The 57,671-nt window shown below is 42.9% G+C and carries 41 protein-coding genes, 5 pseudogenes and 1 riboswitch (1 of these 47 running past the window's edge); of the genes and pseudogenes, 12 read left to right on the top strand and 34 right to left on the bottom strand.

Features of this window, described 5'->3' with window-relative positions; all coding sequences use genetic code 11:
• Positions 1-58 precede the first annotated feature (58 nt).
• Positions 59-1,339, top strand: coding sequence for a C10 family peptidase (locus DWZ47_RS21790; protein ID WP_005681485.1), 1,281 nt, complete (start codon positions 59-61; stop codon positions 1,337-1,339).
• Between the two features lie 5 nt (positions 1,340-1,344).
• Entirely contained in the window at positions 1,345-1,740 is a 396-nt protein-coding gene (locus tag DWZ47_RS21795; RefSeq protein WP_007748783.1) for a hypothetical protein, read from the top strand.
• Between the two features lie 533 nt (positions 1,741-2,273).
• Here DWZ47_RS21795 and DWZ47_RS21810 read toward each other — a convergent pair.
• From DWZ47_RS21810 to DWZ47_RS21850, 8 genes and pseudogenes are all read right to left on the bottom strand, one after another.
• Positions 2,274-3,628: pseudogene (locus DWZ47_RS21810) on the bottom strand (reverse transcriptase domain-containing protein).
• Positions 3,629-4,512: 884 nt separating this feature from the next.
• Positions 4,513-5,682 carry a metallophosphoesterase gene (locus DWZ47_RS21820; RefSeq protein WP_005681491.1) on the bottom strand — a complete coding sequence of 390 codons (1,170 nt, stop codon included), beginning with the start codon at positions 5,680-5,682 and terminating at the stop codon, positions 4,513-4,515.
• Positions 5,683-5,773: 91 nt separating this feature from the next.
• Positions 5,774-7,642, bottom strand: coding sequence for an FAD-dependent oxidoreductase (locus DWZ47_RS21825; RefSeq protein ID WP_182281648.1), 1,869 nt, complete (start codon positions 7,640-7,642; stop codon positions 5,774-5,776).
• 27 nt (positions 7,643-7,669) lie between these two features.
• A complete protein-coding gene (locus DWZ47_RS21830) occupies positions 7,670-9,637 on the bottom strand; it encodes a beta-N-acetylhexosaminidase (protein ID WP_117514685.1) in 1,968 nt (655 codons plus the stop codon).
• Positions 9,638-9,709: 72 nt separating this feature from the next.
• Positions 9,710-11,428 (bottom strand): RagB/SusD family nutrient uptake outer membrane protein, encoded by a 1,719-nt coding sequence (locus DWZ47_RS21835; protein ID WP_005681494.1) that lies wholly within the window; start codon positions 11,426-11,428, stop codon positions 9,710-9,712.
• 11 nt (positions 11,429-11,439) lie between these two features.
• Positions 11,440-14,844, bottom strand: coding sequence for a TonB-dependent receptor (locus DWZ47_RS21840; RefSeq protein WP_008765142.1), 3,405 nt, complete (start codon positions 14,842-14,844; stop codon positions 11,440-11,442).
• Between the two features lie 160 nt (positions 14,845-15,004).
• Positions 15,005-15,973, bottom strand: a complete 969-nt coding sequence (locus DWZ47_RS21845; RefSeq protein ID WP_005681496.1) for a FecR family protein — start codon at positions 15,971-15,973, stop codon at positions 15,005-15,007.
• A gap of 69 nt (positions 15,974-16,042) precedes the next feature.
• Positions 16,043-16,612 (bottom strand): RNA polymerase sigma-70 factor, encoded by a 570-nt coding sequence (locus tag DWZ47_RS21850; RefSeq protein WP_005681497.1) that lies wholly within the window; start codon positions 16,610-16,612, stop codon positions 16,043-16,045.
• A 1,352-nt stretch (positions 16,613-17,964) separates the two neighbouring features.
• Between DWZ47_RS21850 and DWZ47_RS21865 the strand changes: the two are divergent.
• Positions 17,965-18,895: pseudogene (locus tag DWZ47_RS21865) on the top strand (amidoligase family protein).
• A 6-nt stretch (positions 18,896-18,901) separates the two neighbouring features.
• Positions 18,902-19,123, top strand: coding sequence for a hypothetical protein (locus DWZ47_RS31080; protein ID WP_080714608.1), 222 nt, complete (start codon positions 18,902-18,904; stop codon positions 19,121-19,123).
• 38 nt (positions 19,124-19,161) lie between these two features.
• Here the strand turns inward: DWZ47_RS31080 and DWZ47_RS30710 are convergent, their stop codons facing one another.
• On the bottom strand, positions 19,162-19,425 hold the full coding sequence (locus DWZ47_RS30710) for a hypothetical protein (protein WP_005681500.1): 264 nt from the start codon (positions 19,423-19,425) through the stop codon (positions 19,162-19,164).
• A 179-nt stretch (positions 19,426-19,604) separates the two neighbouring features.
• Here DWZ47_RS30710 and DWZ47_RS21875 point away from each other — a divergent pair, with 179 nt between their 5' ends.
• From DWZ47_RS21875 to DWZ47_RS21885, 3 genes are all read left to right on the top strand, one after another.
• Positions 19,605-20,015 carry a DUF3408 domain-containing protein gene (locus DWZ47_RS21875; RefSeq protein ID WP_005681501.1) on the top strand — a complete coding sequence of 137 codons (411 nt, stop codon included), beginning with the start codon at positions 19,605-19,607 and terminating at the stop codon, positions 20,013-20,015.
• A gap of 268 nt (positions 20,016-20,283) precedes the next feature.
• A complete protein-coding gene (locus DWZ47_RS21880) occupies positions 20,284-20,481 on the top strand; it encodes a helix-turn-helix domain-containing protein (protein ID WP_005681504.1) in 198 nt (65 codons plus the stop codon).
• Between the two features lie 15 nt (positions 20,482-20,496).
• Entirely contained in the window at positions 20,497-20,790 is a 294-nt protein-coding gene (locus DWZ47_RS21885) for a helix-turn-helix domain-containing protein (RefSeq protein ID WP_005681506.1), read from the top strand.
• A 65-nt stretch (positions 20,791-20,855) separates the two neighbouring features.
• On the opposite strand, the pseudogene DWZ47_RS31410 reads toward DWZ47_RS21885, so the two are convergent.
• The 16 genes and pseudogenes from DWZ47_RS31410 to DWZ47_RS21980 all read right to left on the bottom strand — a co-directional run.
• Positions 20,856-21,149 (bottom strand): annotated as a pseudogene (locus DWZ47_RS31410) (tyrosine-type recombinase/integrase); the annotation flags it as partial.
• 483 nt (positions 21,150-21,632) lie between these two features.
• Positions 21,633-22,199 carry a DUF2284 domain-containing protein gene (locus tag DWZ47_RS21900; protein ID WP_004289236.1) on the bottom strand — a complete coding sequence of 189 codons (567 nt, stop codon included), beginning with the start codon at positions 22,197-22,199 and terminating at the stop codon, positions 21,633-21,635.
• Positions 22,196-22,954: an ABC transporter ATP-binding protein gene (locus DWZ47_RS21905; RefSeq protein ID WP_004289235.1), complete on the bottom strand. Its 759-nt coding sequence runs from the start codon at positions 22,952-22,954 to the stop codon at positions 22,196-22,198. Before DWZ47_RS21905 ends, DWZ47_RS21900 begins: the two co-directional genes overlap by 4 nt.
• Positions 22,951-23,931: a FecCD family ABC transporter permease gene (locus DWZ47_RS21910; RefSeq protein ID WP_004311292.1), complete on the bottom strand. Its 981-nt coding sequence runs from the start codon at positions 23,929-23,931 to the stop codon at positions 22,951-22,953. Before DWZ47_RS21910 ends, DWZ47_RS21905 begins: the two co-directional genes overlap by 4 nt.
• Positions 23,932-25,071 carry an ABC transporter substrate-binding protein gene (locus DWZ47_RS21915; protein ID WP_004289233.1) on the bottom strand — a complete coding sequence of 380 codons (1,140 nt, stop codon included), beginning with the start codon at positions 25,069-25,071 and terminating at the stop codon, positions 23,932-23,934.
• An 11-nt stretch (positions 25,072-25,082) separates the two neighbouring features.
• Complete coding sequence (locus DWZ47_RS21920; RefSeq protein WP_117514687.1) at positions 25,083-27,161, bottom strand: TonB-dependent receptor plug domain-containing protein; 2,079 nt, start codon at positions 27,159-27,161, stop codon at positions 25,083-25,085.
• 18 nt (positions 27,162-27,179) lie between these two features.
• Positions 27,180-28,280 (bottom strand): YncE family protein, encoded by a 1,101-nt coding sequence (locus DWZ47_RS21925; RefSeq protein ID WP_004293828.1) that lies wholly within the window; start codon positions 28,278-28,280, stop codon positions 27,180-27,182.
• 28 nt (positions 28,281-28,308) lie between these two features.
• Entirely contained in the window at positions 28,309-30,399 is a 2,091-nt protein-coding gene (locus DWZ47_RS21930) for an epidermal growth-factor receptor (EGFR) L domain protein (protein WP_117514689.1), read from the bottom strand.
• A 14-nt stretch (positions 30,400-30,413) separates the two neighbouring features.
• Positions 30,414-32,195 carry a PKD-like domain-containing protein gene (locus tag DWZ47_RS21935; RefSeq protein ID WP_004293827.1) on the bottom strand — a complete coding sequence of 594 codons (1,782 nt, stop codon included), beginning with the start codon at positions 32,193-32,195 and terminating at the stop codon, positions 30,414-30,416.
• Positions 32,196-32,259: 64 nt separating this feature from the next.
• The gene (locus tag DWZ47_RS21940) at positions 32,260-33,177 is read right to left on the bottom strand and encodes a DUF4465 domain-containing protein (protein WP_007567599.1); all 918 of its coding nucleotides are present in this window, start codon (positions 33,175-33,177) and stop codon (positions 32,260-32,262) included.
• 154 nt (positions 33,178-33,331) lie between these two features.
• A riboswitch (cobalamin riboswitch) is annotated at positions 33,332-33,524 on the bottom strand.
• A 599-nt stretch (positions 33,525-34,123) separates the two neighbouring features.
• Positions 34,124-35,180, bottom strand: a pseudogene (locus tag DWZ47_RS21950) (tyrosine-type recombinase/integrase); the annotation flags it as partial.
• Positions 35,181-35,627: 447 nt separating this feature from the next.
• Positions 35,628-36,383: pseudogene (locus DWZ47_RS21960) on the bottom strand (tyrosine-type recombinase/integrase); the annotation flags it as partial.
• A gap of 379 nt (positions 36,384-36,762) precedes the next feature.
• Positions 36,763-39,399 (bottom strand): hypothetical protein, encoded by a 2,637-nt coding sequence (locus DWZ47_RS21965; protein ID WP_117514691.1) that lies wholly within the window; start codon positions 39,397-39,399, stop codon positions 36,763-36,765.
• Between the two features lie 374 nt (positions 39,400-39,773).
• The gene (locus DWZ47_RS21970) at positions 39,774-40,712 is read right to left on the bottom strand and encodes a tyrosine-type recombinase/integrase (RefSeq protein ID WP_004307167.1); all 939 of its coding nucleotides are present in this window, start codon (positions 40,710-40,712) and stop codon (positions 39,774-39,776) included.
• A 190-nt stretch (positions 40,713-40,902) separates the two neighbouring features.
• Positions 40,903-42,540 (bottom strand): chaperonin GroEL, encoded by a 1,638-nt coding sequence (groL, locus tag DWZ47_RS21975; RefSeq protein WP_004301061.1) that lies wholly within the window; start codon positions 42,538-42,540, stop codon positions 40,903-40,905.
• 43 nt (positions 42,541-42,583) lie between these two features.
• Positions 42,584-42,856 (bottom strand): co-chaperone GroES, encoded by a 273-nt coding sequence (locus tag DWZ47_RS21980; RefSeq protein WP_004301062.1) that lies wholly within the window; start codon positions 42,854-42,856, stop codon positions 42,584-42,586.
• Between the two features lie 244 nt (positions 42,857-43,100).
• On the opposite strand from DWZ47_RS21980, the gene DWZ47_RS21985 reads away from it, so the two are divergent.
• Positions 43,101-44,147, top strand: a complete 1,047-nt coding sequence (locus tag DWZ47_RS21985; protein ID WP_004307170.1) for a L,D-transpeptidase — start codon at positions 43,101-43,103, stop codon at positions 44,145-44,147.
• A 388-nt stretch (positions 44,148-44,535) separates the two neighbouring features.
• On the opposite strand, the gene DWZ47_RS21990 is transcribed toward DWZ47_RS21985, so the two are convergent.
• The 3 genes from DWZ47_RS21990 to DWZ47_RS30715 all read right to left on the bottom strand — a co-directional run bounded on the left by DWZ47_RS21990 (position 44,536) and on the right by DWZ47_RS30715 (position 46,114).
• On the bottom strand, positions 44,536-45,264 hold the full coding sequence (locus DWZ47_RS21990; RefSeq protein WP_008999730.1) for a DUF5039 family protein: 729 nt from the start codon (positions 45,262-45,264) through the stop codon (positions 44,536-44,538).
• 59 nt (positions 45,265-45,323) lie between these two features.
• Positions 45,324-45,872, bottom strand: coding sequence for an NUDIX hydrolase (locus DWZ47_RS21995; RefSeq protein WP_117514693.1), 549 nt, complete (start codon positions 45,870-45,872; stop codon positions 45,324-45,326).
• Positions 45,873-45,940: 68 nt separating this feature from the next.
• Positions 45,941-46,114, bottom strand: a complete 174-nt coding sequence (locus DWZ47_RS30715) for a hypothetical protein (protein ID WP_004301069.1) — start codon at positions 46,112-46,114, stop codon at positions 45,941-45,943.
• Positions 46,115-46,259: 145 nt separating this feature from the next.
• On the opposite strand from DWZ47_RS30715, the gene DWZ47_RS22000 reads away from it, so the two are divergent.
• The 4 genes from DWZ47_RS22000 to hydF all read left to right on the top strand — a co-directional run bounded on the left by DWZ47_RS22000 (position 46,260) and on the right by hydF (position 51,447).
• Positions 46,260-47,729 (top strand): 4Fe-4S dicluster domain-containing protein, encoded by a 1,470-nt coding sequence (locus tag DWZ47_RS22000; protein WP_117514695.1) that lies wholly within the window; start codon positions 46,260-46,262, stop codon positions 47,727-47,729.
• Entirely contained in the window at positions 47,710-48,762 is a 1,053-nt protein-coding gene (hydE, locus tag DWZ47_RS22005) for a [FeFe] hydrogenase H-cluster radical SAM maturase HydE (protein ID WP_004321650.1), read from the top strand. Before DWZ47_RS22000 ends, hydE begins: the two co-directional genes overlap by 20 nt.
• A complete protein-coding gene (hydG, locus tag DWZ47_RS22010) occupies positions 48,759-50,180 on the top strand; it encodes a [FeFe] hydrogenase H-cluster radical SAM maturase HydG (protein WP_165860900.1) in 1,422 nt (473 codons plus the stop codon). The genes hydE and hydG overlap by 4 nt, the downstream gene beginning before the upstream one ends.
• A 76-nt stretch (positions 50,181-50,256) precedes the next feature.
• A complete protein-coding gene (hydF, locus tag DWZ47_RS22015) occupies positions 50,257-51,447 on the top strand; it encodes a [FeFe] hydrogenase H-cluster maturation GTPase HydF (protein WP_117514697.1) in 1,191 nt (396 codons plus the stop codon).
• A gap of 123 nt (positions 51,448-51,570) precedes the next feature.
• Here hydF and hisS read toward each other — a convergent pair whose 3' ends face one another.
• The 6 genes from hisS to DWZ47_RS22045 all read right to left on the bottom strand — a co-directional run.
• A complete protein-coding gene (gene hisS / locus DWZ47_RS22020) occupies positions 51,571-52,935 on the bottom strand; it encodes a histidine--tRNA ligase (protein ID WP_117514699.1) in 1,365 nt (454 codons plus the stop codon).
• 240 nt (positions 52,936-53,175) lie between these two features.
• A complete protein-coding gene (locus DWZ47_RS22025) occupies positions 53,176-53,856 on the bottom strand; it encodes a zinc metallopeptidase (RefSeq protein ID WP_004301089.1) in 681 nt (226 codons plus the stop codon).
• Between the two features lie 120 nt (positions 53,857-53,976).
• Positions 53,977-55,275 carry an alpha-L-fucosidase gene (locus DWZ47_RS22030; RefSeq protein ID WP_004301091.1) on the bottom strand — a complete coding sequence of 433 codons (1,299 nt, stop codon included), beginning with the start codon at positions 55,273-55,275 and terminating at the stop codon, positions 53,977-53,979.
• A gap of 109 nt (positions 55,276-55,384) precedes the next feature.
• Complete coding sequence (locus DWZ47_RS22035) at positions 55,385-56,656, bottom strand: adenylosuccinate synthase (protein WP_117514701.1); 1,272 nt, start codon at positions 56,654-56,656, stop codon at positions 55,385-55,387.
• Positions 56,653-57,141: a Fur family transcriptional regulator gene (locus DWZ47_RS22040; protein ID WP_004327109.1), complete on the bottom strand. Its 489-nt coding sequence runs from the start codon at positions 57,139-57,141 to the stop codon at positions 56,653-56,655. The genes DWZ47_RS22035 and DWZ47_RS22040 overlap by 4 nt, the downstream gene beginning before the upstream one ends.
• A gap of 82 nt (positions 57,142-57,223) precedes the next feature.
• Positions 57,224-57,671, bottom strand: partial view of a DNA alkylation repair protein gene (locus DWZ47_RS22045; RefSeq protein WP_117514703.1) — the 3' portion only. 215 nt of this gene lie beyond the right edge of the window; 448 of the gene's 663 nt are visible here — the last part of the coding sequence; its start codon lies off the right edge, out of view — the gene reads right to left on this strand; its stop codon occupies positions 57,224-57,226.

Below are 57,671 nucleotides of genomic sequence, written 5' to 3' on the forward strand. Positions count from 1 at the left end.
ATAAACATGGCACTTTTGACTTTTAACGTATTCAGTATTAACCTTAATTATATAAATTATGAAACAACATGCACATTTATTGATTTTGACAATTATGTTTTTAACTTCATGTTCCGATGACACAGAAGTAATGAAACAAGAATCTTCGCCACCATCTTTAACAGAAAAAGCCCCGACTTATCGTACTAAAGAGAATGCTATTATTGAAGTGGAACTTTTTATTAAAAATAATAGAAACAATACACGAAATAGCTCTTTTCTTAATTATTCAATAAACAATGAAATCTATTTCTATAGAGATACAATTACTAATCAGACATATCCCTCATTTTATATAGCCAATGCAGAGGGTGGCAATGGCTATGCAATAGTATCGGCCAACCTATATACAACTCCTATTATTGCTTATTCAGAGTCTGGCAATCTTTCTTTAAGTGACACGCTTCAATATCAGGAATTATCTTTCTTTTTTGATTTAGTTCAAAATTACATTTCTAATAATAAAAAGTATGAGATAGAGTTCAAAGAAGAAAATGATGACGATAACTCTTTAGACACATCTCAAACAAGGGGTAGAAGACGTCCTATTTATATAAAGAAACCTGGAGAATGGGAAGAAACGGAAAGAGTACAACCTTTGATTTCTGTTAAATGGGGACAAAGGAGTCCATATAACAATGCGGCACCTCTTATAGAAGGACAAAGAGCCCTCACAGGCTGTGTAGCTACTGCAATAGCTCAAGTAATGGCATATCATGAAAAACCTTCAGGGTATAATGGGGTGTCATATAATTGGTCTGAAATGAAACAATTCCCCACCACTCCAGCAGTTGCCCATTTATTCCGCTCTATAGGTGATTTGGTTAAAATGGATTGGGGAACAGATACAAGCGGAGCTAAAAGAAAAAATATACCACAATGCTTCGAGAAAATGGGATATAGGAAACCCAATAATCCTCAAATTTATAGTCAATGGGATGTTATAACATCTATTAAAGCTAAATGTCCGGTTATAATATGTGGCAATTCGGTAAGAAAGAAAATACTGGGTATTAAATATTACCAAAATGGTCATGCTTGGGTTTCTGATGGTTATTTTCATAGAGAGAGAAATGTTGATGTCTATAGAAAAGGAAGCGATAAAGTTCATCATTCGTATACGGAGAAAGAAGATTACCTGCATCTAAACTGGGGCTGGAATGGTAATAGTAATGGTTATTATTTGGCGGGTATTTTTAATGGAGGTGAAGGACCTACTTTTCCTTCTACTAGAGCAGCCGGCAAGGGTAATTATCCATATAATGTAGAAATAATTCCATATATTAACATAATAAAATAAGAAATATGAGACAAACTTATTATTTTCTGTCTTTCGTGTTACTTTTATTTGTATTCATTTCATGTAGCGATGACGTCGTTGGCAAGGGAACAGATACGATAGGACTAGAGACTAAAGAGGTATTTTTTAAATCCAGTAAAGATTCTATAGAGTTACGAACCAGGAAAGGTGACGACTGGTGGCTGACTGAAATCTCTACTAAAGACACGATATATAGAACACACTCCCTTAATGTTCAAGTAATAGAAGGTGGTGGACTTTATGTGGAGAAAACAGGTCGCAAATCAATCTTTATCAGGATTGATTCAAATTTAACAGGCTTGGAAAGGAGATTTACAACAGTTATACAAGCAGGGAATTACTATAATACAATTACTATAATACAAAAGGCCAAAGAATAAATAAAAAGGTGGAGACTGCTATTCTCCGCCTTTTTGTTTACTTACTTTTTAGTTCTAGAACTAAGTTTTATATTTCAAGTGATACTATAAAGAATCAACCTCCATTAAAATCAGCTATTGATTTTATAAATGGATTACGGGATCTTCCAATGAAACGTATAGTGGCTGACGAAGGTATCCTTGCTGGAAAATTAATAATAAATTGGACGGTATGATTATAAAAAAATAAGTTTCTATGTTTAAAATCTGAAGTGACGGATAACAGTAGATAGCACTAAAAAAGCTATACCATTTTAGTAAACTTCATATTATATTGAAGTCATAACTCATTAACTAAAACGATATAGCTTATGAGACGTGTACAAAGTAACACATTAGATGTAGGAATTGATGTCCACTTAAAGAATTGGTCGACAGCAATCTTATCAAAGCATTCAGTACTGAGGAGATTCCTGCAAGTTGATTGCGAGGGACCTACCCTCATCTCCTACATAGTTGCGAAGCATTTAGCACATGCTTCTCGTGGCACAATCTCACCCTACCGTACAAGCGGTTCCGCATACGGCGGTTTCGCAATCTATATGTATTTGCTTATAAAGATGAGATAACATTGGATACCCCGCTTTCCGAAGAGCCTCGTCCTCAATAGCATTCTGAAGAAAGGCACGCGTACAACGCCAATACCCTTTCCGAGTATTTGCCCACTCCCAAGCCTTACCTTTCGGTATTCCACATTTCTGCAAATTTGAAAAGCGAGTCTTCACTCTCTTCCAACATTTCCATATACACATACGCAAGTGTCTGCGATACCATTGGTCTAATGGAATCAGCAGACTCCTCATGTCTGCATATTTGAAATACCCTATCCAACCTCTAAAGGTTTGCCAGAGTATCTCTTTACGTTGGGCATAACCCATGCTGTTACTACGTCTGGTAAGAGATTTAACCTTACGTTTGAATTTCTCTTTTGTTGTCTTGTGAACATACAGCCTGCATTTGCCTTTCGTGAAATAGAAGGAAAAGTCCGTTATGCTTGAGCATACGCGTTCGGCGGACCTCTTACTTTTGCACAGTATCATGCTATCATCTGCATAGCGTACAAAGCAGTGTCCACGTCTCTCCAATTCCTTGTCTAGTTCGTTCAGCAGGATATTGCTGAGCAAGGGGCTCAAAGGGGCGCCTTGTGGTGTACCCTCTATACTTGGTTCATAATGCTTACCTATCATTACTCCGCTTGTAAGATACTTGTGTATAAGAGAAATGACACGCCCGTCATTTATTGTCCTTGACAGTATTCTCAGTAAGAAACTATGGTTTACCGTATCAAAGAATCTAACAAGGTCTATGCCTACAGCATATTTGTAGCCTTCGCTTGTATAACAGCACACTTGGAGCAATGCTACATGCGCACTACGTCGGGGCGAAACCCAAAACTGCTTGGGCTGAACTGGCGTTCGTAGATAGGCGATAGCACTTGGACGATGGCTTGTTGTATCAAGCGGTCAACAACGGTTGGGATGCCTATAAGCCGTTTCTTCCCGTTATCCTTGGCTATATCTACCCTACGCACTGAATTCGGTTTGTACCTTCCAATGCGTATCGACTCGATAAGTTCTGATTTGTGTTCATGAAGATAGGGAAGCAGTTGCTTAAAATCCATTCTATCAACACCTCCAACCCCTTTGTTTCGTACCACTTGTAGATAGGCACGATTGAGATTGTCGGGAGAAAGAATTTGACTCATTAAGTCATCTTTATTTGGTTGCACTGCTATCAAACTGCCGTCTTTCATGTCCATATAGGTCTGCACTCCCTCATAGCTTTCGGATTCCATCCTATTCTTTTGAGGGTAGCCAAGTGTACTTTCTATGACTCTTATTTTATGCATTCTTTCCTATTTAGAGTTAGTTACGTGTTTATAGCTATTGCGATTCAGCCCTTCCTTAAAAAGAACTTAAGTACTATGGCTTCTGCTGACTTCTCACAATAAGCTTTACTCCGTGTTTGGCAATCTAAACACATGCTCCACACGTCCGTGAGACCTCCCCGATTAAGAATATAATCTTTCACACTTATACCTGCTTGATTTACACCGAGTGTTCCATATAGCTATAGGGCTTTATCTTGTTTGGCAGACTTACCCACACTCATATGCCTTAGTATCAAGTTTCTGTACGTCAGGTCAGTGCTTTGCCTAAGACTTCCTTTAGATGCCGAATCACTACGGACACCATTGCCGTCGGCTGTACGCTTGCCGATATAAGGCTGCGATGGGGACTTACACCCATTAGATTATGCCCATGTCGGGCAAACTCCAAAAGGCAACTAACTCGCAATGAATTAGTTGCCTTAAATTTTCCTATTTTAGGAATATCCCTAGCTAATGGTACATCGGGCAAACATTCTCGATATTTCCACACCATAAAAACGAGCAAAGACTTGATACGGTTCTTGGTATGTATGCTGTCTTTTGCAATCAGGTTTCTTAGTCTTATAAAGAGCGTATTTTTGTGGTTTCCTCCCCAGAATATAATTCCTTTTCAAATGAACCGAAAGGTAACTCGTGGGCCAATTTGCTACAATTCACAGCATTGGTCTTGCGTAACTTCTCCTTGCTCATGGTAGGCACATCGACTGGATTACCCCGTAAATGTTGGTTATTCCTAAATTCATCAGCCTCTCATACATGCAGAATCTGCAGAAACCAGCTTCATTGATTAAGAAGTAATTGTCACCCGAATAATTACTTGCCAAGTACTAATGCAAAGCTTTTTATTTTTTTATGATAAATTCATCCAGCATTTTTCCGTCTCGATCCATTACCTCTATCTTCATCTGTGTGGTCGTGGCATAAATACGTAGCAAAGATGTATTGGAATTAACTACTACGGGGAAAGACGTTTTGTCAGTGGCATCATGACGCACAAAACGATGTAAGTGTCCACAAAGCATTAAATCCGGATAAGCCTGGCGTAATAAAGGCATAAACTTCTGCTCTACTTCTACATTTCCATGCCAATCCTCATCGGGACCAGCTTCAGTAACTGCGGGAGGAATGTGAGCTACAATTATTTTAAAAGGCGCTTCTTTATATTCGGTACTTTCCAAAATACTGGCCAACCATTCGGACTGTTCGGTACGGTAGAGGTCATATTGGGTAATACCGGCATATTCAATATCAGAATCAGGCTTATCTTCTCCCGTATCCAGAACAATACAATAGACAGGACCTTGTCGAAAGGCATAATAAAGATGTTCCTGACAGGGAGAAAAATAACGTTGGATTTCGGTTGCAAATACTCCCCGTGTTTCGTGGTTGCCACGGGCGTAGTACATCGGGATCTCAGAAGCGAAAAGTCGTACAGCCGTATCCATAAACCCCTTGAAAAGCTGATCTTCACTATTTATGAAAGAGAGCATATCACCATTAAAAAGAACAAAGTCGGTTTGCGTAAGGTTACAACGGGACATTAAGTCCTCCAGCAGTTTGTTGTCCCCATGTATATCGTTGACCATTACAAAAGAGGTGGCAGGCGCTTGCGGATTGCAGGTATGAAAAGTAAGCGGTTTACGATAATAGACATCAGTGGAAGCATAACTTCCATAAATGATTTTATACCCAGTATGTTTCAACACTTCCTGAGCAAAAACACGGTAACGATATTGTTTTCCCGGTGTCAGTCCCTTGACTTTAACGGCATGGATGGTTGATGTATTCTTGATGCCATTAGACGTGTCAAAATAACGCGGATGCTCTTTGGCGTAAAAACTGCCGTTGCCATCTGAGGCCAGTTCCACCCATCCTATAGAGGGCTTATCCGTTATCCATACAATGGTAGCTTCGTTAGATCCCACGTTTTGCAAGTAAGGTCCATGAGTTATTGTTATTTTGGAAATTTCATCTTGCGAATACAGGAATGTAGCTATTCCCAATAATAACATTTCTAAGAATATGATTTTTCTTATCATAATGCCTAATCTAATAAATTGTTAAACTTTCGTATGTGGAAATCTGGCAGACAGAGATGTATCCTTACTTTACCTTCGGTATCTGGTTTAGCCTGCCTCCTTCATTATATCGTTGATTATTCGGTAATCCCTTTTTATTCACTCCCTTTTGCATGAGTGATTTTAATTCCTCCAAATAATAATGGTATATGTCACGGGGAGTGGCTTGATATTTTTTGCATAGTGAGGCTGCCATGCCTACAACTTCCCCCATCATACCTGTAGTGCGCATAACTCGTACGGTTCCCAAGGCAACATGTGTGACACTGATATTGCGTCCTGCCATGAACAGATTGTCTATATTACGGGAATAAAGACATCGGTAGGGAACAGGATAGGGATAAATTACTACATGGTCTGTCGTCGCTTTGAATTCCCGTCCCGGGAAATACCGGGTATTCTCGGGGTCGGGCCGATGCAGATCAATACTCCAGGTAGTAGTGAAAGATGCGTCCTCATGGGCTACGTGCTTTGTTAAATCATCCTCTTTCAGTACATAGTCGCCCAATAGCCTCCGGGATTCCCGCTTTCCGGCAATGTAGGCTACCCATTCCAATGAACGTTTTTTATAATATTTTCTTCGTTCCGATTGATTTTTCAAGTAGCTCCAATTAGAATATATAACTAACATTCCATAGTCACGTATTTGTTCAGAATCATTAATCTGATTTTTATTCATTCCGGTTTCCCAAGTCCATTCACCATAAGTGACAGGTTCACAGGTCTCCTCATTGAATTCGATGCCGTACCGGAATTCCGGAAAATAGGATGTTTTTGTGTCTTCCACAGAATACCATTGAACAGAAGTGCCCATTACTAAGCTATCAGCTATTTCGGGAGCTATAGTCTCACCGTATTCAGAACGGCTTTCACGGCCCATACGATAGTCTGCCCCGGCCAGATAACCGATAGTGCCATCACCAGTACAGTCAGCAAATAAACGACCATAAAATTCGATTTCTTCACCGGATTCAATATGACAAGCGGTTATCGAGATGATCCGGTCCTCTTCCTTCTTCACCGAAAATGCCCGATAATTAAGAAACAGGGAAACATTAGTTTCAGCTTGCAGCCATTCCATTTTTTTATGATCTTCATAATTGCCTGCCGGTTGTGCATTACCCTCCTTGACGGGACCGAACTCTTTTTGCAGCCCCCCCAGTTCAGGATATTTTCCGATCTCGATAGCTCCTCCCAAATGAACACGAATCTCGGAACTATTGTTTCCACCGACTACAGGGCGATCATTGATAAGTGCGACTTTACAGCCCAGGCGGGCGGCAGATACTGCTGTACTCATACCTGCAATACCTGCACCTATAACTACTAAATCATATGATTCTGTTTTTTGGGGGGCTAATAATCCAAGTTTAGCACGACGAAAGTTATTTAAAGCCGCCATATCCGATGGCGGAATATCATCTTTCCGTGTCGTAAAATAAATAGCATCACACCGCCCGTCAAAACCTTTCAAGTCATGCAAAACAATGTGAATATTCTTTTCTGTTGCCTGATATTGCCCGGCATACTGCCATATCCACTGATTGCCTATAATACCCAACCGGTAAGAGATTTTCTTTCCGTTTACTGACAAACCGAACAATCCGGGCCCTTCACCCTCCTGCCATGGAGACGTCCAGTTGTAGGTGCGTACAAAAATATAATATGTGCCATTTTCTGGAAGTTGTACATTGGTACTCGCATTTTCAACAGGACTACCTAGACCGTGTGCCAGTAAATAAGGTGATCCCATCAAGTCCATAAATTGTTGGTCCACTACCCAGCCTCCTTTTTCCGTGAAACTTTCTGCTTCTACCAATAAACTGGCAGCATGAAGACTCGCTCCGTGAAATACCATCCAGATGAGAGAAATATATATAATTTTTTTTATCATAACAATTTTCATTATTCTTATACTTGTTTATTCATAGTAGCGAAGGATAATCTCCTTGATAGTCAGCCGGGCCATCAGTGGAGTTGTCAATTCCATTTTGAGGGCTTTAATCATGGCTAGTGTACTGAAAGATGCTGACAATTCTCCATTTTTGTTATCTGCAGCTACTTTCTTAAATATTGTACCGTCCTCGCTGACAGATAATTGTACATGTTCCGGATGTTCCTTTGAAACATCAAACACAATTCTGATTTCCTGTACTGCTTGTCTTTTTTCCAAAGTAAGAGTAAAATAATCTCCTTTTTTTAAGGAATAGGGGGTTGCAAAGAAAGTCTGTATATCACCGTCAAACGCATATTCAGGCATATAATACTTGATTCCCTTCATATTGGTATCGATACGGGCAGGACATACAAGACGGGGCCTTTGTTCGCTTTGCGGAACAAAACCTGTGTTATCCCAATCCTCGTCTTTGAAGTAACAGATATTCAGTTTTTCCATAATAGCACCGAACTTGCTGATACGTTGTCGGAACCCTTCCCATTCTTTCTTTTCTTTCGTGTTCCAGAGGGTTTCGGCCAAGGCACAAGTTCTGGGATATAACATCCTTTCCACCTCATCCGAGGTTGTAATGAATTCAGTCCACAAATTAGCCTGTCCTCCCTTGACGAGATGTGCTTGAGTATTCGTACATTCTTTGCCAACTGGTTCCCATTCATACAATCTGCGTGTGGAATTCCGTGAATACCCGAAATCAAAGTAACAGGGATCCTTAGGAGACATAATGACTGACAACCCTCTTTTCAAAGCTTTCTGTTGCTGTTCTCTTCCATCACGTTGCCAGATCATGATCACGTCACTGATGTCAGCGGCATTACGGTCATTTATTTCATCCCAACCTATCATCCTTTTTCCCTTGGAACGTACAATTTCACTAACTCGTTTCGTAAAATAGTCCTGTAACTCGTGCCATGAAGTCATATTCTCTTGTTTGTAAATCTTTTGGCATTTCGGACATTGTTCCCATAGATGTGTCGACACTTCATCTCCTCCCAGATGTATGAATGATGAAGGGAAGAGATCAGTGAGTTCTGCTACCAGTTTTTCCACAAACCTATAGGTTTCAGGATTTCCTATACACAGCATATTCTCATCTGCTCTCTTCCGTTTTTGTCCGTCCAGTTCCTCTGGATAGGCTTCAAATTTTCCGCCTTTACATGACAGTTGGGGAAGGGCTGCAAGCAAGGCCAGACAGTGTCCCGGAAGGTCAATCTCCGGAATGATCTCTATGCCGTACATGGCGGCATAGTTGATCAATTCCTGCAACTCGCTTTTACGATAATAATGTCCCGATAGATCCTCGAATGTCCGGTAGTACGTACCTTTGAACGCTAAATCCGGATATTGGTCCAGATACAGACGCCAGCCTTGATTGTCTGTCAAGTGCAGATGTAAAGTGTTAAGTTTAAAAAAGGCCAATTGTTTGGTATACTTTTTAAGTTGTTCGATAGTCCAGAAATGGCGGCTACAATCTATCATGACTCCCCTGTAACTAAAACGGGGTTTGTCGTGGATTATGAGCCGGGGTAACTCTTTTCCCTTACTTCCCAGAATCAATTGTAAAAGAGTGGAAAAAGCATGAATCATACCTGTCTGGTCACCTGCTTCTATGATGATCCCCTGCTTTGTAATTTCCAGCATGTACATTTCCGGCTCCTGCATTTTCACCTTTTTTACATGAATGGAAGGATTTGAGGCATTCACCATGACAGACAAATTTGCCAGTTCTTTCAGATCGCTGACAAGGAGGTTTCCTGTATTTTTCCATTCGTCCGGGAAATGGATGCTTTCCAGACGTTCGATGGATAGCGTACCTTTTTTCCGGACCATGCTTTCAACTTGCGGGATCAGACAAATATTATCTTGAGAATAAATACTGTCTGGTAATATGAGAAGAAATAGAAAAAGGTGAAAAATATAGCTCTTTCCAATCATAAAGTTAGAAAAATAAAAGGGTGAATAATTAAGGAGTTACCTTTTCCCGGACTATCAACAACTTTCCTGCATTTAATAGCCGGGATTTTGTTTTAAGTTCTCGTTGATCTGAAGTTCCGTAGTAGGGATAGGCCACAAATATTGGCGATCGTTCCAACTACGTACAGCAAGTGCCTGACATTTACCCGCTTCTTCCAATTTGGAGAAATCTGCACAACCATCCTCGTCCATTTCCGGTGTGAAAGCCCAAAACCAATCTCCCTGACTGGTTACCCGTTCGATACATAGTGAGGCCGGATAAAGGATACCATATGTCTTGCGATTCATAACCTTTTCGGCCAGTTTCCAACGGATGATATCCGTATATCGCATGTGTTCCTTTGCCATTTCCATACGACGTTCTACACGTAGCTGGTGGCGAAGTGTGGACTGGTCGTTAGAAGTGAAAGCCGGATAACTTGCCTTATCGGACTTGTCCACACCATAAGCACGCGCCCGAACCTCATTCAGTGCATCCAATACGGAGTTATCTATCTCATTTAATTCGATTTTCGCCTCGGCATATGTCAACAATATTTCGGCATAACGACAATAGATAATATCCTGGTCTACCTTGAAACCATTCTGAAGCCATGTTTCGTCTATCCCTTTTTTCCACACCAGACCATCGAAAGAAGCATATTGGGCATTGGCACGTGTATCATAATTTGTCACGATTTCACCCGTATTATAGTTCATACACGTCAGTGCCTCCGGGTGTGGGTTGTATTCATAACCGAGGTGGTTGGAACCAAATGGTACAATGGTTTCTGCTAAACGTGGGTCACGATTTGCAAATGGTTCATGCGGATCGAAGAGTGGTGATTCGTTAATAAGCAGACCGTCGGTACAGGTGAATGCAGCTAGTAACTCCCATGACGGACAGGTCTGCGTCCATCCTCCTACGTTACGGGGTAGATCATTGTATACCTGGTTAACTCCTCCGTTTCCTGTTCCCAGATAAATGTCATATGTAGCATCACGTGGAATTTTGAAAATAAATTCATTCGAGTTTTTTGTAGTAGACAAAAAAAGATTGCCAAAATCGGGATGCAATTCATAAATATTCAAGTCCATAACCGCCTTGGCTGCATCGGCCGCTGTTTCCCAATCTTCCATAATCAAGGCAACCCGGGCTTTTAGTGCCAGTGCAGCACCTTGGGTGGCTCGCTGTTGGTCAGTATAGGAAGTTGGAAGCACACTAATTGCATCATCAAAATCTTTATAGATTTGTGCCAATACGATGGATTTATCCGTACGTCCCATTGTCAACCCTTCTTCTGTACTTACATCGGTTAATACCAATGGTAAGTCACCGAACTTTACAATCAGTTTGGCATAAGCGGCAGCTCTATGGAATTTGGCTTCGGCAATCAGGCGGTTAATAGTAGTGGCAGATGCGCCATTTTCGATAGCACGATGCGATTTCTCAATAACTGCATTGGCACGTGAAATAGCTTTGTACTGATTGCCCCATAAACTGGTAACCCAAGCATTTTGTCCATTTAGAGTTCCGTCATCAAAAGAGGTCAGGAGATCGCGTGAAGTATAGTCGTCCGACCAGTCGGTCTGTTGTTGTCCGTCTTCCGGCCAGAAGTCATATCGATATAACTCATCAACGGCCATCTGCACTTCAGTTTCCGTGGAATACCAGTTTTCAGTAGAACCGCTTGACAATGGATTTAAATTGAGATCATGGCAGGCAGAGAGTAAGAGTATTCCTGCCCCGATATATAAGAGTAACTTTTTCATGTTTTTTATGGCTAGAAATTAATAGAAACACCAAATATTAGAGAGGTGGTAATAGGATACCCTTCTGTACTTACTTCCGGATCCCATCCTTTGGGGGCATTACTGATGGTAAACAGGTCACTTCCGCTTACATAAAGACGGACTGTATTCATACACGCCTTCGTAGTCCATGCTTTGGGGAGCGTATAACCGACAGAGAGATTTTTTAAACGAATGTACCGACCGTTGTAAAGCCAATAATCAGACATACAGAAATTAGCATCCCGATTGGTGCGAGTCAGGCGCGGATATTTGGCTGTCGCATTCTGCTCATCCGTATTTTTCGGACTCCAATAATTGCCGTCAAGAATAGTAGGGAAATTGAGCCAGTTGTCTCGAAGCCCTTCAATCATTGCAGCACTGATTTGAGATTTCTGACTTCCAACACCTTGTAGTGTCAATCCAAAGTCCCAGCCTTTATAGGCAGCATTGAAAGTGAGTCCAAACATATAGTGAGGCAGGGAACCGCCCAAAAGTACACGGTCATACTCAGGTGAGATAACTCCGTCGGGGACACCGTCCGGTCCGGAAATATCCTTGTACTTAATATCACCCACTTTGACGCTGTTGTTCAGTTTGGGCGACTTGTCCACGTCTTCCTGAGTCAGGAACAAGCCATCGCTTACGTAACCATACCATTCGTTATATTCACTTCCTTCCATTTTTACCTGATTGCCTAGGAACTGTGTACCATTCAGGTTTCCCATTTTGGAGGTAAAATCTGACAGATTAGCGGAAATGGAGTAAGTGAAATCACCGACTTTGTCCCTCCAGCCAACTTCAATATCATAGCCGGTAGTGTGCATGTTTCCGGCATTGACTTCCGGGTTGTCGTAGCCGATGAAGTGTGGAATTTCCAGTGCCAGCAACATGTCCTTCGTATTTTTTCTATAATAGTCAGCGGAGAAGTGCAGACGGTTATCCAGAAAATTAGCATCTAAACCGATATCCCAGCTTTCTGTTGTTTCCCATGAAATATCTCGTACGGCATACTTCTGCTGTGCGGCCGTAGTCACGGAAGAAACAATCCCCTGTGAATTCTGAAATAGTGCAGTGCTGTAATCAATTGCAGCCTGGTAAGGGTAATAATTATAAATAAAGTTACCGTCATCGTCATAAGCCCCGATACGTTCGTTTCCCAGTTTTCCCCAAGAGCCTCTCAATTTCAGGTAAGAAAACCAATCCATATTTATATTCTTGAAAAACTTCTCTTCAGAAATTACCCAACCAAGTGACACGGAAGGAAAATTGGCCCAACGACAATTGGATGCAAAACGTGAAGAACCATCCCGGCGGAGATTTGCTTGGATAAGATAGCGGTCTGCATAGCTATAGGTCATGCGTCCGAATAATGAGCGGTAAGCATATTCTTCCGCATTGCCACCATTATCCCGATAATCCTCCGAACCGAGGTCCAGGTAAGGATAGCTTGTCAACTGGTACTGGTCTCTGGATGCATCCAGGTTTTCCCAGAAAGCATAATAATCCTCGTAACCGATCATGACAGAGAAATCATGGCGCCCCAGTGTCTTGGCATAGTTGGCAAAGAACTGTGTTGTTATATCATGGCTGTCATTACGATTTTCCGTCAAATTGGTAGTGCGATAACCTCCCATGTAACCAACAGTGGTATTCGGATCTTCTGAACGGGTGTATGGAATCTGTTTGACAAAAGTTTTCTTCTTTACATTATTGAAATTGGGCGCCACGGCTGCTGATATTTTCAGCCCATTGACAGGAGTTATGTCAATACCGAGTTTACCGCCAATATTGGTTCCCCAGTTGGTAAAAGTGCCGCCATCTGTAATTTTGGCCAGCATATTTTCTCCATCTTTCACATCACCCCATAAGCCATTGGTCCATGTAGCAGCATAAATTGGCGGAATGTTTCGTCCACCTGCCCCCATGGGGTTGGAATTAGGCGAGAGAGCTTTAGAACGGGAAAAGTTCAAATCCAGATTTGCGGAAATATATTTATTTATATTGAAATCATTATTCACGCGTACCATAAAACGGTCATATTCCTTGTTTACATAGAGGCCGTCCGTTTTGTCATAGCGGAAAGAGGCTTTTGTACGAATAATCTTACCCCCACCAACAATGCTTAGAGTATGTGTCTGCCGGGGTGCGGAGCTTTTCAACAGAATATCTCCCCAATCCGTCATAGGATATTTGTCCGGATTAGTCGCATTATTTATGCTCCAGTTGGTAATTTCATCTTCCGTATATGTTTGGTACCATCCACCGTCTGGATTATCGTTATAGCGTGTTTCATTTACCATTTCCATGTAACGCTGGGCTCCTACATAGGTCGGCAACTTAGTCGGTATTTCCCACCCGTACTCAAAGTTGTAACTCAAAGCCACATCACCGCTCTTGGCACGTTTGGTCGTGATGACAATTACACCGGCTGCGGCACGTGAACCGTAGATCGAAGCCGAAGCAGCATCCTTCAATACGGACATACTTTCTACGTCTTCAGGATTTACGGAGTTGATATCACCCGGAATTCCGTCAATAATCACCAACGGACTGGAATCACCAATAGTTGTTACACCACGTATCTGGATAGAAGCACTACTACCGGGAGCTCCATTGTCACGACTGACCATTACTCCGGAAAGCGCGCCTTGCAAAGCTGTGGAAAGTTGGGTGGTACGACGGGCAGCAAGTTCGTCTCCTTTAACAGCTGTTACCGAACCGGTGAGATCTTTCTTCTTCATCGTACCATACCCCACTACGACTACCTCATCCAATTGCGCATTGTCTTCCTGTAGAATAATGTTAATATTCCTCTGCTCGCCGATATTGACAGTCTGCGTTTGGTAGCCAATATAGGTTATTTGCAATGTAGAATTGGCAGAGGCACTGATACTGAAACGTCCGTTCATATCCGTAATTGTGCCTGCCGATTTTCCTACGACTTGAATATTTGCTCCGATAATAGGCTCACCATTTTCATCTTTTACTATCCCCGTAACTAAAAAATCTTTTTGCTGCGCACCCTTTTCCTTATCCGTAGAGTTAATGAGCATGATGTTTTTACCTTCTATAGCATGGCGAATGCCTGTATCCTTGAATATATCATTCAAAACTTCATTAACGGCTTTATCTTTCGCATTCACTTTGACATTACGTTTGATATTGATATCTTTTACGTTGAATACAAACAGATAGTCCGTTTGTTTCTCTATTTCATTAATCACTTGTCCGATTGTTATATGGTTGGAAACAATCGTAACATGAGCTGTCTGCGCATAGCTTCCTATAGCTAGAAGATTTCCTACACATAAGAAACAGACGTAAACAATAATTTTCATAATACGGAATAACTGTTTATTTTCTATAAATAATTCCTGGTATAGAGAATTTTTCATATTTTCGCAACATATTAGTTTATTAGGTTTAACTTGATCTAGAACTATTTTGTCAGTTGGTATAAACTGATGGAAAATGTGGGATGGTGTTGCAGCACTGTCCCCTTTTCTTTTTTAAATGTTTCTTTATTGTTTCATAGGCATTAGAAATATTAAAAAGTTAATTAATGGTTATCGTATTGCTCTCGTTATCTTTAATATAGGTAAATTTATTATTGAGGGCAAGCACACGTATTACATGTTCAATCCCATCATGGGTCCGGAATTTTCCGGTATAGTGCGCATCAAGAATCTGTTGATTGTTAATGACAAAATTCACATCATAATAGAGTTTTAATTTCTCCATTATATCGCGTAGGGAGATATCGTTGAAACAAATAAGCCCTTCTTTCCAACGAAAATAGTCTGTTGTATGTATCTTTTCTTTAGTAAGTTGGTTTTTACTTAGTCTGGCCATGTCACCTGGTTTCAGTTTCATGAGAGATACTTCACTTTTCTTTTGCAGAATTTCTACAGCACCTTCCAATAAGGCTGTTTCCCATATACTATCTTTCTCATAGGCCAGCACATTGAATTCTGTCCCCAGCACCCGGATATTGCATCGGTTAGTTCCAACAATAAAAGGTTGTTTTATATTAGAACTGACTTTAAAATATCCTTCACCATCTAATTCTACATGACGTACCTTTTTAGAAAACCGTCCCGGAAAAGTCAACCGGCTACCGGAATTCAGCCATACATGCGTTCCATCAGCCAGGTATAATTCGGCATGCTGGCCTGCCGGAACAACTACCGTTTGCATATTCTCCTCCTTGTCTTGTAAAACGTGGTGAGTGTAAAAATAAGTGGTTGCCACAGTAAAAACAATGACAGCCGCTATCCGTACAATAACATCGAGAACCCTCCTCAGCGGATCTTTCTTCTCTTGTTGTATATCAACGGGACTTTTAGTCTGCCATAACGTAATGTCATACAATTTACGTTGCCGCTTATATTCTCTAAGATGCTGTTCATCTTCGCGCAGCCACTCCATTATCCTCTGTGACTCTTTTTCAGAGGCATTTCCTGCTATATATTTTTGTAATAGTTCATCCATCTTTTTATCGTTTTCATTTATATAACGATTCATCTTCGGTTTACCCTAAACGAAAAAGAATATTTTTTTCAAAAGATAAAGGAACGTGCGTAGTAATCGGTGTTACATATGGTAAAAAAAGAAATAAAATAAAGGCAGGTAATCTTTTAGCGTTTTTCTAAGAGCCTTAAGTGATTTGGATATATGATATTCCACATCTTTGATTGAAATATTTAATTCGCAGGCAATTTCCCGATTTGTTTTATTTCCAAATCGGCTGAGAGTAAATATACGGGAGGTTTGTTCAGGTAATGATTGCAATGTTCTTTGCACAATATCCATAACTTCTTTCGAGAATATTTCATTTGGATTACAGTCTTCCAGTGAGGAGAGGCGAAGAGCTAACTCTTCATTTTGTTTCTCACTAATCCGTGTGATGACCTGTTGTTTCATGCTTTCATGACGTAAGTAGTCTAAGGCTTTATTTCGCAAAATACTGAGCAACATCGGTTCAATATTTTCCACCGGGTTGTCCTGTATCCATTGCCACAGTTTGATGAGTGATTCAGATGCAATATCCTCGGCTACCATCTCATTGTGTATATACGACTTTACAAATAGAAAAGACTTTTTGTAATATCGCATATAAATATTATTAAAAGAATTCTCTGGACGAGTGAGTTTTGCAGGCATTTTAATTCTTTTTAGTTCATTAAAAAATTTGAGAGACAAAAATATAAAATGATATTTGATTCGCAAATTTTCTTTTTAGCTATTTATCCCAGCCAATAGATGTAGAGTGTTTGGTTTATTTCGTTATCCTCCTTCTCATGAGTGGTTGGAAAACTGTTTCCCATTTGATGTCAATCGTTCTGTTTTGCCAGATGAAAGGTGTAGTTTATTTTCTATTCGAGAGATGGTACAAGCAGTATCGTAATATAGAATTTATTTCCGTTGAGATTATGTATGGAGGAGAATCTGTTCAAAACATTAGCAAGGATGATGTCCAGAGTATTGAAATAGGTATAAAAAATCTTGTTCTTGTCTTCAGCAATGGTCTTACAGTCCATTACTATAATCTATGTTATAATACTTGAATGGACTGATCGAAAAATAGAGGTGATGTGTTAGCATTGAATGATGGTATTAAAGTATGGATTGAGTGTCTGCTGCGATATACTGAACATTGGCCGATTGTATACATCCCATACATTGTAAAAGTCTCTGGATGTCTTTTTTTTCGTGTGGTATGAGAATCTAATAGCGCAATTTGTAGGGATAAATAGTCCAAAGACAGATATCGGTTTTATGATTCTGTGCGACTTAGGAGCATGAACTGAATAATGGTTTGGCAGCGAAATATGCTGTTAAACCATTCGGTTTTCGTTAAACGAAAACACAACTTGCTGTCCCCTAATGGGGACAACGATTTGAATATTACGCTATATCCATATAGTGCTATAAAGCCTTTTGTCAGGGGAAAAACGCATACGGTTTCCGCCGGTTTTTCTGCATTTCCGATCTTCTGAAGGGGAATATTTCCCCACAGAACGTGCGTCTTCCCGCTATACTGCTATAACCATATAGCCATATAAAAAAGAATCGGAAATTGAAATATCATTGATTGACAGCATAATTCATTGATTTTCGAGAATCTCTTCTGTAGTCTTTAGTCCGCTATACCACTATCGGCATAGCTTTAGTTATCTCTATTTCGATGTCACCCCCTATGTGGTTCGCCATATCATGATATATCGCTATCCGGCTAACCCGTTATACCGCTATCAACATATCCCCGTCTATTCCTATTTCGATGTCACATCTTATGCGGTCAGCCATATCATGATATATCGTTATCTGACTATTCCGATATATTGCCGCCTTTTGTCATCCGGGACTTGCAGCGGATAAGATAAGGATCCCCCCAATAAGGACTTTTAGTCTAAAACAAAGTAAGCTAATGCAGTGATAATAAAGTTCTTATGATTATAGTTTCTCCTATAAAAGCATTATCTTAGTAGAGTAAATAAAGAAGCTAACAAGTTATGAACAAGCAAGTTAGAAGCATTTTAGCACAAGAGACAACAAAAACGAGCAAGATCCGGCAACTGTATCTTTTAGGGATTCCCCGTGCGGAAATCGCAAGGATGGTGACCAACGGTAATTACGGTTTTGTCGTGAACGCCCTGCGCCGGATGAATGAACGTGAGGGCGGTCTGAATATCCATCCGGCGACAGCTGCACTGGATTATACTTTCACCCGCAAGTTCGGTATCGAGATCGAGGCTTACAACTGCTCCCGTGAACGGCTCGCACGCGAGCTCAGGGAGGCCGGTATCGAGGTTATGGTGGAAAGTTATAACCATACCACCCGTCCGCATTGGAAACTCGTGACGGACGGCAGTCTGAACGGCAACGACACCTTTGAACTGGTCAGTCCGATCCTGGTCGGTGAAGCCGGGTTACAGGAACTGGAGAAGGGCTGCTGGGTGCTTGACCTGTGTGACGTGAAGGTGAACGGGAGCTGCGGGCTTCATGTACATATCGATGCCGCCGGTTTCAGCATGGAAACCTGGCGTAACCTGTCCCTGAGCTACAAGCACCTGGAACCGGTCATCGACAGGTTCATACCGGCATCCCGCAGGGACAACTACTATTGCCGTGGCCTGGGTCATGTCTCTGACGGGATGATACGTTCCGCCCGGATGGTGGACGAGCTGAAAGGAAGGATCGGTGACCGTTACCATAAGGTGGACCTCGAGGCCTACTCACGGCACAAGACGATCGAGTTCCGCCAGCATTCCGGAACGACCTGCTTCACAAAAATGCGCAACTGGGTACTGTTTCTCCACAAATTAGTTACCTTTGCCACGAGGGGACAGGTGCCTGTGGCCACCGCGCTCCAGAACATCCCCTTCCTCGACAGTGAACAGAAACTATATTATAAATTTAAGGACTAAAAAAATATCGACATGAACAGGCATATATATTTTAGCGGATGGCGGCAGGATTGCCGCCTCCGGCCCTTCCGAGTTTGTACGCATCCTGCGTGAAGGCAGCTGGTTTGACAGCGGATGCACCGACGAGGAGTACATAGTGAATTTCTCCGGACGGTACAGGGAACTGCACGGGGTGACGGTGAGAACCGACACCCCGGAGCAGTTCATGGACGACCTGAAAAAGTACGGTTACATCAGGGGCTGAGAAGCCCGTTCCTTTTATTGTTACGCTCCCTGCCGGTCTCACATGGACCAACAGGGATTTTTCTTTTCATCGCCGTAGTGTTCCCGTCCTGCTGTCTCCTCGTATATCGCTATCTTGCCAACATGAGTTCCCGCTATCTTCATAGCTTGACATATCACTATTCCAATAACATAAGCTGTTACAATATCCGTAGCCTGGTGTACCATTATCCCAAGAATGTAAGCTGTCAATATCTCCATGGCTTGACATGTCACAATCCTAGCAACATCGGGGAGAATCCTGGCCTCCCGCCGGACTGCCATTTGTTATGTCTTTTGCTGGCATTGACTATTCATGTCTATATATGACTATAACTGACAAGGTATCCTTTCCCACGTTTATTCTTTTTTTCTTTGCAGAGTAGGACGATAATCCGCCATCAGGAACATCCGCCTTACAAAACGCCCAATTGTCACATGGAATTAATGTATAAATCATAGTTATGGACAGCATTGAAAGGAAAAAAACAAAACCGTATAATATCAACGAGAAGGAGATACTGGATATAGTTGCCGCTAAAGGCTCATATTTGAGCAGTATTTCCGAGAATCTGGAAGAGGTGCCGCCCCACAAGGAGTCTTCATCCCGGGCGGAAAGTAAAAAGACGATAACGGATGAAGAGGTAAAAAAATACATTGAAGCCCTCCTGAACAATTTTTCATCCAACCGGCGCAAGCCCCTGCATATTGATGCACAGGTGTACGAATGTATCTCAGACATTGTCTGGGCAGTCAGACGTAAGGATTTTACTGTTTCCGGTGTTATAAGCCGCATACTGGTTGAACATATCAAAGAAAACGCCGGCATGATAAAGAAGATCACAGGACGAGATTACAAACTGTTACAGCCGTAATATGACGGGAAGTCCTCCTTAAAACAGCTCTGGAGGGGGAGTCGGAAATCACGACTCCCATCCGGAAGTGCATTTGGAAAGTATTTTGAACTGTATTTCAATAATTTGAGTTTCTAAAAGGAAGCTATTTTAAATAAAAACAAGAAAAATGGAAGTATATTACATTGAAGCCGGAATCTTTGAGGAAATGCTGGCTAGGGCTGATAGCCTGTCCGCACAGGTGGACCGCTTGTATGAAAAAAACAGGGAAAAGAAACCGGGAGAGTGAATGGATAACCAGGATGTCTGCCTGCGCCTTGACATCTCTCCACGTACCCTGCAGACTCTCCGGGATACCGGACGGCTGGCATTCACCCAAATCCAACGGAAAATCTACTACAGGCCGGAGGACGTGGAAAAGCTGATGGTCTATGCCGCCATGAAACGCAAGGAAAAGGCGGTGAGAGAAAAAAGAAAGAATGAATAATTAATTGGATGCAACATGGAAGGAATTATTAGCAAAGAGACGTGCAGTGTCCGCCGATTCTTTGGCCTGCTGGATAACATTCAGACGAAGCTGGAAAGGCTTGCGGAGGATAACCGCCCCCTGTTTAACGGTGAGCGTTTTCTCTCTGACAAGGAATTGTCGGACCTGTTAAAAATCAGCCGCAGATGCCTGCAGGATTATAGGGACCAGGGGCGTATTTCTTATATCCGGCTAGGTGGAAAAATTTTGTATAAGGTATCCGACATTGAGAAACTCCTGGAAGATAATTATCATGAGGCCCTGATATAATCGGACGTTCAATACTCAAGAATGCCGGCCGGAACCATTAAACATCGGTTTCGGCTGGCATTTCATTATTCGGATATTTCCGTTAGGGGGACCGTACTCCCTTTCTGTCTTCTTTTCATCAGCCGGTCCATGTCACCGGATATCTTCTGGTCGGTAACCTATGCATAGACCTGCGTACTGTTGATGTTCGTATGGCCCATCATCTTGGCGATGCTCTCTATCGGGATGCCGGAGGACAGCATCAGGGTTCCAAACGAATGCCGTGCGGTATAGGGCGTGACATCGGAATAAGGATAAACGGGGATATGCTGATAGTGATATAACATGATATGGTGAGCTGCATAGAGGATGACCTCGAAATAGAGATAACTAAAGCTATACTGATAGTGGTATAGCGGACTAAAGACTACAGAAGACATTCCCGTAAATCGGTGAATTATGCTGTCAATCAATGATATTTTAATTTCTGATTCTTTTATATGGCTATATAGTTATAGCAGTATAGTGGGAAGACGCATGTTCTGTGGGGAAACATTTACATTCAAAAAACCGGAAATGCGGAAAAAATGGCAGAAACCGTATGCATTTTTCCCCTGACAAAAGGCTTTATAGCACTATATGGATATAGCGTGATATTCAAAACGTTGTCCCCATTAGGGGACAGCAAGTTGTGTTTTCGTTTAACGAAAACAGGACGGTTTAACGGAGAATACACCGATAAACCGTTACTTATTTCAAGCTCCAGCGTCGCTTTTTACATATCTAACTATAATTCATTTGAAATCACAAAACAGATTGAACCGAATGTGGTTAGTTTGTCTGTTTATTTCATGTCCGAATCATTAGTATGCTATGTTGCAAAGTTCGTATTCATTATGAAAAAATCCGCTTACGAGAACAAGATATTCAGGTAATTTGCCATCCTTTCCCCAAAGAAGTTCGATGTTAAAAAGTTCAGAAAGCGTTTTGGCTATGTCAAATCCGAAGGCTTCGAGTGACGGACGCACTTTTTCCGGGTGTCGGCATGGTGTGCCGCAGTTACGCGTACATTCGTTATCTGAGCAGTGAAGACATTTACCTATATAGGCAAATGAACGCCCTCCATATTTCCGTTCCATATCCAATAATTCGCTCTCGATTCGTATCCGTTCCGGTAAAATGAGTTTTTGTGTATATTCAATCGGAATATCTTTGTCTTCAGGGATTATCTTCGTTGCCATAAGATGTGCATACTTGTATTGTCGGAGAAACGATTCCGTATCAAAATCAAATGGAGGACACCCCCAACTTTTACCGTAATTGGTACATTGTTTGCAAAGTTCAAGAAAATGTGGTTCGTCACGGAATTCGGCGATATATCCTTCAACAGTGATGTCTGAAGTAAAATTTTCTACAGTGTATATACTCATTGTTTCAAAATCATTGTACCGCATAAGGAGTCGAAACGGATGTTTTCATTTTGGAAAAGTCTGTCAATGTATCCGCTTTTCTGCATTTCAGACGCGGTCAAGCAACTTAAATTCGGGGTATCTAACAATGCTATCGAATCGCACATGGACAACGCGATGTCAAGTTCATGTGTCGAGAACATGATACATTTTTTCTCGTCGTGGACAAGCCTACGAAGCAACGCCACAAGTTCGTAGCGATTAGGCATGTCAAGAAAGGAAGTCGGTTCATCAAGGAGAATGATAGGAGTATCCTGTGCCAATGCACGAGCAATCATCACACGCTGGCATTCGCCATCCGACATTTTATCCATCGTGCGGTTTGCATAAGCCTCCATTCCCACCGAAATGAGCGATTGCATGACTATCTCCTTATCTGTTTCTTGCATCCTACCTATCCAGTTGGTATAAGGAGCACGGCCTATGGCTACGACATCCTTGCACCGCAGGTTGGCGATGCGCGTGCGCTCGGTCGTGACGACAGCCAGCGTTTTTGCCATATCTTCGGTTTTCATGCAGGCGATGTCGTGCCCGTCGAGAATGATTTTTCCGGAATAACACCGGTTCAGACCGGCTATGGCGCGGAGCAACGTCGATTTTCCTGTCCCGTTTCTTCCGATAAGGGCTGTCAGTTGACCTTTTTTTATCGTGGCATTTACCTCGTGGAGCAACGAGTTTTCTTTGTAACCTATGGAAAAATGCTGTAATTCTATCATGCGGTGATGGATTTGTTGCGTAAAACCACCCATACGACGATTGGGATTCCCAATAGAGCTGTAATGGCGTTGATCGGCAAGGTGAATATTTTAGAAATGATGTCGCAAAGAAGCAATATCGATGCTCCCGAAAGAATTGTTCCGGGCAGAAGGACATGATGATCGCTATTTTGGAAAAGCATTCTTGTGACATGAGGCATAGCGAGACCTATGAAACCTATCGGACCGCAAAAAGCGGTTATCGTTCCGGCGAGCAGCGTTGTCGAGAGAAACAACAGGCTGCGTGAACGCCGAATATTCAGTCCCATTGTTACGGCATATTCCTCTCCGAACAGCAGGAGGTTAAGCGGTTTGATGGTCAGTACCGCCAACAGCAGTCCGGCAAACACCGATGGAACAAGAATCAGAAGTTGTCCGGAGGTGACGTCACCCAAAGCCCCCATCGTCCAAATGACAAAGGCTTTCAGCGATTCCTCTTTGCTGAGGTACTGCAATATCTGCACGACAGCACCTACGCCCGATGAGAACATCATGCCCAGAATCAGGATTACCATGATGTCTTTTATTCGCTGTCCGACGGCAGTTATCACGAGCAACACGACAGCCGCACCCACCCACGCTGCTCCGGCAATGCCTATTGATGAACCGATCCCGGCAAGTACCACAAGTGCCACACCGAGACTTGCACCGGAACTGATGCCAAGGACATAGGGACCGGCAAGAGGATTACGGAAGAGGGTCTGCATCTGAAGACCACTGACCGATAAGGCAGCCCCGGCCAACAGTGCCACTATAGCTTTTATGAGGCGTATGTTGAGTACGATTTTTTCCGTGGCACGGGAACAATTTCCCCCGGTCAGTGCTGCCCATACATCGCGGATCGGAATGTTGACAGCTCCCACGGCCAAGTCCAGTAAAAAAAGACCGACCGTGAGCGTAATCAATATGGAGAATAATATAGTCGAACGGGAACGCATCTATTTCAGTTGCTTGTAATACACACACTCTTCCTGCACCAGTTCAGGATGGAATATCTTCACGAGGTCGCGGAGCACGATGTCAGGATTCACGACGGCAGACTCGTAATAGTCGTTACCCCCGGCTGTGTTGGTACGGGCGTTGTTGTTATACACCTCTCCATTTTTGAAACATCGGGTATCGGTGAATTTCGGACATGATGCCTTCAAGTCGTCAAGGGAGTTCGCCATTCCCACGTTCAGCCACATGTCCGCATCCGACGCGAGCAGATATGCTTCTTCTAAGTCAATGGGGATAGAAGCGTTTCCCGTGTTCTTCTGGTAGATATAGCGGCCTCCCGCATCAGTAATCAAGCGGGCTACATAACTTTGGGTTGAAGGCATGAACCACGAGTCGCCATAGGGAACATTAAGCATAACCGAAGGAGTGCCGAGGGTACTGTCGGCCACTTTCTTTTTCAAGGCATTGTATCTGACCGGGATTGCGGCAAAGGCTTTTTCACCCTTCTCACGTTTTCCTGTGACTTCTGAAAGCACTACCATCCATTCGGCCTTGCCGAGAGGCGACTCTTCAAGATAATCGCCGACATACATGAACGGTATGTCGAGTTCTTCGAGTTTGCTTTCCATTGCGCTTGCGCCGTTCACCCCATAGAGCAGAACGAGGTCGGGATCGAGCGAGAGCAGCAACTCGTAGTTGATGTTCCCTTCATAGCCGACATCGCCAATACTGTCGCGGCGGGCTTGGATGTCTGGGTTGGAAATGTAGTCGATTCCCGAAACGCCGGTTATACACCGGACTTCACCGATTGCGTCAAGCATGGCGATATGAGTGGAAGACATCGCCACGATGCGTTTGGCGTCTCCTTTGAGTACCTGTCCTGCAAACCCTTCGGGAACCTCTTCACCGTTGCGGACGATAAACAGCCATGTGGTTACACTGTCCGCTCCCTGCCAGGGATTCCTGACGGTTATCAGTACGCTTTCCTTCCCGCCCGCCCCTTTGATGTCGAAGCCGGAGGCATATTCGGGAGCATAAAGCAGCAGGTTGAAATCATTGATTTTTGAGCTTTTGTTGTGGCAGCCTGTAAATGCCAGAGAAAGCAACAAAATCAGGCTTAAATTCTTTAATGCGTTCATATTGATGCAGATTATCGTTTACTATTTTTGTTTTTTCCGAACTTGGGTGTTATGCCGATGAATATCTCGAAATTGATGCCCGGCATGGGACGGGACAATACGGAAAGGTATTCTTCATCGAACAGGTTGTTGATGCTGCCCTTTAGCGACAGATCGGCCCATCGGAAAGAGAGCTGTTTTTCCAGTGTCACGTTATTCATGAAGTAAGGGGGCAGATAGCCCGTCAGGGTATAGTCATTACTCGACATGGTATAACGCTGGCTGTAATAACACCATTTGTAAAGCAGGCTCCATGTCCGCCATGACAGACGTCCGGTCACCGTTGCGGAAAACTCCGGCACGTATGGCAACTGTTTGCCGACGGATTGGTCTGCCGGACTCATCGGTTCGCTCTCGTTGATCGAGGGAGTCCACGAGAAAGTTCCGTTCATATCCAGTTTCCAGTCCTTTCCGAGCATTATATCAAGGTGGGCGTTGGTCTCTGCCCCGTAAGCATGTACCTTTTTGAGGTTTCTGGGGGAGAAGAATCCCTTGGTTGTGGGTAGCCAGATGATCCAGTCGTCGATGTGCGAATCGAACCAGTTGATACCACCGCTCAAAGCATATACATTTTCTTTCCCCACCGAGAACGACAACCCCACGTCGTATGTGAAGCCGTGCTCGCTTTTCAGGTCGGGATTACCGCCCGGCAGAAAATAGAGGTCGTTCAGCGTGGGAAAACGGTAGTTCCGGGAGATGGATGCTTTCGCCACGATATTGCCTTTTTTCGACAGTACCCCGTCGATGAAGAAAGCCGGGATAACCGGGGCCCATTCCGTACCGAACATATCCTCGCGAAGGACAAGCGAGGCGGCAAAACGATCGACAGGCCGCCATTTCGCAGAAACGGAACCGGAAAACTCGACACGTCCCTTGTCATACCCGACAACAGCCTTGTTACCTTCCTGCGAGATGATATTTTTGTCCGCGCTTTCCACCAAATGCTGGTGTACGGAAACACCGGCCGTGAACAGCCATTTCTCTGAAGGAGCATAATCCCCGTCCGCACTTCCGTAGAACGTGTTAATCTTACTGCGTGAGCGGGTCATCGAAGCCATTTCGCCGTTTCCCTTGTCCCGCTTGTAATCATAGGCCATCCATGTGTGTATATAGCCGTCTTTTACACCGACCTTCCATTTCTCCCGCACGCGATCCCACGAGAGGACGCCGCGAAACGTCTGCTCCCTTTGGCGGTTCTCGAAGTCCATGTCGTTCCCGTAATCCGTGCTGAGCATCGCCAGTTCCCGGTTGGAATTGATATACCAGGCGTTTAGCCCGAACTTGTCGCCTTCGCCCGTGTTATAATAAATTTCCTGCAAGACGTGCAGATCCTTATAAGCCCCGCTGCGGTTGCGTTCCGTCGGGTAATAGGAACCGATGATGTTCTTGTCCTCGTCATAGATGTTTTCCTTCTTGTCCCGGTTTCGGTATTTGTAGTCGTTGGGGGAAGAGGAATACACCACACGGGTGGAGGACTGCCAGTGTTTGTCACCGTAGGTCAGGCGGAGAAACTCGTCGAACGTGCTGAACGACCCCACTCCCTGCACGTACTGCAACCCGAACCCTTCATGGTTGGCCGGAGAAGTGGAGAGCCTGACCAGACCACCCAAGCCGCCGCCCGTTTCGTTTACCGATGACGTTCCGTGCAGCAGCGAGGCATCATCGATAAAGTAAGAAGGGATGGTGGAAAAATCCGTCATGCCCAGCATCGGGTTGTTAATGCGCATACCATTCCACGTCACTTGGGTATGCGAGGGAGAGGTACCCCGGAAAGCCACGGTGGATAACGTGGCGCGTCCGTAGTTCTTGACAAAAACGGATGAGTTGAATGTCAGCACATCGGCCATAGACAAGGCGATGTTCTCTTTCATGGCGATGGAATCGAAACGGGTTCGTTGCACGCCTATATCCTTCATAGGTCGTTTGCCCACCACCGTAACCTCCGGAATACGTAGTACCCTTTTGGTAATGCTGACGGAATTTTTCTGCTGGGCGGCAAGCAGAAAGGGCAGGCTTACCCCCACGAACAATAGAATAAGATGTCTTTTCATTTTTGTCCTCCTTCCTCGTTATTTCCAGCAGAAAGCTCCCGGAATGATTCCCACGTAAAATTCATCGATCAGCTTGCCTTGCGGCGAATAGCGATACACGATACCTTGTTGCTGGTAATCAATAGCGTCGGCCACATATACCTCCCCGTTGTTGGGATTGACCGTAAGGCCGTAGTATTTGGTGTCCCGAAACTCCAGAAAAGGCCGGACGGGAACACGGTCGGCTTCCACCGGCATTCGCCAAATATCGTTGTTGATCCAGTAAAGTGTATCCCGTGTACCGTTGAGCTGGACTTCCGAAGGCCAGTCGCCCAGCTTAAACTTGAACTGTTTCTCTACGGTGAAAGTCTCGGCGTCTATACGATAGAGAGACGGTGCCTCGTAACCGTATGGGCTGCCCTCGTAACCGCCATCCGTGATGGTCCACATCTTGTTGTATTTGTCCATGACCAGCGAAGTAGGTTGTATGCCGATGGTCAGTTCGTCCACGACCTTGTCCGTCTCCGTGTCGATTTTCAGGATGCGGTTCTGGTACGACCAGCAGTTCACATAGACGTACTTGCCGTATTGTACCATTTGTTCGGTGGAACCCGATTCCATGTCCATGTCTGGACATTCGATATAGCCGGTAATCTCGTATGTCTTGGGGTTGATGATGAAGATACGGTAGTCCCATATCTGCGTCACATAGGCTTTCTCATCCGACAGAAAATGGATATACCGGGGTGAGGTGAAACCTGTGATACGGCCCACTTCCTTGAAAGTATTGATGTCGATGGCGAAAATCACATGCGAGTTGTTCACCACGATCCAGCCTATACCGTCCCGGATAACCATAGACTGGGCCACATCGCCCAACTTGAACCCGTTGGCACGGTAAAACACTTCATTCTCCACTTCGCACGTGGCGGGATCGTAGTAGGAAAGCGTGGCATTGCTGTACTGGAAATTCCCCTCGTTGGTAATGAAAAGACCAGAGGCCGATACAGAGAAATCTTCCATCTCTCCGTAATCCCATTTCATGCAACTGCCGAAAACTGGCAGGCAGAAAAGAAAAAGGCAAATCCGTTGTATTGTTCTGCTCATTGTCATTCGGATAAAAAAGAGTACCCGAATCATTACGGGTACTCTGGTTAAGGTATAAGGTTTAATCCTGCTGCGTATATTGTTTGTCCTTCATATTTTGGAAGGTTGGGTTATACCCACATTTCGTCACGCTCCAACTTTCCCCCGTAATCATTCCGTTTTCTATAAACTTGCCGAAGAAAGTGTAGTCGGTAAATTTCGTCAAACCGTCAAAAACAACCCCATGCAAGGTCTCCAACTTCTCCATGGAAAGTGTTTCCTGAGAAAGAGAAGTCGCACTTTTTATCTGTAGCGTACCATCTATAGTCTGTAATTTATCACAAGTAATGCCTGTTGCTTTATTAACGAACAACCCTTCACCTCCTACGTGAAGCAATTCCGGAATATCCAGCGATTTACTTTGTAAAGATATTGCTAACGAACCCCCTCCCTCTTTATAATATACAGGAGAAGCTGAACAACAAACTTTGGATAGTAAGGGCAAGTTACAACTGGTAAAATTTCCAGATAAATAGAACTGTCCTCCCACTTCTTTCAAGACTGGCATTGTGATTGAAGCAAACATGGGTATTTGGATATATCCATATCCATCTATGATTTCCAAGTCGGGAAATTTGGCATTGCTTCGCATTTGGCCTGTCACATTTAGATTTCCATATACATGTTGAATTGTCGATATGGTATAATCGATATTGTTGGTGGTTGGCTTACAAGTGAAGTCTTTGATATTCTTGAACGTGATTTCAGGGAACTTATTATTCGTGAGACTGGTGATGACAAAATTTACATTTGACAAATCTTCGGCTGTTTCAATTTTGGAGAGCTGCACCTTGTTTATAATTTCAATCTGGGGCGCTGTTTCTCCGAAGGTTTCAAATCGGGCGTTCGGCAACAGCAGTGTTCCGCTCACATCTTCAAGATAATCCAGCGTGATGCTTCCAAGTGTGGTGATCTTGCTCCAGTCGGGAAGTTGTTTGAGTGCCGTGAAATTCTTTATCTTTATCTGTCCCTTTATCGTTGTCAGTTTGTCCATTCCACCGAAAGCCTGAAGCACGTCATTTCGTTGGGGAACAAAACTACCGGTAGGAGGAGCTTCCATATTGGCTTCCATAATAATACTTCCGTTTACTGTTTCGATTTCCGGAAGGTTGATGGTTTCCAACATCACGGGGACGGTATGGAAATCAAGGCCACCGGTCTCTTTCAGCTTAAGGAAGCTCATGGAAGTCAGCTTGGCAAGATTGTTTACGGACAAGACCCCTCCGACACTTGTCAGTTCCGGTATTTCCAAAGACGCAATCGAACCGGCTGCTGTGTTCTCTTCATTGAGTCCTTGAAGATTCAGATCCTGACCTACAGTAGTCAGAACCGGAAACTCAAAACTCTGTAACGACGACGCATTGAACATCACGCTTCCTTCAATAGTTGCCAGTTTCTCGAATAGGACATACGTCACTTGGTCGTTATATACCGATATGTCTCCGGAGAGCGTTTCCAATGCTTTCATGGAAATCATGTGAAGTTCCGTAGCTTTCGAGGCGACATCGGTCGAACCTACCTGTAAACCTCCGGCAGAAACGATATTATCCAACCCTGTCAAGTCTGCACCGTTGTAACTGTTACGAATGACAATGTTGCCAGTAACCTCTTTCAAAGATGCCAATGCAGATATGTCAGTGATTTTTTCTGCCTCTTCCGCATCAGAGCCGATAATCAGGTTCCCTTTGACAACGGTTGTTTTGGTTGCGGCAAAAGAAGCTACCTCCTCGGTGGTCTTCAACTCCACATCTCCGTCAGATTCTATCTCGCTTTTCACGACCTTATAGGTATATTCGCGGGCATCTCCGTTATAGGATGTCACCCGGAAGGTTCGTTCGTTATCCCAGTCCGTTACCGTTTCAGGATCAGGTATGATTGTTGCAGAAGTTGTGTACTTGAATTCCACTTCGGCGTTGTTCAGCGATACCGTATAGGGAACGGTTATTGTTACTGTATTGTCCGTAATGTCGGCCGTGTACGATTTCCCGTCCACGGTCATCACGACCGATGTGATGAAATTTTCATCTGCATCTTCAGGTATAATTTCATCGTTTTTGTCACACGCTCCCAAAAAGAACAAGGATAGGAGCATGGGAAGAAAATAAATTTTCATACTTGTAATTTTTATTATTTGGTTAGATCCTCAAAAGAAAATACCTCCGTAGAAACTTCGCCCAGCCAGCCGCTTTTGGCCAGAACACCGCATTGTATTTTGATAAAGTCAATATATTGCAGATTGGCTTCCGTTCCATCGGCATGGATGGCATTGGAAATTTTGAAACCGTTCCTTTGTCCGCTTCCATCCACCGTACTGCCGCCTTCTATCTGGTCGTTTCCGAAATTATCCACGTACCCCCAGTCATAACTCTGATTATCCCAATAACCGGTTTGAGAATCTTGGGTGTTGCGGGCGGCCAGACAAGTGCCTGTCAGGGTATAACTGTTTTCCGAAATCCAAGCCGGATAATAATAGTCTTGTGTATGATAAGCGGACAGATAGTCTACCCAGCCGTTTCTACCGTCGGAACTGATCCATTGGACATCCATTTTTTTGCCTTCCGGACGGTAATAGGTCACTTCAAAATTCTGTATTGTTTCTTCCTTGCCTGCTTCAGATCCTTTCAGTTCGTACCACTCGTCATCCGGCAATCCGTTTCCGTTTATATCTTGCATGACCCATACGATACCCGGTTCGGAACTGCCGTCAAAGGCGTTCCCCTGAACACAGAAATCATATTGGTTACCCGAATTGGGAATACTGTGGTCGAAGCCGACGATGATATAACCCCCGAAAGAACCTAAAGAGACGTGCAGTTTGTCTTTCAAACGCTGTGTTGCCCATGCGACAGCCGCTTCAGGGGATGTTTCGTTGCCGGTCATACCGCCTATCGTGCTCGTCTCGTTGATAAATTGGCCGGGAGCTGGGGTATATTCATAGACTTTATTCCAGAGCTTGGAACTTCCCGAAGCCCGGAAGCCGTCTTGTTCCTTTTTGTCCACACAAACGACTTTTACGGTGGCAGTGACAGCCGTTTTCCCTTTGTCGATATTCCTGCTTATTTTTTCCGTCGGTGTGTCTTCCGACACAGTACAGGAGACGGTGTATTCTCCGGGTGCGGACGGCGTGAACTTGAACATGCGTTCCACTTCTCCTTCCATGACCTGACCGTCCACACTCCACTCAAAACGGGGATTGTCGAAATACTCCAACAACGGACGCAGGAAAACAGGACGGTCGGCAAAAGTGTACCTGTCCGTGGATGTTTGCAGGTAAGACGGGGTCGGGAATTTGACAACGTAGGGCATCGTTTCCACGACCTCTACGCTTACGTCTTTCGTTGTTGTCCCATCTATATTGGAAGCGTTGATTGTCACCGTATAAACACCGAGTTCTTTTTCATTGAAAGTATAAGTATTCTCGGTGGAAACGATTTTTCCTTCCCGTACCCATTCGATTTTGAACCCTTCGACATCCGAATGCTGAATATCGGGAGTAAATGTGTAATCGGTATTCCGGACGACTTTTAGCCCCTGCGAAGGTAGTGCCAGTGAGATGACCGGAGGGGTGAGTTCTTTCACTTCTACTTTCAGTTCCTCTTCGGCATAGCCTTCCGCATTGTCTACTCTTAGTTTGACATAAAAATCCCCGCATTCATTCCATGTACGTTGAAGAGACGGACCCGAAGAAACCAGCGTACCGTCTATCGTCCAAGCAAAAAGAGCATCTTCAACATTCTGGTATGTCGGGGCGATAGTCAATTCGTGATCGACCTTGACAGTGTAAATACCGGTCTCGCTGTCAAGTTCTATTATAGGTTGTCCTCCTACTTCTTCGGTAATGACTTCATCCTTGTTGCAGGAGGTGAACAGCATACAGGCAGAAATAATAAAATAGTGAAAACGATGCATGATGTGTGGATTTTAGAAAAATAACAGGGATACCCCCGACAGAAGGGATATCCTTGTATTCTTTTTATTGTATGGTGATATCATCAATACAGATATAAGCCGGAGTATTCAAACCGTATGCTCCCGAATCCGAACCCTCGAAGTTGAATTTCACACTTTGCACCCCTTCGGCATTGATTTCCCAATAATCCCATGTCGTGATAGGATCAACCTGTTGTTGGCCGTTACGATAATCGGCTAAAAGACGTTTGTAAGTGCGGATCAGACCGCCATTCGCATCATAACATTCCAGATTCACTTGGAAATACCCTTTCATCTCTTTCAGAGGAGTCGCTACCCCCGTAGAACCGAACTGATTACCATAAGTAATGACACCATAAGTGTATGAGGTGTTGCAGATCCACAGGCCGACCAATTTCCGGGGAACATTGAAATAAAATTCTGGTTTAGCCATCCATGCCTGATTGTAAGCATCCACATATCCGTAAACGACACCGAAATTGGAACCGCTGTGCCCGGCTTCCTTATTCTGTCCTTCCGCTTCCACCGCAGTGTTATAGACAGAACATTGGTTTAGATAAGAATACCACCAGTCTCCGGTATTTCCCGACTGATTGGAGCGGATGTTCCAGTTGGAAAGTGCGATGCCGCCGCTGGAATACTCTGTGCTTCCACCTACAGTATTAAACATTGAAAGGAAGAGATATTCTTCCGGAGTATTGTCGTAAATGGTGGTTACTTGAGGATACCCTTGGTACGAATAAAGATTTTCTCCGGCCGAGGTAGGTCCTGCTAACATGCCGGGATCGAAATCATCGAAAGTGATAGTTAAAGTACCGTCCGGATTTGTCACAGCACGGGTTTGCGAAGTTCCGGAATCAACCGGGTCCATCAAAAAGTCATCGTCCGAGCTACAGCCAGAGAACAAGGCGGTTGCGGTAAATAGACAGGCACCTGCCAGAAAGCGTAATTTTCTTTTCATAGGTCACTCATTTTAATGTAAAACATATTATTAACAAACACAAAAAATTCCCGTTCGTGCGGACTTACACGAACGGGAATATGTCTGTCTTCAAATATTGAATGGCCGATGAGCTATTCCTTATTTGATTACGACCCGTATATCCCGCAGGTGTAAATCTCATTCCGGTCATGGCAGGTCTTCTGACTCGTCCCGGTCATCGTGCCTTCCCGGTATTACACCAGTGGCAAAAGTTCGATGTCCGTTTTTGTGGACTCACAGCAGCGGGTACTGTCCCGGATTTTCACCGGGTTCCCTTTTCATTCGGAAGGCGTAAACCTCCCGAAACCATTTCCCGACTGCAAAATTATCTATATTACATATCAATTCCAAATAATTCATAATATTTATAATAAAACACACAAAGCATGACAACCGTACTGTTTTAATTAGAGCATTCAAGTTTACGACAAACGAAGACGGTAATTATCATACACAATATCCATAAACCAACAAAACAGCTTGCCATTTTCCATAACAATGCGTTCTGGAATAGATAACTGTTAGCTGCAATTATGCAAGCAAAAAAAGCAGACAGAATAATGACTATTAATATCATGCACCAGAAATTAATCCTATAAATTTATGGAAAACAAGTAAGGGAATGGAAGTTCCGTTGCCGCATGGATGCAGGTGAAGGACCTTCTCTTTTAACGTTGGATACGCCAATGCACGCCAACGGAAGACTCTGATATTATCTGTTTGGAAAGGATATAGGATGTGCGTTACTTTGTCGCATATTCAGAATCTTAAAAAGAATTTTAGTATGGAACTGACAATTATTGAAACAAGCGCGTATTAGGAGTTGAGAAAGCTGGTCAGCACGCTGGTCGTACAGATGGGCGACTTCCAGAAAAAGATTGCCCCGCCTGCGCCGGACAAGTGAATGGATGCGCAGGACGTATGTGATGGACTTATGCCCAAACACTTTCTGAAGAGTTTCCAGCAGCATCCCCTTGAGTATGGCCAGAACGGCAAATGCGTGGCGTCCGATGTGCGGGGTGACCTCGCCCCGGAGTTGCATTTCCTGCCTATGATTCCAAGACTGAGCCGCATGGCATTGTATTCACCTACCGGAAAGACACATTCGGGGAGTCTTTCTTTTCATCCGTACCCCTATATTTTTCAATCAGTTCGATAGCAATGGGCAATAATTTTACGACATACGCCACTCCCGTTTTTATACGGTTGCCCATCAGCCATGTACCGCCGTCGGAGTCGGTATGGATATTATCGTATGTTATGGCTTTCAAGTCCACATAGGAAAGACCGGTGAAGCACATGAACAGGAACATGTCGCGCATGGCACGCTGGCGTTTGTATCTCGGTTCTATATGGATTATCCTTTGCAGTTCCTCTTCGGAAAGGAAAGAACGCCTCTTGTATTCGGGCATACACTCGAATGATGCGAACGGATGAACCCGTATCCAGCCTTTTTCCTGCGCGATATACATCAGCCACTTCAAGGTATTGACACGCCCGAAGACAGTGGAGTTTGCCAAAGCGCATGTACCGAGCATCCAGTTGTAGTAATCCTCGATGAATGATTTCTCAAGTTCTTCGATGACAATATCCTCTGCATTCTTCTTGCTTTTCATGAAAAGCAGGAGACTCTTGTAATCGGCAACCAGACCGCAGTAGGTGCTTTCGGCTTTCTCTATGCCGATTTTCTTTTTATACGGTTCCAGCTGTTCCCTGAAAAGGTTCATAAGGGTGTGGCATTCCTCTGAGAAGCCGACATAGCGGTTATAGACTTTCTTGGCTGTAACAAAACTGTCGTGGTCGCAGATGTACTAGTAGTGCCTGGTGATTTGCGCCTTGATATTGTCAAGCTCCTGATTGAGTGTACGGGCCTCCTCGGACTTGCCTTTGGCCCGGTTGGTTTTGACGTCCCACAAAGCGAGGGACACTTCTTTCTTACAACTGAAACCGGCTTGGGTTCCATTGATGGTGATACGGCCCATAATCGGTGTCTTTCCGTTTTTTACAGACTGTTTATTCTCAAAACACTTAGCTATACATGGTCTGCGATAAGCTAAGAGAGATTCCCCTTACACAAAAGCATGGCATCTCCTTGTCGTATCTCGCCTTTATACTTTTATGTATAGTAGTCTACCGGATCGAATGAACAAGACCTATCCCATACATAAACCAATTTAGACTGCTATGTTATTTTTGAGGAAGAAGATGGAATGAGACCAGATACCCTCTTTAAGGCTGACTGTAAGTCGATTAAATGTAGAAAAAGATTGCTTTTGTCACAAGTAAAGTGTATATTTGCATTGAAAGAATCGTTCTTTGACAGAGGCAAAAGAAAACAGAATATTGTAATTCGCTCGTTTCTAAATCGTTACCTGATATTAATTAAACAGAAATAACTGTTTAATTTTCAATTAGATAGAGATTGTATGATGTTTCGCAGTGTACGAACTAAGTTTATCTCCCAATCCGAGCAATTCACCCAATAACATCAGCTGTTGGTTAAAACTACGTAATGCAAGCTGATATTCGCGATAGGCTTCTTTAGTTCCTTCCCGACTTCTCAACAATGGAAATAAATAAGGAGAAGAAGAATCACGATTCATGTATTTCTTTACCAAAGCCATTGCTTCCGGAGTCAATGTCACCGACAATGGTCGCCCGGTTTTACGTCTGCGATACGTTATTACATTATCGCGCAAATCACTCTTACGCAAATAAGCAAGATCGACAAACGGCATACCACGAAGCGAAAACATCAGAATGAATAGCTCCTGCGCCTGATATACCGCTAATGGTACACCCGATGCACGAGATAATTTAGTAAACACCTTCTTCATATCGTCATCACCCAACGCACGTTTATGGTCAGCCCGCGTTCCGGTATAAACAGAACGAAATAAATGAGGAACATAAGGAGCCTTCTGAAGATCGACCGCACGATTGTAAACCGCACGAAAGGTCCGTAAATAGGTGGAAACGGTGTTCCAACTACATCCACGACTGCGAAGATATACTTCGAACCCTTTCAACCACTCCGAAGTCACTTCACTAAAAACAAAATCATTTTTCCCACGATAAGCAATGATGGCATTCAGACTACTACGATAGACATGTGCAGTCCCAAAGTTTCCCTCCATCTGTAACCCAGTGGCTACCTGCTTCATAAATGCTAGTACTTTCAACATCTCATAATTTATTAATAATTTAGACGATAAATATACGAGTATTATCCCATCAATGGAAATACCCCGCATGAACAAACAAAGGAAATAGCTAAGATGTTCCAAAGACAAAAGAGCACGAAAAGCCCGGACTTTCACAAGCCCGGGCTTTCTATACTCTCAAAACATCTCCTTAATCTATAGGGAAATAAGGGACTAGCAAATTGGTTCTAGTGCAAATAAGAAGATGTAAGGAGACAAAAAAAGGGATACCTGTGGGAAATAAGGGAGGTATCCCTTATAGAAGAGGAAGACAAATAATAAAAAACACTTTCGCAAGCATCATTTATTTATCTGTCATCCCCTATATGGTTTTCACAATTAAGTGAAAAGGGTTCAAAGCTTATTTTTTAGCATTATCTGCATCTTCGTCAGCCTTGTTCTTGATAGGAACAGCAATCTTGGCAGTAGTAGTCTTTCCCCAAATATCTTTCACTGTGATAAGGATATAACTTTCCGTGCCTGAAATAGTTGTTTTTATATTAGTAGTACTAGTAACAATCAACGATACATTAACTATACCTTTTTTAACTACTGGAGTTGCACCATCACTAGAATCTGCAGAAGGGAATGTCGTATCACTCAGTTTAATATAGTTTTTGGCCTCATCACTCAAAGACAATGTTACACTAGCTATTCTCTCGTCATCCACTTGAATATCTTTAGTAAGATAATCTTTCCATAAGAAATTCTTGATATTAATATCAAATTTCTGTTTTGCCATAGAAAGATAATTTCCTTTATCAGTAAATATATCAGTCTTAGGTCCTACAATTTGCGAAGCAAAAGTAAGATTAAACTTCTTCTCTATCTTAGTAAGATTTTTATTACCAAACGGAGTATAGGTGGCAATTACAGGTCTTGATTTATCTACTTCGGATTTAACAACAGAAATATCACCCTTATTTGCACCAGCAGTCCATTCCTTACCATCCTTGTCATTCTTACCAGGTTTGTATAAAGTAAACTCTATATGATCTTTAACACCAGCATCAATTGTTTCAAAGAGAGTGTACAAATTATAAGAGATAGTTGTTTCACTCGAAGATGTCGTACCATAAGCAGTAGCATTCTCGAAACTAGCATCGAAGAACGATTTAAGCGGTTTGAATACATTAATAGTATTATCATCTTGAGTGATGTTCAGATTTACTGTGATTATCTTAGCAATATCAGTGCCAGTAGCTTCATCTCCACCCTGATGATAAACTACCAAATCAATCTTATGAGAAGTAGCGGTAACCAAATTTTTAGCAAATTCAGGAGTTAGATAATAGACTTTCTCATCACCACTCTTACCATTGTCTGTCAATGCAAGTTTAACACTACCGTTTTGATAAGATACAGCTTCACCATTGACTTTCACTTCATCGGCAGTAAAGCTAATATTACCATCTGCTGCAGCAGTACCAGTAAGTTTCGTCGTTTTAGAAGAAGCATAAGCTATTGAATACTTCGTATCTTTCAATAATTTCTGAATATCATCAGGCAAAGTAACCTTAGAATCCGCATCCTTCGCACCGACAACCCAGTTCATTGTCAAAGATACGCTTTGTGCAAGAGTTTTAAAGTTTAAATTAAACTCTTTCTTATCAGCAGTACCATCAACTTTCAGGTAATGAAGAGTAACGATCACAGTTTGTGGCTCGGAAGAGGTGATAACAGTCTTACCATCTACCTCTTTCATTGTTACATTTTTTGTATTCTTAGGTATCGCATAGTAGTGAGCAAAGACTTTTCCTAAATTTTCTTCCCCATAACCACTTCTCTTACCATCAGCATCAAATACATTTTCACTCTGAACAAGATCATCTAATATACATTCTTCATTAATATCGATATCCTTAGCAGTAGTATATGTAGTAGCAGTCAAACCAGGAGCATTTTCTGTCTCGGCTTTAATCTTCACATCATAATCAGACAGAATTGTTTTCCCCCATGCATTCTTTGTAGACAATGCATAGGCAACATCCTTACCATTTTCAATGGTTTTAGCATCAACATTTGCAAAAGCAATAGCAAAATCATAAATGCCTTTATTCCATTGTTCTGCACGAGTAGTAGTTTTATTCTTCAATGGATCAGATGACATATTCTTAGCAGGTGATGCCAGTACAAAGCAAGTATTTCCATGCGAATCTTCCAAAGTTACTGTGTACTGTGCAATATCAATATCTGCAGGATTTACCATTGCATTGATTACAGCATCGCTACTGGTAAATAAATAACCTTTTGGATACTCAATTTCCGGATTACCGAATTTAACCTTGTTATTTGCAGTACCATAATACAGACTAACTTCTTTGGTTCCGTCAGTAGAAATTACGCCGTTTTCAATTGCCACACCTTTGATACTTGTTATATTATCAGCAGTGGGCAATACAACGTCTTGCCATTCATCTTTATCATTACGCACATGTAAAGTCCAGCATGGTTTCTCTTGACTCTTTACTATATAAATACTAGTTTCTGAAGTAGGACCTTGTACCCATCCAGCTTTATCTCCTTCTTTAATAGCATTCTCGTGCTCAGGTTGATAGAAATACCAAAAGCCATCAGTTCCAACATAGGGTGATTTGCCATCAACACCCTCAGGGCCTTTTGGACCATCAGGACCGGCAGGACCAACAGGACCAACAGGACCTTGTGGACCAGTAGCAGCAATTTGCTTTACATTGTCAATATACCAATATCCCTCCTTAATTTCAACTTTATGAGTAACACCATTTTTCCCATTTACGATGTCATAAGCGTCTCCATTATTAAAGGTTATCTTGAAGCCACCTTCAATCTTTACAACATCCTTCACCCATTTGCCATCATTCACTTTGGCTTGTAAATCGGCGATACTAGCTTTGTTCGCGTCAATCTGCGTTTGCAGATTGTCGATGTCATCATCATAGTCTTTACAGCCTACATAGGTGACAGTAGAAAGTGCCAGCGCTCCGAAGAACATCACTTTTACAAATTTTCTTTTCATAACTACTTAAAAATTACATTAATAATATATTATTAAACACTAAGTTTCAATAATAGACTGCCCGTTACTTTGTAGGTAACGGAGAAACCTTTGTGCCTGCTCTTCGGGAGTAGTCAATACTGAAAAATAATACGATATGCAATGAAACTTTTTTACCCCTGCTTCTGAAAGGCAGTAGAGGGAAGGAGATCTTTTGCAAAAATTTAGAAGTTAACAAAGCCCTAATACAAAGAATCCGCGTGTTTTATTTGGTTAATTCCTGTTTTGAGTAGTTTATTAGAAAAAATGTATGATTTCGTTTGGTTGTTTTAAGAAATATGCTCATATTTGCACCGATATTCATTCCCGTTACCTACAAAGTAACAGAGTAATTTTCAAGCGCTTACACCTACAACAGAGCGTTTCACGAAGTCAAGAACTTGTTTATTTGCTTCATCAATTTTCTTACTTCGGAAAGGTTTCAGATAGGTTTCAGTGACGGTGATAGACGAATGTCCCATCGCTTCGGAGATAATGCCCGGATGGATTTCACAATAATAAGCTGTCGTAGCCCAGGTATGGCGGGCGGTGTACGAGCTCAACTTATCGGATAATCCCAATAATTCACCTAGCAACATCAACTGTTGGTTAAAGCTGCGCAATGCCAACTGATATTCGCGATACGCCTCTTTGGTTCCTTCACGGCTTTTCAACAATGGAAACAAATAAGGAGAAGAAGGATCACGATTCATATACTTCTTCACCAGGATCATCGCTTCGGGAGTCAATGTCACTGACAATGGCCGTCCTGTCTTACGTCTGCGATACGTTATTACGTTATCACGCAAATCACTCTTACGCAAATAAGCGAGATCCACAAATGGCATACCACGAAGCGAAAACATCAGAATAAATAACTCTTGCGCCTGATATACCGCTAATGGCACACCGGACGTACGAGACAATTTTGCAAATACCTTTTTCATATCTTCATCGCCCAATGCACGTTTATGGTCGGCACGAGTACCGGTATAAACAGAACGGAACAGATGAGGTACATAAGAAGCTTTCCGAAGATCAACGGCACGATTGTAAACCGCACGAAACGTGCGCAAATAAGTGGAAACGGTGTTCCAACTGCAACCACGACTGCGAAGATATACTTCAAATCCCTTTAACCACTCCGGACTCACTTCATCAAAGGTGAAGTCCACTTTCCCACTATAAGCAATGATGGCATTCAGACTGCTACGATAGACGTGCGCAGTACCGAAGTTTCCCTCCACCTGTAGCCCGTTAGCTACCTGCTTCATAAATGTTAATACTTTCAACATCTCACTTTTATTAATAAATTTGATTCTAAATATACGAAGTATTCTCATTACTAAGAATACGTTGACCAAACAAAATATAAAGCAAGGATGTTTTGAAAAGATCAATTTGCAGAATAGATTGATAATAAAAAGAACGAGGGTACCCTTTTCGGACACCCTCGTTTTCATATTCATTCAGCGAAAGCCGGAATTACATCATTCCGCCCATGCCTCCCATTCCGGGAGCGCCCATCGGCATTTCTGGCTTATCTTCCTTCTTTTCTACAATTACACATTCAGTAGTCAGGAACATACCAGCGATAGAAGCTGCATTCTCCAAAGCTACACGAGCAACCTTAGCAGGATCTACTACACCGGCAGCGTGCAAGTTTTCGTAAACGTCCGTGCGGGCATTGTAACCGAAATCACCTTTACCTTCACGTACTTTCTGAACAACTACTGCACCTTCTTTACCAGCGTTAGCAACAATCTCGCGAAGCGGTTCTTCGATGGCGCGTTTGATGATACCAATACCAGTTGTTTCATCGGCATTATCACCCTTCATTCCTTCCAAAGAATCAATAGCACGGATATAAGCTACACCACCACCCGGGATGATACCTTCTTCGATAGCAGCACGAGTTGCACGCAAAGCATCGTCCACACGGTCTTTCTTTTCTTTCATTTCTACTTCAGAAGCAGCACCTACATAGAGAACAGCTACACCACCTGACAATTTAGCCAGACGTTCCTGCAATTTCTCACGGTCATAGTCAGACTTAGTTGCTACAATTTGTGCTTTGATCTGTTCGCAACGTTCCTTGATGCTGTCTTTGTTACCTGCACCGTTTACAACAGTTGTATAGTCTTTAGTAACTGTAACTTTGTCAGCAGTACCCAACATTTCGATGGTAGCCTGTTCCAGTTTCAAACCTTTTTCTTCGCTGATAACAACACCACCTGTCAGGATAGCGATATCTTCCAGCATTTCTTTACGACGGTCACCGAAGCCCGGAGCTTTCACAGCACAGATCTTCAATTGAGAACGCAGACGGTTTACTACCAATGTAGTCAACGCTTCGCTATCTACATCTTCTGCAATTACCAACAGAGGACGACCAGTCTGTACAGCAGGTTCGAGGATAGGCAAGAAATCTTTCAGGTTAGAAATCTTCTTGTCATAGATCAGGATGTAAGGTTTCTCCATCTCACATTCCATCTTTTCCGTATTTGTCACGAAGTAAGCAGACAAATAACCACGGTCGAACTGCATACCTTCTACTACACCGATAGTAGTGTCTGTTCCTTTTGCTTCTTCGATAGTAATCACACCGTCTTTAGAAACTTTACGCATAGCGTCAGCAATCAATTTACCGATTACCGGATCATTGTTTGCAGATACAGTGGCAACCTGTTCAATCTTGTCATAGTTGTCACCTACAGTTTCAGCCTGATCCTTGATTGATTCTACCACTTTGGCAACGGCCTTGTCGATACCACGTTTGATATCCATCGGGCTAGCACCGGCAGTTACGTTCTTCAAACCTTCAGCTACGATAGCTTGTGCAAGAACGGTTGCAGTAGTTGTACCGTCACCGGCATCGTCACCTGTCTTAGAAGCAACTTCTTTTACCAACTGTGCACCAGTGTTCTGGTAAGCATCTGCCAATTCGATTTCTTTTGCTACTGTCACACCGTCTTTTGTGATGTGCGGAGCACCGAATTTCTTCTCAATGATAACGTTACGTCCTTTCGGGCCCAGAGTTACTTTTACTGCATTTGCCAAAGCATCGACACCTTTTTTCAATTGGTCACGGGCATCGATATTGAATAATATTTCTTTTGCCATCTCTTTATTTACTATTTAAAGATTTACTATTTACTATTATTAATTAACCCAAAACAGCGAGAACATCGCTCTGACGCATAATCAGATATTTAGTACCTTCAACGTCAAGTTCTGTTCCGGCATATTTACCATAAAGAACTGTATCGCCTACTTTCAATACCATTTCTTCGTCTTTCGTACCGTGACCTATTGCCACAACTTCACCTTTCAAAGGTTTTTCTTTTGCTGTATCAGGGATAATGATACCACCAATTGTTTTTTCTTCTGCAGGTGCAGGGAGGATAAGCACTCTGTCTGCTAATGGTTTAATGTTCATAGTTACTTGTTATATTTTAGTTATACATTTAATAGTAGATGTTACCCGCCATTTTTCAGGCGGAACGCTAAAGTTATTGCGAAAAGCGTGCCAAAGTAAATAAATGATTCTTTGTCAGAAATAGACTGACAAAATGACTGACAACTTGCATTGTATGGCAAAAAAGTATATTTGTCACCTACTTTTTAAACAAAACAAAAGGATTATTCCTTATAATGACGTATATTCGTAAACGAACCATCAAATGCACTGTATAAATAATATGAATGGAATAGCATCCGGCCTCATCATCGCCTCTTGCGTCTTCTACTCCTGCACTTCGCGTACAGGAGAGATTTCTCCTGTACACGAACAACAAACAGACTCGCTGTCACAGGATACAATAGTTCAACCCGAGGTTAAACCTGTTAATAAAAAACTCACGGCAGAGCAGATAGAAATCTCCAAAGATTTATTGTATGACCAATACACATTGGAAGATACCTATCCTTATAAAGACACTACCCGGCAGTTTCAGTGGGATAAAATCAAAGAACGGCTGGCATTACTCGAAAATATACAGTTGCAGCCTTCCACCTGGGCCATTCTCCAGAATTACAAAAACAGAAATGGAGAAGCACCACTTGTGAGAAGTTTCAAAAGAAACGCTTACGGACGAGTGGCAGATACTCTTGGCATAGAACGTTACCAATCCGTTCCGCTTTATCTATTGACTGACACATTAGTACCCGAACGTTACGGACAGGATGGGGAATTAACCCGTTTTATCGAAGATGGAGAGAAATTCATAAAAGCAGAGCCAATGTTTACCGGAGATGAATGGATGATTCCTAAAAAATATGTCAAAGTAATCGGAGATACGATTGTTTTTAACAAAGCTGTTTTCGTAGACCGCCACAATCAGAATATCGCTTCTCTTGAACGTAGCGGAAAAGGGCAATGGGTGGTTCGCAGCATGAATCCTTCCACTACGGGACGTCATCTGCCCCCGTATGCACAGGAAACTCCTTTAGGAATGTTTGTTTTACAGGAAAAGAAAGTGAAAATGGTATTTCTAAAAGACGGCTCGAAAGAAACGGGAGGTTATGCTCCTTATGCGAGTCGTTTCACGGACGGGGCCTATATTCACGGAGTACCGGTCAATGCTCCCCGCAAGACGCAGATAGAATATAGTCCGTCGTTGGGAACTACTCCACGCTCACACATGTGCGTGCGGAATGCAACTTCCCATGCCAAGTTTATCTATGACTGGGCCCCCGTAAATGAAACTATTATTTTTGTATTGGAATAACCGTTGAACAGATCAGCATCGCCATTCCCTGATTCTTATTATCTATCTTATGGAATATGGTTAGAAAACTTATTCTCTATAAGGAGGAAACTTACTTTCTTCCTTGGGAAAAGTTGCTTTTCCCTTATCCCAAACTATAACCGCAAGTTCCGGTTATAAAACTGCAACTTTCAGTTATGTAATCAAAAGTTTCAGTTATATAATCAGAACTTGCGGTTATAGTTTATCTTATACTCTAAACAAGTTTTCTCCCTATGCAAAAGAAATTGGCATAGGATGAAAAGAAACTTACTTATACGTACTTGAGAGAGAAAACAAAGAGGTCCGAACTCTTCAGTCCAAACCTCCAATTATAAAAAGGGATTTCTTTATCCCAGATGATCTCTTATCAATCAAATATCTTCTCTCTTTTATTTTCTCCGGTTTCACTCAACCCATACTTTGCCCTCGTTATATTCTGAATTATCTCTCTCTGTACACTTTCCAATGCACTTATTTCTTTTTGTAATAACTCCAAGGCAGAACCTTTCTGCAATAAATAAGACCGTTCAGTATATTTTATATAAGAAGTCGGAATCTCCTGCTTCTTTTCTTTATAATAGGCAATCGCATATCGCAAAGCTTCCGATCTATATTTGCAGACAGCCTTTCGTTCGGCATAGTACAAATCTTTATAAGCATTCTCTTCACTTCTCAACTTTTTCCAGAATGCAGAAAAGGCTGTTGATACAGCATCTTTCTCTTCCTTGGTTACCGCTTCTTTTTGCTTCTTCACCAGATCTTTATATTCTTTGTATGTATTTAAAAACTTATCCAGTTCCTCTTTACTGGCTTTATGTTCCAGACGATAAGTCTCCAAAGAAGCAGGACGCTCATATTCGACAACCTGTTGCAGATAAGGCAAATCATTCCAACTTATATATTTATTGTTTGCTTCACAATAATCTGCGTAAGCAGCTGCAAGCTGCCAACTATATTCTTTTGTCTTTTGACTCAATTCCTCGTTGATGGCGGACAAGTTCTTTTCCATCTCTTTCAAGTCCTGTGCCAATACCGCTTGCATACTTCCCCATCCGGAGAGAAACAAACAAAGCATACTCCATAAAACTGTTTTCATAATAAGATGATTTAAATTTTCTCCAAAGTTATTGTTTCTCTACAGAATTCCAAACACAATTACAGATTTGCGATATATTTCCATAATGGAGCAGCATTCAGCGCTTGCATAATTTCGTTCTTATCGAGCAGACTTCTCACCTCTTCCAATGTGAGCAGATGGACGGTGATATCTTCAGTAGCTTCCAGATGCTGATGGTCTATCAGTTCCACGTCTGTGACAAGAAAGCAGTAAGTCAGATTGGTATGAGTGCTCGGATTAGCGGAAATCACCATATACTCTTGCCAGTTTCCTTTTCCGTAGCCCGTTTCTTCCCACAATTCACGCTGGGCGGACACCAACGGCGAAGCATCTTCCTTCTCGCAGACACCGGCACAGAGTTCATAACAAGTTCGTTCGATTCCCGGACGGTACTGGCGGACAAAAACGAATTGACCATCTTTAGTAATGGCAATGGTATTTACCCAGTCGGGATACTCAAGGATATAATACTCGGGGATATGATTCCCATTGGGAAGTAACATATCTTCGCAACGCACAGTCAGCCATGGACGGCGAAATAGATATTTGCTACTTACCGTTTTCCAGGCTTTATTCTTCTCTTCCATAAGATTTGTTTTTCTCCCGGCAAAAATACGAATTCCTCCGGATTATCCTACCTTTCGGTTGCTTGTTTTTATTCGTCTGTGTCGATACAAGTGATCTCTATCTCATGTATCTGCTCCAAGTATTTTTTGGTAGAGCTTACCAAAGAACTTCCCATGTAGAATAAAAACATCAGGCTGATAATAACCATCAATGCACCAATCATGGCAAAACGACTGCGCTGTTCAAAAATACTGCTATTCATAACTCTGCCTCCTCTTATTTTTTGTCCACTACAAAGATAACACGCGAGGGCTACAAAAAAGTTACAAGAATGTTTCAAAAAACTTAAATATTGAAATTCTGTTCGTATCTTTGCACCAACTAACTAACAACCTCTTTATTACAATATGGCATTTACGAATAATATTATGATTGTCCGGCATAAACTGCTGGCAGACCTTGTTAGACTCTGGAAAAACGACGAATTAGTGGAAAAGATAGACCGGCTTCCGATTGAGTTGAGTCCACGAAAATCGAAACCCCTAGGACGGTGTTGCGTACATAAAGAACGCGCAGTGTGGAGATACAAGACTTTTCCCCTGATGGGACTGGATATGACAGACGAACACGACGAAGTTACCCCACTTTCCGAATATGCACGATTGGCATTGAGTCGTCCCGAACCAGACAAGGAAAATATCATGTGCGTCATCGACGAGGCTTGTTCTTCCTGTGTACAGATCAATTATGAAATAACCAACCTTTGTCGCGGATGCGTGGCACGTAGTTGTTACATGAACTGCCCTAAAGATGCGATACGTTTCAAGAAAAACGGTCAGGCAATGATTGACCATGACACATGTGTCAGTTGCGGTATTTGTCACAAGAGTTGTCCTTATCACGCTATTGTATATATTCCCGTACCTTGTGAAGAGTCTTGTCCGGTAAAAGCTATCAGCAAAGATGAACACGGCATAGAGCACATTGATGAAAGCAAGTGTATCTACTGTGGAAAATGCATGAATGCTTGTCCGTTCGGGGCTATCTTCGAAATCTCGCAAACATTCGATGTATTGCAGCGCATCCGTAAAGGGGAAAAGATGGTCGCCATCATCGCCCCGTCTATTTTGGGACAGTTTAAAACTTCTATCGGACAAGTGTACGGTGCTTTCAAGGAAATTGGATTTACTGATGTGATCGAAGTGGCCGAAGGTGCTATGGCAACCACCAGTAATGAAGCACACGAGTTACTGGAGAAACTGGAAGAGGGACAGAAGTTTATGACTACTTCCTGTTGTCCTTCTTATATCGAACTGGTAGAGAAACATATTCCGGATATGAAACCTTATGTTTCTACCACCGGATCACCGATGTACTACGCTGCACGGATTGCCAAAGAGAAGCATCCGGATGCTAAGATTGTATTTGTCGGTCCTTGTGTGGCAAAACGAAAAGAAGTACGCCGCGATGAAGCCGTGGATTATATTCTGACGTTCGAAGAAATCGGTTCGATTCTTGACGGGCTGGGTATTCAGCTGGAACAAATGCAGGAGTTCTCCGTATTACATACTTCCGTTCGCGAAGCACACGGATTTGCACAGGCAGGTGGTGTGATGGGAGCTGTCAAAGCTTATCTGAAAGAAGAAGCGGAGAAAATCAATGCGATACAAGTGTCGGACATCAATAAAAAGAATATCGCTCTGCTGCGTGCCTGCGCCAAAACAGGAAAGGCTGCCGGACAGTTTATTGAAGTGATGGCATGCGAAGGAGGATGTATCACCGGACCGAGTACGCATAACGACATTGTTTCGGGACGTCGCCAACTGGCACAAGAGCTGCTCAAACGGAAAGAGAGCTATGAAACAATGGATCGATAAACTACGACAGGAAAGAACACTGACACCGGAAGAGTTCCGGCAACTGTTGACCGGATGTGACGCAGAAATTCTGCGTTACATCAATAAACAGGCGCAGGAAGTCGCACTCCTCCACTTCGGAAATAAGATTTATATCCGCGGACTGATTGAAATCAGTAACTGCTGCCGGAACAACTGTTATTACTGTGGTATCCGAAAAGGGAATCCGAATATCGAACGTTACCGGTTAAGCCGGGAGAGTATACTGGACTGTTGCCGGCAAGGATATGAATTGGGCTTCCGCACTTTTGTGCTGCAAGGAGGAGAAGATCCTGCACTGACAGACGATCGGATAGAAATGACTGTCGCCCGTATCAGGCAGGATTATCCGGATTGTGCTATTACGCTGTCGCTCGGTGAAAAATCACGTGAGGCATACGAACGTTTCTTCCGTGCCGGAGCCAACCGTTATCTGTTACGTCACGAAACTTATAATGAGTTGCATTACCGGCAACTGCATCCAGCGGAAATGTCCGGCAAACGACGCCTGCAATGTTTAGCGGATTTGAAAGAGATCGGTTATCAGACAGGAACCGGAATTATGGTCGGCAGTCCGGGACAAACAGTAGAGCATATCATTGAGGATCTATTGTTTATAGAAAAGCTACGCCCGGAAATGATTGGCATCGGGCCTTTCCTGCCCCATCATGATACACCTTTTGCCGAATATCCCAGCGGAACGGCGGAACAGACGATTCTTCTATTATCCATTTTCCGCCTGATGCATCCGTCCGCATTGATTCCGGCAACAACAGCTCTTGCCACTCTCATTCCTGATGGCAGGGAACGGGGTATTTTAGCAGGTGCGAATGTGGTTATGCCTAACTTGTCTCCTCGAGAGGAACGGAGAAAATATGAATTATATAATGACAAAGCTTCACTCGGAGCGGAATCTGCCGAAGGGCTGGCTGCCTTACAAAAACAATTGAAGACCATCGGCTACGAGATTTCTACCGAAAGAGGCGACTTTAAGTACACTACAGAGAATATATGATATACCAAAAAGATTCATCAAAAGCAGAAGAGTTTATCCATCATGAGGAGATTCTGGATACGCTGGAATATGCGCAGAACAATAAGGATAACCGTGTCCTGATTGAACAACTGATTGAAAAAGCGGCTTTGTGCAAGGGACTGACGCACCGGGAAGCGGCTATTCTGCTGGAATGTAACCAACCTGACCTGATAGAACGTATCTTTCATCTCGCCAAAGAAATCAAACAGAAGTTTTATGGCAACCGTATCGTCATGTTCGCACCGCTTTATTTGTCGAACTATTGCGTAAATGGTTGCGTATATTGTCCGTATCATGCTAAAAACAAGACGATTGCACGCAAGAAACTGACGCAGGAGGAAATTCGCAGGGAAGTGATTGCTTTGCAGGACATGGGACATAAGCGGCTCGCTCTTGAAGCGGGTGAGCATCCGTCACTAAATCCGATAGAATACATTCTTGAATCTATTCAGACGATTTACAGTATCAAACATAAAAATGGAGCGATCCGCCGCGTAAACGTAAATATCGCAGCTACTACAGTAGAAAATTATCGCCGATTAAAAGAGGCAGGTATCGGTACGTATATCTTATTCCAGGAGACTTATCACAAGGACAACTACGAAGCCCTTCATCCCACCGGCCCGAAAAGTAATTACGCCTATCACACCGAAGCAATGGACCGTGCCATGGAAGGGGGAATCGATGATGTAGGTATTGGTGTGCTTTTCGGTTTGAATACTTATCGGTATGATTTTATCGGATTGTTAATGCATGCCGAACATCTGGAAGCCAAATTTGGTGTAGGTCCTCATACAATCAGTGTGCCGCGTATCTGTTCGGCGGATGACATTAATGCGGGAGATTTTCCGAATTCAATTTCCGATGAGATATTCAGTAAGATTGTAGCTGTTATCCGAATTGCCGTTCCTTATACCGGAATGATTATTTCCACACGTGAATCACAAGAATCGCGCAAGAAGGTACTCGAATTGGGTATCTCACAAATCAGCGGCGGCTCACGTACCAGTGTAGGCGGATATGCTGAAACGGAATTACCCGATCATAATTCCGCGCAATTTGACGTAAGCGATACCCGGACATTAGACGAAGTGGTCAACTGGTTGCTCGAACTCGGATATATCCCCAGCTTCTGTACTGCTTGTTACCGGGAAGGACGGACAGGCGACCGTTTCATGTCATTAGTGAAATCCGGTCAGATAGCCAACTGTTGCGGACCGAATGCCCTGATGACTCTGAAAGAGTATCTGGAAGATTATGCTTCCGAAGATACCCGCCAGAAAGGATTAGAATTGATTCTAAAAGAAACAGACCGAATCCCTAACCCTAAAATCAGGGAAATAGCTATCCGAAACCTCAAAGCCATAGCCGCAGGGCAAAGAGATTTTAGATTTTAAATCATACGCCAATGTGCTAATATGTCGATGTGCCAATTGGCTGTACATGAATTAACAGATTGATAAATTAGTAATTATGAGCTTAACAGATACTCCAAATGCAAGCAGACTTCATATAGCCCTTTTCGGTAGACGGAACAGTGGTAAATCTTCTCTTATCAATGCATTGACAGGACAGGATACCGCCCTCGTTTCAGATACTCCGGGAACGACTACCGACCTTGTATCCAAAGCTATGGAAATTCAAGGTATTGGTCCGTGTTTGTTTATAGATACTCCGGGGTTCGATGATGAGGGAGAACTTGGAGAGCTGCGTATCAGCCGGACTTTAAAGGCTATTGAGAAAACAGATATTGCATTGCTGCTATGTGGAGATACTACCTTTTCTCATGAAAAAGAGATGCTGACACTATTGAAAGAGAAGAATATCCCTGTCATTCCGGTATTGAATAAAATAGATATACGAGAGAACAGTGATAGCTTAGCCACATACATTGAGAAAGAATGTAAAATACGCCCATTACTTATCAGCGCCAAAGAAAAGACAGGAATTGAACAGATCCGGCAAGCCATTCTCGAAAAGCTGCCTTCGGACTTCGGTCAACAGAGTATCACCGGGGAACTTGTGACAGAAAACGACCTTGTACTTCTGGTTATGCCGCAGGATATTCAAGCTCCAAAAGGCAGACTGATTTTACCACAAGTGCAGACTATCCGTGAATTGTTGGACAAAAAATGTCTCGTAGTGACTTGCACCACTGACAAGTTTCCGGCAACCTTGCAAGCTCTTGCCCGCCCTCCGAAATTAATTATCACCGATTCGCAGGTCTTCAAAACGATTTATGAACAGAAGCCAAAGGAAAGTGAACTAACCTCTTTCTCTGTGCTTTTCGCAGGATACAAGGGTGATATTCATTATTATGTAGAAAGTGCTGCTACCATTGAAAGACTGACGGAATCGTCGCGTGTACTGATAGCGGAGGCTTGTACGCACGCTCCCCTTTCCGAAGATATAGGAAGAGTGAAACTCCCCCGTTTGTTACGGAAACGAATTGGAGAGAATCTGCAAATTGATATGGTAGCCGGAACTGACTTTCCACAGGATCTGACTCCTTACTCTTTGGTAATCCATTGCGGAGCATGTATGTTCAATCGTAAATACGTACTTAGCCGCATCGAACGTGCTCGGGAGCAACACATTCCCATGACGAATTATGGAGTAGCGATTGCTTTCCTCAATGGAATACTAGATCAAATAAAATATTAAAAAAGAAGTCGACTCTCTTTTAATTTTAAAGTGAACCCCCAAAGTCTTTTATCTGACTTTGAGGGTTCACTTCATTTTTATGTTAAAGCGGCCTCTTTATATAGAGAGTTCTAATATCTCTGCTTATTTCTTCACTACAGCAATCAGTTCTTCTGCCGAAACAAGATTTTGTTCCCCTGTCTCCATATTCTTCAACATGGCTTTGCCTTCGTTCATTTCATTCTCACCGACAATAGCTACAAACGGAATATTCTTTGTATTGGCATAACTCATCTGTTTCTTCATCTTGGCTGCATCCGGGAAAATCTCGGCACGGATACCGGCAGCACGCACTTTCGACAGAATTCCCATAGAGAATGCAGCTTCCTTTTCACCGAAGTTGATGAATAGAAGTTCTGTTCCATTCACAGCTTCTTTCGGATAAAGTTCAAGTTGGTTCAATACATCGAAGATACGGTCTGCACCAAAAGAGATACCCACTCCCGACACTCCTGCCATACCAAATACTCCGGTCAGATTATCATAGCGACCACCACCTGTGATACTACCAATCTGCACATCCAACGCTTTCACTTCAAAGATAGCACCTGTATAGTAATTCAGTCCGCGAGCCAATGTCAGGTCAAGCTCGATTTCATTCTTCAAGCCCATTGTTTCCAATGTATTCAGGATAAATTCGCTTTCTTCCACTCCTTTCAATCCTACTTCACTGGCCGATAATACATTTTTCAATGTTGCCAACTTTTCCGCATTCGTACCGCTAAGGAGAATAATCGGCTGCAACTTGGCAATAGCCTCATCACTGATTCCCTTCTCTTTCAGTTCGGCATTTACATTATCCAAACCCATTTTATCCAGTTTATCAATCGCTACAGTAATATCGACGATTTTATCCGATTCACCTATAATTTCAGCGATACCGGAAAGAATCTTACGGTTGTTTATCTTAATACATACACGAATATTAAAACGACTGAAAACAGTATCGACAATCTGCATCAATTCCACTTCGTTCAGTAATGAATCGCTTCCTACAACGTCAGCATCACATTGATAAAATTCGCGATAACGTCCTTTTTGCGGACGGTCAGCACGCCATACCGGTTGAATCTGATAGCGCTTGAACGGGAAAGTGATCTCATCACGATGCATCACGACGTAGCGAGCAAAAGGTACTGTCAAGTCATAACGCAAACCTTTCTCACAAAATTTGCTTGCCAGTTTGACAGCATTACGGCTTAACAATTCTTCGTCAGTAATCCCGGAAAAGTAATCTCCTGAATTTTGAATCTTAAAGAGTAGTTTATCCCCTTCATCGCCGTACTTTCCCATCAGTGTAGAAAGCATCTCCATAGACGGAGTCTCTATCTGCTGGAATCCATACAAATGATATACGTCACGAATCGTATTGAATATATAATTACGCTTCGCCATTTCTACCGGCGAAAAGTCACGAGTTCCTTTAGGAATACTTGGTTTTGCTGCCATAATATTACTGTTTATAATTTTAATGGCGCAAATTTACTGCAAATTTCCGAGCAATGCTTACATATATTTGAAAAAATCACCCGTATTGTGTCCATCCCCTATTAATATCGTAAAGAAACACTCAAACAAGTCCTCCAAACTATATAAAAAATCCTCCATAGTCTTTGGAAAGACTGCGGAGGATCCCTTTTTATTCTATAGAAGGAAGCTGGCAAAACTGCCTTTTCCCTTTTTCATTTCTTAGTCTCTTCTACCCATGAAGATCATGATGTAGTAAACCAATGTTGCTAATGAACCTAATGCAGCAACTACATACGTATAAGCAGCTGAACGAAGAGCGTCTTCTGCCTGTGCATGATTGTACGAATTAGTAATGCCGGATGAACTCAACCATACCAATGCACGTTTACTTGCATTGATTTCCACCGGCAGCGTGATAAAGCTGAACAATGTAGTCATAGCGAACAAGATAATACCTGCCAGCAATAACTGCGGAAAAGAGTTTATCAGCAAGATACCACCCAACAATACCCACGTCATAATGGAAGAAGCAAAGTTCACAACCGGAACCAGCGCACTACGCATCTTCAACGGAGCGTACATACGTGCATGCTGCACAGCGTGTCCACATTCATGGGCCGCTACGGCAGCCGCCATAATGCTGTTACTTTCATACACCCCTTCACTCAAATTCACTGTTTTGTTAGTAGGATTGTAGTGGTCGGTCAACCGTCCCGGCGTATGTGTAACCTGCACATCATAAATTCCATTGTCATGCAACATCTTCAAAGCAACATCGCGTCCTGTCATTCCGTTTCCTGTAGGAATCTTAGAGTACTTCTTGAATTTGTTTTGCAAATTCATCTGTACCAACCAACTGACAACAGCGATTCCTATAAATAATACCCAATAAGACATCATATACTTTTCAATTTTAATTATTACTCTATATATCTATAAACAAATTGTTTGCCAAAAATAAGGGGAAACGTTCAATGTCAGAATAGTTTCCCCTTGCTTTTATGAAGAATTAGCTAAAAATTAGTCAATTGTCAGTTCTACTACATAGTCAATATCTTTCGGAACCTCGGCGAATTCGAGCAAAACACCAGCTTTCGTCTTTGTGAAACGGACCGGAGACTGATCTTTAAACAAGACTGCTTTCTTGACCTTCTTTCCTGTCAATGGCAGGAACAAAGCTGCATCTTTCAGGTCGAGGATATGTACATAGAGTTTATTTCCTTTTTGTGTGGTCACTCCCCAATCATGCGGAGCAACTATGCCGCTTCGTGTTCCATAGATCGTTTCGCCATATTGTTTCATCCACTCTCCCATCTCTGCCAAGCGTTGCACAGCTACCGCAGGAAGTTCCCCATCAGGTTGAGGACCGATATTCATCAAAAGATTGGCATTCTTACCGGCTGCCTTCACCAGATAGTGAATCAATGTCTTTGTAGATTTATAATTCTGGTCGGTAATCTTATATCCCCACATACCATTCATTGTTTCGCAAGTTTCCAACGGCAGGCGACTCACCTCCTGTCCAGAAAGTCCCGAAGCATTCTCACCCGGCAGATCGCGTTCGAAAATCTGAATATCTTCTCCATCAAAAGGCGTCTGATGATGATTGTTACCCACCAGGCAGCCCGGTTGGAGTTTATGAATCAAAGCATACTGCTCTGGTAATTCCCAGTTAAAAGATTTAGGTTGATCCCACCATCCGTCAAACCAGATGGCACCTATCGGACCATAATTCGTCAGTAACTCCGTCAACTGGTTATTCATGAATTGATAATAGCTTTTCCAATCCCCTTTCGAGTTCGAACGTCCCGTCCCCTGTCCTGTACGTCCCCAGGGATAGTCCTCACGCGCCCAGTCAAGATGAGAATAATAAAAATGAAGCTTGATTCCCTGCTTGGCACAGGCAGCTGCCAGTTCTTTCACAATATCTCTTTTAAAAGGGGTGGCTTTGACTACGTTATAATCCGAATACTTAGTATCGAACATAGAAAAACCTTCGTGATGACGGCTAGTAAAACAGATATATTTGGCTCCCGAAGCTTTAATAGCCTCCACCCATTTATCGGCATTAAACTTGGAAGGATAAAATCCACCTGCCAGTTTGGCATACTCTTTATAATTCAGATTATTGTTTGTCATAGTCCACTCACCGGTAGCGAGCATGGCATATAGCCCCCAATGAAGAAAAATACCAAACTTATTGTCCTGAAATTCCTGTCGTGCTTTCAGATTCTCTTCGGCAGGCTGATAAGGAGACTGTGCAAATGCTCCCAAGTTCATGACGAACAACAAAAGGAAAGTAATAAAACGTGTTTTCATAAGGCGTACATTATTTTTCTGTGTGTTTAGAATAGACTACAAAGGCTTGAATAAAAAAGGCGGAGTTTTTCTTCAATCTCCGCCTTTCCTCCATATAATAAATCAATGGTTATTCTTCTGTATAACGTTCGATCGTCTGTGCTCTGTCCGGTCCTACAGAAACAATCTTGATTTCTACGCCAAGTTGTTCTTCCAGGAAAGTCAGATAAGCGTTGAACTCTTCCGGGAATTCATCTTCGCTCTGCATCTTGGTCATATCTGTCTGCCAGCCCGGAAGCTCTGCATAAACAGGTTCTACCCCTTCTGTGATGTCATACGGGAAATAATCGATTTCTTCACCATTCACTTTGTAGGCAACACAAGCTTTGATTGTTTCGAAAGTATCGAGTACATCGCTCTTCATCATAATCAATTTGGTAACCCCGTTTATCATAACGGAATACTTCAGCGCTACCAGGTCGATCCATCCACAACGACGTTTACGTCCGGTAACAGAACCGAATTCATGTCCCAAAGTACACATCTTGTCACCTGTTTCATCAAACAGTTCTGATGGGAACGGGCCTGCTCCTACACGAGTACAGTATGCTTTGAAGATACCATATACTTCACCGATACGGTTAGGCGCCACTCCCAGTCCGGTGCAGGCTCCCGCACATACGGTATTGGAAGAAGTCACGAACGGATATGAACCGAAATCAATATCAAGCATAGTACCCTGCGCTCCTTCACAAAGAACGCTCTTACCATCTTTCAACAGATTATTCACTTCATGTTCGCTATCTACAAAATGGAATTGTTTCAGGTATTCGATACCTTCCAACCATGCTTTTTCCAGTTCAGTAAGATCGTATTCATAATTCAGGCTCTTCAGAATTTGTTCGTGACGAGCTTTTGCGGCAGCATACTTCTGGTCGAAATTATGAAGAATATCACCTACACGAACACCGTTACGGCTCACTTTATCCGTATAAGTAGGGCCGATACCCTTGCCGGTAGTTCCTACTTTGGCGTCTCCTTTGGCTACTTCATAGGCAGCATCCAGAATGCGGTGTGTCGGAAGAATCAGATGAGCTTTCTTTGAAATGTGCAAACGTTCTTTCAGCGGATGACCTGATGCTTCAAGCGCTTCTGCCTCTGCCTTAAACAATGCCGGATCAAGTACCACACCGTTACCGATGATGTTTACCTTGTTTCCTTGAAAAATACCGGAAGGAATAGAGCGGAGCACATATTTCTGTCCTTCGAACTCAAGCGTGTGACCGGCATTCGGGCCGCCCTGAAAACGAGCAACCACATCATACTTAGGTGTTAAAACGTCGACTACTTTTCCTTTACCTTCGTCGCCCCATTGTAATCCTAATAGAACATCTACTTTCATTTTTCTTTTTTATTGTTGTTATTTACTTTTTTCCGTTTGTTAGCTCTGTCGCACTTACTACATACTCCATATATATATAAGGAGTAATGCGAAAGCTGGAAGCGGCTCAATTTCGTATTTTCAATGGCATGCTGTAATTCCTCGTTCTGAAACTCGGTCACTCTACCACATTGAGTACATATCTGATGATGATGTGTCTCGCGATTATATGATTTTTCGTATTGGGAAGAAGTGCCAAACTGATGCTTAATGACCAGTCGTGCATTGATAAGGAGGATAATGGTGTTGTAGAGAGTTGCACGGCTCACCCGGAAATTCTCCTGGTCCATCATCCGTGAATAAAGCATGTCAATATCGAAATGACCGTCGATAGAATAAATAGTATCGAGTATGGCGTAGCGTTCAGGAGTCTTACGATGCCCGTTCGCCGTGAGATATTCCGTGAATATCTGCCTTACTGTATCTTTCACGTTTTGAGTTTCCATCATCAGCCAAAATTAGCGCGAACAAAGTTAAGCCTTTTTTGCGGAAAGCAAAAGAAATTCCTAGAAATAAGTAATGGGTTAATTATTCTTCAGTCTCTTCTTTCACCATGTTGTAGAGCATCTGCTCCCCTTCCAAGGTAGAATCAGCCATTCCCTCCACCAGACGGCATACTTGAAAGGCATGTTCTTCACTATGCTGCATATATTTGCGGATAACCAATAAAGCAGCGTTACGAACATGATAACTGTTGGAATGTACAGCACAGATTGCCTGATCGAGTAATTCGCCGGAGGCGCGTTCGGTCATATCCCCTTTCTTCATCAGAAGACGGGCAGCAGTCAGAAAACCGCAAGCCTGTATATACTCTTGCTCATCTGCAATCCAGTGAAAAGATTTGGCCGGAGCATACGGCAAATGCTGGAAGAGATTCATGCAAGTCAGCTCGGCTATTTCGATATTCCGGATATTTTCTACCCAAATGTCGGCTATCTCAGGATAAAACGTTTCAATCGGCTGAAGCATCCCCGCC

The organism is Bacteroides sp. AF32-8BH (assembly GCF_003435205.1).
Taxonomy (GTDB): Bacteria; Bacteroidota; Bacteroidia; order Bacteroidales; family Bacteroidaceae; genus Bacteroides; species Bacteroides ovatus.

What these genes read in the sequence shown, in the direction of transcription:
- DWZ47_RS21920 (WP_117514687.1), bottom strand. Translation starts at nt 27,161, where the DNA reads ATGAAAAGACATCTTATTCTATTGTTCGTGGGGGTAAGCCTGCCCTTT.
- DWZ47_RS21795 (WP_007748783.1), top strand. Translation starts at nt 1,345, where the DNA reads ATGAGACAAACTTATTATTTTCTGTCTTTCGTGTTACTTTTATTTGTA.
- DWZ47_RS21990 (WP_008999730.1), bottom strand. Translation starts at nt 45,264, where the DNA reads ATGAAAACAGTTTTATGGAGTATGCTTTGTTTGTTTCTCTCCGGATGG.
- DWZ47_RS21985 (WP_004307170.1), top strand. Translation starts at nt 43,101, where the DNA reads ATGCACTGTATAAATAATATGAATGGAATAGCATCCGGCCTCATCATC.
- DWZ47_RS21845 (WP_005681496.1), bottom strand. Translation starts at nt 15,973, where the DNA reads ATGAATCGTTATATAAATGAAAACGATAAAAAGATGGATGAACTATTA.
- DWZ47_RS21840 (WP_008765142.1), bottom strand. Translation starts at nt 14,844, where the DNA reads ATGAAAAATTCTCTATACCAGGAATTATTTATAGAAAATAAACAGTTA.
- DWZ47_RS21940 (WP_007567599.1), bottom strand. Translation starts at nt 33,177, where the DNA reads ATGAAAAGAAAATTACGCTTTCTGGCAGGTGCCTGTCTATTTACCGCA.
- hydE (WP_004321650.1), top strand. Translation starts at nt 47,710, where the DNA reads ATGAAACAATGGATCGATAAACTACGACAGGAAAGAACACTGACACCG.
- DWZ47_RS30715 (WP_004301069.1), bottom strand. Translation starts at nt 46,114, where the DNA reads ATGAATAGCAGTATTTTTGAACAGCGCAGTCGTTTTGCCATGATTGGT.
- DWZ47_RS21825 (WP_182281648.1), bottom strand. Translation starts at nt 7,642, where the DNA reads ATGATAAAAAAAATTATATATATTTCTCTCATCTGGATGGTATTTCAC.
- DWZ47_RS21995 (WP_117514693.1), bottom strand. Translation starts at nt 45,872, where the DNA reads ATGGAAGAGAAGAATAAAGCCTGGAAAACGGTAAGTAGCAAATATCTA.
- DWZ47_RS22040 (WP_004327109.1), bottom strand. Translation starts at nt 57,141, where the DNA reads ATGGAAACTCAAAACGTGAAAGATACAGTAAGGCAGATATTCACGGAA.
- DWZ47_RS21905 (WP_004289235.1), bottom strand. Translation starts at nt 22,954, where the DNA reads ATGATAGAATTACAGCATTTTTCCATAGGTTACAAAGAAAACTCGTTG.
- DWZ47_RS21875 (WP_005681501.1), top strand. Translation starts at nt 19,605, where the DNA reads ATGGACAGCATTGAAAGGAAAAAAACAAAACCGTATAATATCAACGAG.
- DWZ47_RS21925 (WP_004293828.1), bottom strand. Translation starts at nt 28,280, where the DNA reads ATGATTCGGGTACTCTTTTTTATCCGAATGACAATGAGCAGAACAATA.
- DWZ47_RS21915 (WP_004289233.1), bottom strand. Translation starts at nt 25,071, where the DNA reads ATGAACGCATTAAAGAATTTAAGCCTGATTTTGTTGCTTTCTCTGGCA.
- DWZ47_RS21910 (WP_004311292.1), bottom strand. Translation starts at nt 23,931, where the DNA reads ATGCGTTCCCGTTCGACTATATTATTCTCCATATTGATTACGCTCACG.
- DWZ47_RS21830 (WP_117514685.1), bottom strand. Translation starts at nt 9,637, where the DNA reads ATGATTGGAAAGAGCTATATTTTTCACCTTTTTCTATTTCTTCTCATA.
- hisS (WP_117514699.1), bottom strand. Translation starts at nt 52,935, where the DNA reads ATGGCAGCAAAACCAAGTATTCCTAAAGGAACTCGTGACTTTTCGCCG.
- hydG (WP_165860900.1), top strand. Translation starts at nt 48,759, where the DNA reads ATGATATACCAAAAAGATTCATCAAAAGCAGAAGAGTTTATCCATCAT.
- DWZ47_RS21835 (WP_005681494.1), bottom strand. Translation starts at nt 11,428, where the DNA reads ATGAAAAAGTTACTCTTATATATCGGGGCAGGAATACTCTTACTCTCT.
- DWZ47_RS21820 (WP_005681491.1), bottom strand. Translation starts at nt 5,682, where the DNA reads ATGTTATTATTGGGAATAGCTACATTCCTGTATTCGCAAGATGAAATT.
- DWZ47_RS21790 (WP_005681485.1), top strand. Translation starts at nt 59, where the DNA reads ATGAAACAACATGCACATTTATTGATTTTGACAATTATGTTTTTAACT.
- DWZ47_RS21885 (WP_005681506.1), top strand. Translation starts at nt 20,497, where the DNA reads ATGGAAGGAATTATTAGCAAAGAGACGTGCAGTGTCCGCCGATTCTTT.
- DWZ47_RS21965 (WP_117514691.1), bottom strand. Translation starts at nt 39,399, where the DNA reads ATGAAAAGAAAATTTGTAAAAGTGATGTTCTTCGGAGCGCTGGCACTT.
- DWZ47_RS21880 (WP_005681504.1), top strand. Translation starts at nt 20,284, where the DNA reads ATGGATAACCAGGATGTCTGCCTGCGCCTTGACATCTCTCCACGTACC.
- DWZ47_RS22025 (WP_004301089.1), bottom strand. Translation starts at nt 53,856, where the DNA reads ATGATGTCTTATTGGGTATTATTTATAGGAATCGCTGTTGTCAGTTGG.
- DWZ47_RS21980 (WP_004301062.1), bottom strand. Translation starts at nt 42,856, where the DNA reads ATGAACATTAAACCATTAGCAGACAGAGTGCTTATCCTCCCTGCACCT.
- DWZ47_RS22030 (WP_004301091.1), bottom strand. Translation starts at nt 55,275, where the DNA reads ATGAAAACACGTTTTATTACTTTCCTTTTGTTGTTCGTCATGAACTTG.
- DWZ47_RS21930 (WP_117514689.1), bottom strand. Translation starts at nt 30,399, where the DNA reads ATGAAAATTTATTTTCTTCCCATGCTCCTATCCTTGTTCTTTTTGGGA.
- DWZ47_RS22035 (WP_117514701.1), bottom strand. Translation starts at nt 56,656, where the DNA reads ATGAAAGTAGATGTTCTATTAGGATTACAATGGGGCGACGAAGGTAAA.
- DWZ47_RS21935 (WP_004293827.1), bottom strand. Translation starts at nt 32,195, where the DNA reads ATGCATCGTTTTCACTATTTTATTATTTCTGCCTGTATGCTGTTCACC.
- hydF (WP_117514697.1), top strand. Translation starts at nt 50,257, where the DNA reads ATGAGCTTAACAGATACTCCAAATGCAAGCAGACTTCATATAGCCCTT.
- DWZ47_RS21970 (WP_004307167.1), bottom strand. Translation starts at nt 40,712, where the DNA reads ATGTTGAAAGTATTAACATTTATGAAGCAGGTAGCTAACGGGCTACAG.
- DWZ47_RS30710 (WP_005681500.1), bottom strand. Translation starts at nt 19,425, where the DNA reads ATGGCAGTCCGGCGGGAGGCCAGGATTCTCCCCGATGTTGCTAGGATT.
- DWZ47_RS21850 (WP_005681497.1), bottom strand. Translation starts at nt 16,612, where the DNA reads ATGCCTGCAAAACTCACTCGTCCAGAGAATTCTTTTAATAATATTTAT.
- DWZ47_RS21900 (WP_004289236.1), bottom strand. Translation starts at nt 22,199, where the DNA reads ATGAGTATATACACTGTAGAAAATTTTACTTCAGACATCACTGTTGAA.
- DWZ47_RS22000 (WP_117514695.1), top strand. Translation starts at nt 46,260, where the DNA reads ATGGCATTTACGAATAATATTATGATTGTCCGGCATAAACTGCTGGCA.
- groL (WP_004301061.1), bottom strand. Translation starts at nt 42,540, where the DNA reads ATGGCAAAAGAAATATTATTCAATATCGATGCCCGTGACCAATTGAAA.